Below are 57,671 nucleotides of genomic sequence, written 5' to 3' on the forward strand. Positions count from 1 at the left end.
GCATGGAGGCGGTGACCACCCAGCGCTCGGGTGACGGCGGGGTGGACGTGGAGGCGCTGGACCCGGCTCCGATCCGGGGCGGGCGGATCGTGGTGCAGGTCAAGCGCTACCGCAACACGGTGCCGCCCACCGCGGTACGGGACCTGTACGGCACCGTCCAGGACGCGGGGGCGAACAAGGGGGTGCTGGTCACCACTTCGTCCTTCGGACCCGGGTCGTACACCTTCGCCAACGGCAAGCCGCTGGAGTTGGTTCCCGGCGCCGAGCTCGTCGGGCTGCTGCACCAGTACGGGCTGCGGGGGCGGCTGGGCGACGGCGGCGGCGCGGCCCTCCCGGCGCAGCGGACGCAGGATCCCGCTCCTTCGGCGGATGGCGCCGTCGGCCACAGCGTGCTCGGCATGTCCTGGTCGGGCCGGGTCGCCCTCGATGTGTGCGCCCTCGTCTGCACGGGCAACAGGGTGCTGAGCGAGGACCACTTCGTCTTCTACAACAACCCCCGGACCCCGGACGGTTCGGTGCGGACCCGGGTGCACGCGGCGCCGGACAGGGCGGCGGTCGAGGTCGCTTTCGACGCACTGCCCCGGGAGGCCGACCGGTTGGTCCTCGTGGCCGCTGTCGACCCCGAGGTCGATCCGCACGCGGATCTTGCCGAGTTCACGGACGCCAGGATCCGGCTCCTCGACGCGGCGGGTGTGGAGGCGGGGCAGCTGGAGGTCTCGGACGGCAGGGCCGGCGAGACGGCCCTGGTGCTGGGCTCCTTCCGCCGGCGGGCGAGCGGCGACTGGGACTTCGTGATCGGCGGCAAGGGTTACCGGGGCGGGCTGGAGGACCTGTTGCGGGAATTCGGCGTCGAGGTCGCCTGAGCCGGCGCCCCGGCGCCGCTCCGGCCCGCGATGTCTAGGTCGGGATCGGTGATGCCGACGGCGGAACCGGTCCCGGCATCAGGATCGGGATCGGGATCGGCATCAGGATCGACGTCAGGATGGGGATCGATCCCGGCTTCGGTGTCGGCCGGCGGGCGGGCCGCGTACCGCAGCACGCCCCACATGCTCTCCGGGCGGGCCGTGTGCGGGGCCGGTTCGCGGCAGGCGTCCAGTTCGCGGAGCAGCCCCGGCCCGTCGGTGCCGGAGCCGATCAGGACGAGCTGCGTACGGCGGGCTTCGCCCCGCCCCCAGGGCTGCGGGGCGAAGCGCAGGAACCGTCCGACCGCGTGGACCTCGTACCGCTCGTCGTGTCCGGGGACACCGAAGTGGACGAAGCCCTTGATCCGGTAGAGCCCCGCCGGGCGACGGTCGAGGAAATCGATGAAGCGGCGCGGGGAGAGGGCCTGCTCGCAGCTGAATTCGAGGCTCTCGTAGGCGGCGTGGAGGTGGCCCGCGTGGCCCTCATGGCCCCCGTGGCCCCCGTGCCCGGCGTGATCGTTCTCGCCGTCCTGCACGAGCAGGTCCTCGAAGGACAGCTGGCCGCGGGTCTCGGTCCAGGGGCGCCGGTCGAAGAGCAGCTCCGGGTCGATCCGGCCGTGGTCGGCGCCGACCACGGGGGTACCGGGGGCGCACAGGGTGCGCAGGAGTCCCTCGATCCGGGTCCGCTCGGCGTCGTCCACCCGGTCGGTCTTGTTGAGCACGACCAGATCGGCGACGGCGAGGTGGCGGTCGGTCTCGGGGTGCCGGGACCGCGTCGCGTCGAATTCCGCAGCATCCACCACTTCCACCATCCCGCCGTAGCGGATGTCGGGATTCTCGCTGGCCATGAGCATGCGGATCATCTCCTGCGGCTCGGCCAGCCCGCTCGCCTCGATGACGATCACATCGATGCGGTGGGCGGGCGCGGCGAGCTTCTCCAGGTACGCGTCCAGCTCGCTGCCGTCGACGGCGCAGCACAGGCAGCCGCCCCCGAGCGAGACCATCGAGTCGCCGACCTGGCCGGCCACCGACATGGCGTCGATCTCGATCGAGCCGAAGTCGTTGACGACGACTCCGATCCGGGTCCCCGCGCGGTGGGCGAGGAGGTGGTTGAGCACGGTGGTCTTGCCGGATCCGAGGAATCCGGCGAGGACGACGACGGGGATGGGCTGCCTGCTGTTCATCCGGTCGATCGTAGCCAGGCGCGCGGTCAGCCGAGCGGTGGCACCGGCTGCGGCGGGGTCGGGCCGGTGTACCGGGCCGCCGGACGGATGATCTTCGAGTCGGCGGCCTGTTCCAGGATGTTCGCGCTCCAGCCGACCACACGGGCCGCGCAGAAGGTCGGAGTGAACATCTCGCGCGGGAGGCCGCACAGTTCCATGACGACGCCCGCGTAGAACTCCACGTTGGTGTGCAGCTCGCGGCCGGGCTTGAGCTCGGCGAGGATCTCCTCGACCTGGCGTTCGACCTCGACGGCGAGGTCCACGAGGGGGCCGCCGAACCCGCGGGCGATGTCGCGCAGCATGCGTGAGCGGGGGTCCTCGGTGCGGTAGACGGGGTGGCCGAAGCCCATGATCCGGTCGCCCGCCAGGACCCGTTCGCGGATCCAGGGCGCTATGCGCTCCGCCGTGCCGATGGCATCGAGCGTGTCGAGGGCGCGGCTCGGGGCTCCTCCGTGGAGGGGGCCGGAGAGCGCGCCGATGGCACCGGTGAGGCAGGCCGCGATGTCCGCGCCGGTGGAGGCGATCACCCGGGCGGTGAAGGTGGAGGCGTTGAAGCCGTGGTCGATGGTGGAGATCAGGTAGCGCTCGACCGCGCGGACCCGGGCCGGGTCCGGCTCCTGACCGGTCAGCATGTGGAGGTAGTTGGCGGCGTAGGGGAGGTCGTCGCGCGGCTCGACCGGTTCCAGGCCCTGCCCCAGCCGGTGCAGCGCGGTGAGCAGGGTCGGTACGGCGGCGCAGGCGGCCAGGGCGTCGGCGGCCCGGCGGGCGGGGTCGAGGTCGTAGACCGGGCGGAAGCCGGCCGAGGCGCCGAGCAGGGAGAGCGCGGTGCGCAGTCCGGCGAGCGGGCCGGAGATCGCGGTGGCCCGGGCGAGGGCGGGCAGGGCCCCCCGCACCTCGGCGGGCAGCCGGCGCAGCGGGACGGTCTCGGCGGTGAAGGCGGCGCGTTCGGCGGCGTCCGCGGGCAGGGAGCCGCGGAACATCAGGTGCCAGACGTCTTCGAAGGTGCGGTGCGCGGCGAGCTCGACGGCCGAGTACTGGCGGTAGTGGTAGAAGCCCTCACGGCCCCGGACGTCGCCGAGCTCGGTGTCCGTGACGACGACTCCCGCCAGGCCCCGCGGTGCTTCGATCGTGGTGTCGGTGGTGTTCATGCATCGACCATCGATGATTGATGGAATCCTTGTCAATATTGATTGAATCAATATGTATAGGCTGGCGTGCATGGATGAACAGCGACGCCTCACCACCCGGCAGGCCGCGGAACTGCTCGGGGTGAAGCCCGCGACCGTGTACGCCTATGTCAGCCGGGGCCAGCTGACGAGCCGCCGGGACGCGGTCGGGCGCGGCAGCAGTTTCGACGCCCGCGAAGTGGAGGAACTGGCCCGGCGGAGCCGGCGCGAGGCGGCGGCCCCGGCCGGGGAGCTCTCCGTGCGGACGGCGCTCACGCTGATCGAGCAGGACCGGTACTACTACCGGGGCGTGGACGCCGTGGCCCTGGCCTCGCGGTACGCCTACGAGGAGGTCGCGGAGTGGCTCTGGACCGGGACGCTCCCGCGCGGGGTGCGGTTCTCCGCTCCGGCAGAGCCCCTCGCGGCGGCCCGCCGGGCGGTGGCCGCCCTGCCGGACCACAGCGGGCCGGTGGACCGGCTGCGGGTGGCGGTCGCCGCCGCCGCGGTCGCGGACCCGCTGCGGTTCGACCTGTCCGAGGAGGCGGTGCTCGGCTCCGCGCGCTGCCTGGTTCCCACGCTCGTCGGCTCGCTCCCCGTGGTGGGCCGCACCGGGTGGGCCGGTGACGGCAGGACGGCCCGGCAGCTGTGGCCGCGGCTGACAGCCCGGGAGCCCGACCCGGACGCGCTGGCGGTCCTGGACCTGGCGCTGGGCCTGTTGGTCGACCACGATCTGGCCGCCTCCACCCTGGCGGTGCGGGTGGCCGCCTCGGCGCGCGCCCATCCGTACGCGGCGGTGTCCGCCGGGCTCGGCGCGCTCGAAGGGCCGCTGCACGGAGCGGCCGGGCGGCTCGCGCACCGGATGCTGGTGGAGGTGCTGGAGCGGGGCGCGGCCGCGCCGGTGGTCGCGGAGTACCTGCGGGCGGGGCGCCGGGTGCCGGGGCTCGGCCACCGGCTCTACCGGGGCGAGGACCCGCGCGCGCAGGCGCTGTTCGCACGGCTGGAGGGCTGGGAGCCGGCCGGTCCCGCGCTCGCCGCGGCGCGCGGGGTGGCGGCGGTGATGGCACGGCAGGGCGGGCTGCACGCCAATGTGGATCTGGCCCTTGCGGTGCTGACGGTGTCCTGCGGGATGGCGGCGGAGGCCGGGGAGACGGTCTTCGCGGTGGCGCGCACGGCCGGGTGGATGGCGCACGCGCTGGAGGAGTACCAGGAGCGGCCGCTGCGGATGCGCCCGAGCGGTGAGTACCACGGGCCCCGCCCGCCCCAGCCGATGCCGTGACGCAGGCGCGGCGTCCCTCGGCCGCGACGGCGGCCGGGGGCCGGGGGCCGGCGGCCGGGCAGCGGTGTCCCGCGACGGCGGCCGGCGCGCCGGACGGGAGCCCGTGGTGATCGGCAGCCGGGCGCCCGCGGTGGTACCGACGCTCCGGCCGCGGCGTCAGGTCCGCAGCCAGACCGCCGCGTCCTGCGGGAGCAGCCCCGTGTCGTCCGGGGCGGAGCTGCTCAGCAGGAGACTGGTGTGCGCCGGCAGCGGGATGGGCTCCTGGGACAGGTTGACCACGCAGACCAGCCCGTCGGGGCGGGTGAAGGCGAGTACCCCGGGCGGCGCGTGCAGCCATTCCAGCGAGCCGCCGCCGAAGCCGGCCGCCGCCCGCCGCAGCCCCAGGGCCGTGCGGTACAGGCTGAGCATGGAGTCCGGATCGGCCGCCTGGCGGTCCGCGGCGTACGCCGGCCAGTCCTCGGGCTGCGGCAGCCAGGGGTCGTTCCATGGCTCCGCGCTCCACGGCAGGGGCACCCGGCAGCCGTCGCGGCCCGGATCGGTGCCGCCGGACCGGAGGTGCATCGGGTCCTGGATCCGCGTGAGCGGCACGTCGGCTTCGGGCAGGCCCACTTCCTCGCCCTGGTAGATGTAGACGGCGCCGGGCAGGGCCAGCGTCAGCAGGGCGGCGGCCCGCGCACGCCGGATGCCGAGCGCCAGGTCGGTGGGGGTCCCGAAGACCTTGGCGGCGAAGTCGAAGCCGGTTTCGGCGCGCCCGTAGCGCGTGACGGTACGGGTCACGTCGTGGTTGCAGAGCACCCAGGTGGCCGGGGCCCCGGCGGGGGCGTGCTGGGCGAGCGTCTCCTCGATGCAGGTGCGCAGGCGCCCCGCGTCCCACGGGCAGCCCAGGAAGGAGAAGTTGAAGGCGGTGTGCAGCTCGTCGGGGCGCAGGTAGCGGGCGAAGCGTTCGGAGTCGGGCAGCCAGACCTCTCCGACGAAGATCGCGCCGTACTCGTCGGCGATGGTCCGCCACGAGCGGTAGACGTCGTGCAGCTCGTCGCGGTCGATGTAGGGGTGGGCCTCGCCCGGCCGGGGCTCCGGGGAACGGCCGGCCAGGTCGGGCAGGGCCGGGTCCTTCGCGAGCAGGGCGGCGGAGTCGATCCGTACGCCGGACACGCCCCGTTCGAACCAGAAGCGCAGCACCTCCTCGTGCTCGCGGCGGACGGCCGGGTGGTCCCAGTTGAGGTCGGGCTGCTGGGGGGTGAAGAGGTGCAGGTACCACTCCCCGTCCGGTACCTGCGTCCAGGTGGGGGCCCCGTTGAACTGCGAGGGCCAGTCCCCCGGCGGCAGTTCGCCACTTTCGCCGCGGCCCGGCCGGAAGTGGAAGAGTTCGCGCTCGGGGCTGCCGGGGCCGGCGGCGAGCGCGGCCCGGAACCATGCGTGCTGGTCGGAGACGTGGTTCGGCACGATGTCGACCATCGTGCGGATGCCCAGTTCGCGGGCCTCGGCGATGAGCTCCTCGGCTTCGGCGAGGGTGCCGAAGGCGGGGTCGATGGTGCGGTAGTCGGCGACGTCGTAGCCCCCGTCGGCGAGCGGCGAGAGGTACCAGGGGGTGAACCACAGGGCGTCCACGCCCAGTTCGGCGAGGTAGGGCAGGTGGGTGCGGACACCCGCGAGGTCGCCGGTGCCGTCCCCGTCGCCGTCGGCGAAACTGCGTACGTACACCTGGTAGACGGCGGCCGAGCGCCACCAGTCGGCGGCGTTCTCGGGCAGCGGGAAGTCGGCCACGGAGGGGTCCTTTCACTGGGGACGGCCGGGCGCGGCGATGGGGCGGGGGCTCCGGATGGTCAGCCTTTGAGGGAGCCCGCCGTCAGACCGCTCATGATGTTGCGCTGGAAGATCAGGAAGAGGACGAGCGTCGGCGCCGAGGCCATCGCGAGGGCGGCGACGAGGTGGGTCTCGGGGACTCCCGAGGCCAGCGAGTAGATGCCGACGTTGAGGGTCTGGAGCGCAGGGTCGGGCAGGGTGAGCATCGGCCAGAGGAAGTCCTTCCAGACACCGGTGATCGCGAAGATCGACACGACGCCCAGGATCGGCCGTGACATCGGCAGGACGATGGAGCGCAGGGTGCGGAGCGCGCCGGCCCCGTCGATGGCCGAGGCGTCGAGGATCTCCTGCGGGATGGAGTCGAAGAACCGCTTCAGCAGGAAGATGTTGAAGGCATTGGTGACGGACGGCAGCCAGATCACCCAGGGTGTGTCGAGCAGGTTGCGCTCGATGACGGGCATGTCCAGGACGGTGAGGTACTGCGGTACGACGAGGACCGTGGCCGGGATCATCAGGGTCGCCAGCATCATGCCGAGCACGGCCCTGCCGAAGACCGGCCGCAGTCTGGACAGCGAGTAGGCGGCCGCCACGTCCAGGACGAGCTGGAAGGCCAGTGCCCCGAAGGCGTAGTAGAGGGTGTTGAACAGCAGCTTGGCGAGGTCCATGACCTTCCAGGCGGCCGTGTAGTTCTCGGTGTGCAGGGAGTCCGGCACCAGGGTCGGCGGCACCTGCGCGAACTCCTGCGTGCTCTTGAGGCCGCCCGCGGCCATCCAGTAGAGGGGCCCGAGGAAGATGAGGGTGAAGCCGGCCACGGCCAGGGCGAGGACGGTCCAGTAGAGGATCCTGCCGCGGGTCCGGCCGAGCCGGGCCGGGGATATCAGGGTGCGCTCTGCCATCGGAGGGGCTCCTTGTCAGCTCTCGTTGTCGCGGCTGAGGCGGACGTAAAGGGCGGAGAAACCCGCGAGCAGGACGAGCAGGCACAGGCCCAGGGCCGCTGCGCTGCCGTACTGGTTGAAGCTGAAGGCGTACTGGTAGATGAGGACGACGACGGTGGTGGTCGAGCCTTCGGGGCCGGCGCCGCCGGTCAGCAGGAAAGGTTCGACGAACACCTGCATCGTCGCGATGATCTGCATGAGCAGCATGAGCGAGAGGATCAGCCTGGTCTGCGGGATCGTGACGTGCCAGATCTTGCGCAGGAGTCCGGCCCCGTCGAGTTCGGCGGCTTCGTACAGCTCACCGGGGATGCCCTGGAGGGCGGCCAGGTAGATGAGGGTCGCACCGCCCATGTTCATCCAGGTGGAGGCGATGACGACCGAGAGCATCGCGGTGTCGGTGGACTGGAGCCAGTCCTGCGCAGGGAGGTGCAGGAGTTCCAGCGCCCTGTTGAAGAGGCCGTAACCGGGGTCGTAGAAGTACTTGAAGAGCAGGATCGAGGCCACCGGCGGCATCATCACCGGCAGGTAGACGAGCAGGCGCAGGTAGCCCTGGGCGTGGCGGAACTCGTTCAGCACCAGGGCCACCACGAAGGGGACGGCGAAGCCGAGGAGCAGGGCCAGGCCGGTGAAGAGCAGGGTGTTGCGCCATGCCTGCCAGAAGCTCGGGTCCCCGAAGACGTAGGTGAAGTTGTCCCAGCCGACCCAGTGCGCGGTACCGCCCTCGGTCTTCTGGAAGGCCAGCAGGAACTCCCGGACCATCGGGTACCAGGAGAAGAAGGAGAAGCACAGGACGGCGCCGATCAGGAAGCCGTGGGCCGTGAGGTTGCGCCTGAGCGCCCGGCGGAACTGCGCCCGGGCGGGTCGGGGCAGGGGGGGAGCCGACATCGCCGCTCGCTCCTTGGTGGGTCTCGTCATCGGCAGGCACGAACGGCCGGGGCGGGTGGGACCGGGGGGGCAGGCCGGCCGCGGACCCGCCCGGGCTCCCTACTGGTTCCCCAGCACCTGGTTGACGGCCTTCTCGGCGTCACCGAGGAGCTGCGCGGGGTCGGCGTCCTTGTTCGTGAGCACCCCGGACATCACCTTGTCGAGGACCTTGTAGACCTCCTGCGCCTTCACGGGCTCGGGCTTGCCGGGCACCGGGCTGTCCAGAAAGGGCTTGAAGTTGGCGACCGGCATGGTGGCGCTCGCTGCCTTCAGCTCGTCGTCCTCGGCCTTGCTGGCACCGGTGAAGAAGGCGGGTTGCGGGAGGCCGACCGGCAGGCCGTCGGCCTTGCTGCGGTCGTACCGGAACTGGCCCTTGCCGACGGCGAGGGTCTTGAAGTTCAGCCAGGCGATGGCTGCCTTGACCTTGTCGGGCGAGCTGCCCTTCTTGATCATGTAGCCGTTGCCGCCGGCCAGGGTGGCGGCGCCACCGGGGATGGGGCCCATGCCGAAGTTGCCGTACTCGGCGCCGAGCTGCTGGACCATGTACGTGATGTCGTCGGGGGCGGCGAGGAACATGCCGAGCTTGTCCGAGGCCATCTGCTTTTGCAGGTCACCCCACTTGAGCAGCTGGGTCTTGCCCATGCTGTCGTCCTCCCAGCGCATGGCGTGGAGGTTGTCGACGATCCGCCTGCCGGTGGCGTTGTTGAAGGCGGCCCTGCCATCGGCGCCGACGACGTCGCCGCCCATGCCGTACACGGCGGCCGTGTAGTGCCAGCCCCCGGTGTTCTCCACGCTGTATTCGCCGTAGCCGGCGACTCCGTTGCCGAGAGCGGCGATCTTCCTGGCGGCCCCCCGGACCTCTTCCCAGCTGCGCGGCGGAGTGCCGGGGTTCAGGCCCGCCTGCTGGAAGAGCTTGCGGTTGACCAGCAGCCCCATCGTGTAGTTGCTGGTGGGCACGCCGTAGAGCTTGCCGTCCCGCTTCAGGACGTTCAGGACGTTCTTGTCGATGTCGTCGAGCGCGGGCACCGACGTGCTGGTGACGTACGCGGAGATGTCCTGGGCCCCGTCGTTGTCGAGCACCTGCTGCAGATCGGTGAAGTAGGCGTAGAAGACGTCCGGCTGGGACTTGGCCTTGAGCATCGCGGTGAAGCGCGGCGGCTCCAGGCACTGCCCCGGAGTGGAACGGCCGTCGATCGTGACGTTGGCGTAGGTCCTGTTGAACTCCGCCACGTCCTCCTTCCACTCCTTGAGCTCGGCCGCTTTCGCCGCCGGCGGCATGCAGTCGATGGAGAGGGTGACCTTGGTCTTCGGGTCGAGCGGGGTGGTGGCGTCGGTGGAACCGCCGCCGGGCCGGGGCTCGTTGTCTTCGCCGCTGCTGCTCGTGCCGCAGGCCGCGAGGGCGGTCACGGCGAGCGCGGAGACGAGGGCGGCCGCGACGCTGCGTCGGACGTTGGTTCTCATCGGTGGACCCCTTCGAGCATCGAGCAGGAGGCGTGGGGGCGAGCGCGGCACACTCAACCACCACCGACAGATGACCGCAATATCGAGCGCAGATTTCGTAAGAGATTGACAGTTGAGGGTCGTTCGGGGACGCAAAAAGAGCTCCGTGACGTCCCTGGGACGTCACGGAGCCCTGCGCGCGGCACGCGGCGGCGGTACGGGGGCTATCCGCGCGGGGCCTGCGCGGTGGAGCCCCGCACCACCAGCTCCGGCTCGAAGAGCAGCTCCCCCGGCTGGACGGCGGCGCCCTGGATCTGCGCGGTCAGCAGCTCGACGGCGGCGCGGCCCATCGCCTCGATGGGCTGGCGGACGGTGGTCAGCGGGGGCTCGGTGCAGTTCATGAAGGCCGAGTCGTCGTAACCCACCACGGAGACCTCCCGGGGCACGTCCAGTCCTCGGCGGCGGGCCGCCCGGATCGCACCCAGGGCCAGCGGGTCGCTCGCGCAGATGATGCCGGTGACCCCGCGGTCCAGCAGCCGGGAGGTGGCCGCGTGGCCTCCTTCCAGGGAGAACAGCGACCGCTCCACGTGGGCTTCGGGGAGCTCGACGCCGGCCGCGGCAGCCACCGCCTGGGCGGCCACCAGCTTGCGCAGGGAGGGCATGTGGTCGGGCGGGCCCAGCACCAGGCCGATTCGCTCGTGCCCGAGGGAGGTCAGGTGGCGCCAGGCCTGCTCCACGGCGACGGCGTCGTCACAGGCCACGCAGGGGAAGCCGAGGTCCTCGATGGAGGCGTTGACGAGCACGACCGGAACCTTGCGCTCCGACAGCAGCCGGTAGTGCTCGTGCGGAGCGTCGGCCTGCGCGAAGAGGCCGCCGGCGAAGACCACTCCGGAGACCTGCTGCTGCAGGAGCAGGTCCACGTAATCAGCCTCGGAAACCCCGCCCGCGGTCTGGGTGCAGAGCACCGGGGTGAGGCCCTGCTGTGCCAGCGCACCCCCGATGACCTCGGCGAAGGCCGGGAAGATGGGGTTTTGGAGTTCGGGCAGGACCAACCCCACCAGCCGGGCACGCTCGCCGCGCAGCTGGGTTGGACGCTCGTAGCCGAGGACGTCGAGGGCGGTGAGCACCGACTGACGGGTCGCCTCCGAGACGCCCGGCTTGCCGTTGAGCACCCGGCTGACCGTTGCCTCGCTGACTCCCACCTTCTTCGCCACCTGAGCAAGTCGTCGCGTCATGAACGCAAGACTAGCGCAAGAAATGCAAGTTCCTTGCGGTTCGATTACGCCCATTTTGACGCATGCGCGCGCCGCCCGGAAGAGCCCGTCCGCGGCGCCCGCGGGTGTTCTCACTGCACGGGGCCGGTCTCTGGTCTTGTGGTGCGGGCGGCGCGGCCGTAGCGGGCGGCGAGGTCCCCGAATGCGGTGGCCAGTTGAGGTGGGCCGATGACCTCGATATCGGTGTCGAAGCGGCCGATGGCGGCAGCGAGGCCGGTCCATGACCAGGAGCCGAGGATGAGCCGGCAGTGACGGGAGTCGAGTTCCTCAACGATTCCGTCCTGGACGAAGGGCGCGACTTCGGCGGCCGGGAGGCGGAGGATGACTTCGCCTTGGCAGGCCCAGTCGGTGGTGGCGCCGTCGTTGCCGCGGAATCGGCTGGTGATGAAGGTGGAGACGGTGCCGCCGGGGAGGTCACGAGGGGTGAAGCGGGGGCCGGTGGGTGTGCGGAGCCGGATGCGGTCGACGCGGAAGGTACGCCAGTCCTCGCGGTGGAGGTCCCAGGCCACGAGGTACCAGCGATGACGCCAGGTGACCAGGTGGTGGGGTTGTACGCAGCGGACGTCATCGGCCGAGGTGCTTGGACCCGGGGCGTGGTCGAAGCGCAGTTCCTCGCGGCCATGGATGGCGCGGCTCAGGTCCATCAGGACCTGAGCGTCGACCTGGGGGGTGTCGCCGGCCGCCGCGGGCGGTTGGACGGCGGTGATGTGCAACAGGTCGATGCGGTGGCGCAGGCGGGGCGGCATGACCTGGCGGAGGGTGGCAAGCGCGCGGGTGGCGGCTTCGGCGACGGCGGTGCCGGCGGCCGCGGTCTGGAGTGCGACCGCCAGGGCGACGGCCTGGTTGTCGTCGAACAGCATGGGCGGCAGGTGAGTGCCGGCCTCCAGGCGGTAGCCGCCGGCCGGTCCTTTGAGGGTCTTGATCGGGTAGTCGAGTTCGCGCAGGCGGCCGATGTCACGGCGCACCGTGCGCGACGTGATGCCGAGACGCTCGGCGAGATCATCGCCGGACCAGTCACGGGGCGTTTGAAGAAGCGAGAGCAGCGCGAGCAGCCGGGCAGATGTTTTATGCATGGCACCCATGCTCCCTGCAGTACCGGACACAACCTGTCCTCTACCTCTGCCATCGTGGAAACGAGCCGCCAGGGAGACATCGCTCCTGGTCACGGCAGCCGCCGCTGAGCTGGGACGGTCGGCGGCGTGTTCATCACATCGAGCAAGGAGCAGGTCATGTCCGTCACGACCACCACTCACCTGAACTTCCGGGGCACCGCACGTGAGGCGCTGGACTTCTACCAGTCCGTCTTCGGCGGACGTACTGTCGCGGTCACCTACAAGGACGCGGGCGCCGTGCAGGATGAGAGCGAGGCGGACTGGGTGATGTGGGGCGAGGTGGCCGGCGACAACGGCTTCCGCGTCATGGCCTACGACGTGCCCTCGCAGCTGCCCTGGAACCAGGGCGAGAACCCGTTCTTCGTCTCCGTGCGCGGCGACGACGCCGAGGAGATCAGCGCCCTGTGGGGCAGGCTCGCCGAGGGCTCGACCATCGTGCGTCCGCTGGAGCCCGCGCAGTGGGCACCGCTGTACGGCATGCTCACCGACCGCTTCGGCATCACCTGGGTCCTGGACGTCACCGCTCCGTACAACGGCTGAACCCCCCGACCGACTTGACATGCCTGCGCCGTCCGGGCCGCCGCAGCCCCACGGGCGGCCCGGACGGTGCAGGCACCTTCGGATCGGCCAGGCCAGTGGGCGCCGTCTCCAGTGGAGCCTTCCCTACATCCTCGTCCCTCGACTTGAGCTTCTGCGCCAAGCGCGACACGAATTTGCGTCCTTCGGTGCGAGAACTGCACTGGACTGGCCAGTCGGATGGCGGCGAGACCGCCCTGTCACACCGACATTGCCTGCGCGGGCTGGGCACACAGGACGCAAGCGATTTGCGTGCACCATGGAAATTCCGCTTGTACAGGAGTCGGCTTACCGTTGCTTCTCATGCGGTTCCTCCTCATGAGCGCTCGGCGCCTCGGGCTGCCCAGACGGGCCGTCTCACAGATCCTGCTGACCCAGCTGGCCATCGCCGGCGGGGTCGTCCTGCTGGCCACCGGGCTCTTCCTGGCCCCGCTCGGCGCGCAGCTCGACGACCAGGCCATGCGGCGGGCCCTGGCCATCGCCCAGAGCGCCGCCGCCGACCCGTCACTGGCCGCGGACCTCCTGGGCTCCGAGGCATCGGCGGACACCCCCGTCCAGGCCGCCGCCGAGCGGATCCGCCGGGCCACCGGCGCCGAGTACGTGGTCGTCGTCGACCTGGACGGGATCCGGCGCTCCCACCCCAGCCCCGGCCTCATCGGGCGGCACGTGTCCACCGACCCCGCCGACGCCCTGGCCGGCCGCGAGGTCATGGAGATCGACGAGGGCACCCTGGGCCGCTCCGCCCGGGGAAAGGTCCCGCTCGTGGCCGCCGACGGCGAGATCGTCGGCGCCGTCTCGGTCGGCATCGCCTACGACAGCGTCCACGACCGGCTCCTCGGCGCCATCCCGGGACTGCTGGCCTACGCGGGCGGCGCCCTGGCGGCGGGCGCCCTGGCCGCCTACCTGCTGTCCCGCAGGATCCAGCGGCAGACCAGGGACCTGGCCTTCTCCGACATCGCCGGCCTGCTCGCCGAGCGCGAGGCCATGCTGCACTCCATCCGCGAAGGCGTCATCGCCCTCGACCGGGAAGGCCGGGTCCGCCTGGTCAACGACGAGGCCGCCCGCCTGCTCGGCCTCACACCGGACCCGGACGGTTCCTCGGGCCTCCTCGCCGGGCGCCCGCTGGAGGACGTGCTGGGCGCCGGCCGCACCGCCGACGTCCTGTCGGGCCGCGTCACGGGCCGGGACCTGCTCACCGTCCAGGGCCCCCGGGTCCTGGTCGCCAACCGGATGCCCACCGAGGACGGCGGCGCCGTCGCCACCCTGCGCGACCGCACCGAGCTGGAGCACCTGGGACGCGAGCTCGACTCCACCCGGGGCCTGATCGACGCCCTGCGCGCCCAGGACCACGAGCACGCCAACCGCCTCCACACCCTGCTCGGGCTGCTGGAGCTCGGCCTGTACGAAGAGGCGGGGGAGTTCGTGACCGAAGTCGTCGGAGTGCACCGCAGCACCGCCGAGCAGGTCACCGAGAAGGTCCACGACCCGCTCCTGGCGGCCCTCCTCGTCGGCAAGGCCACCGTCGCGGCCGAGCGCGGGGTCCCCCTGCGGCTGGCCAGGACCACCCTCCTGCCCGACCGGGTGGTGGATCCGGGCGGCCTCGTCACGATCCTCGGCAATCTTCTCGACAACGCCCTCGACGCCGCCGCCGGGTCGGCGGCGCCCCTGGTCGAGGTGGAGCTGCGCGCGGAAGGCCGGGCGGCGGTGCTGCGGGTGCGCGACAGCGGTCCCGGCGTACCCGCCGCCCGCCGCGAAGAGATCTTCACGGAGGGCTGGTCGACCAAGCAGCCCAAGGCCCACCGCGAGCGCGGCCTGGGCCTCGCGCTCGTACGCCGCCTCGCGGAGCGGCAGGGCGGCAGCGCGCGGGCCGGCGAGGCCGCGGACGGAGGGGCGGAGTTCTCCGTCGTCCTCCCGGAGGCCCTGCGGTGAACGGGACCCCGGGCGCCCCGCTGGCCGTGCTCGTCGTCGACGACGACCTGCGCGTCGCCCGCATCAACGCGGCGTACGTGGCCAAGGTCCCCGGCTTCCGCGTGGTGGCCGAGGCCCACTCGGCGGCCGAGGCGCTGGATTTCCTCACCGCCCACCCGGTGGACCTGATCCTCCTGGACCACTACCTCCCGGACGAGAACGGCCTCGACCTGGTCCGGCGGCTTCGCCAGCTCGGCCACCACACCGACGTCATCATGGTCACGGCCGCCCGTGACCTCGCGACCGTCCAGGCCGCCATGCGACTGGGCGCCCTCCAGTACCTGGTCAAACCCTTCACCTTCGCGGGCCTGCGCGCGAAACTCCAGGCCTACGGAACGCTGCGCCGCACCCTGGCGACCGGCGGCGAGGCGGAGCAGGCGGAGGTGGACCGCATCTTCGGCGCCCTCGCCGCGGCCGGCTCCCCGAACGAGCTGCCCAAGGGCCACTCCGCCACCACCGCGGAACTCGTCCGCCAGGTGCTGCGATCCGCCGGGGGCCCGCTGTCCACGCAGCAGATCGCGGACCGCGCGGGCATCAGCCGCCAGACCGCCCAGCGCTACCTGAAGCTCCTCGAACGCAGCGGCCGCGTGTCCCTGGCCCTGCGTTACGGCGAGACCGGCCGCCCCGAGCACCGCTACACCTGGCTCCCGTCGGACGGGCCCTGACCGCCGTCAGGACCTGCCCCGGCGGCCGCGATCCCCGGACGACCACGGGGCGACCCGGCTGACCGGCTGACCGGCTGACCGGCACGATCGGGGCCCGCCCGGCCCGGGTCAGACCGCTCCCGCCCCGGTCAGCGAGCGCACCTCGGTCTCCGCGTGCCTGCGCTCGTCCGCCTCCTCGCGGGAGGTCACGGTGCCCAGCCAGCCCGCCAGGAAACCCAGCGGGATCGAGACGATCCCCGGGTTCTGCAGCGGGAAGTACTGGAAGTCCACGCCCGGGAAGAGCGATTCGGGGCTCCCGGAGACCACCGGCGACAGGACGACCAACAACACGGCCGGCACCAGGCCGCCGTAGACGGACCAGACGGCTCCCCGCGTCGTGAAGCCCCGCCAGAAGAGCGAGTACAGCAGCACCGGCAGGTTGGCCGAGGCGGCCACCGCGAAGGCGAGGCCGACGAGGAAGGCGACGTTCAGGTCTTGCGCGAGGAGCCCGAGCGCGATCGCCGCCGCCCCGATGCCGACGGCCGCGGCCCGGGCCACGGCGACCTCGCTGCGCTGGCGCGCGTGCCTGCGCTTGAGCGAGGCGTACAGGTCGTGCGCGACGGACGCCGAGGACGCCAGCGTGATCCCGGCCACGACCGCGAGGATCGTGGCGAAGGCGATGGCGGCCACGAAGGCGAAGAGCACCGCGCCGCCGGTGGAGCCCGCGCCGCCGCCCAGGTACGCCGCGAGCAGGGGAACGGCCGTGTTCCCGGAGGCGTTGGAGGCCCGGACTTCGGCGGGCCCCACCAGCGCCGCCGCGCCGAAGCCGAGCACGATCGTCATCAGGTAGAAGCCGCCGATCAGCGCGATGGCCCACACCACGGACCGCCGGGCGGCCCGCGCAGTGGGCACGGTGTAGAACCGCGACAGGATGTGCGGGAGCCCTGCGGTGCCGAGGACCAGCGCGAGGCCGAGGCTCATGAAGTCGACGCGGGCGGTCCAGTCCCCGCCGTACCGCAGCCCGGGGCTCAGGAAGCGCAGCCCGTGCCCGCTGCGGTCGGCGGCGGTGGTGAGCAGGTGGTCGACGTTCCCGTGGAAGCGCAGCAGGACGAGCACGGTCAGGGTGATCGCGCCGCCCATCAGCAGCACGGCCTTCACGATCTGGATCCAGGTCGTGGCCCGCATCCCGCCGAAGGACACGTAGACCACCATCAGGGCGCCCACGCCGATCACGGTGAGCGTCCGGGCCGCGGCGCCGGAACTGCCGAGCAGCAGGCCCACCAGACTGCCCGCGCCGACCATCTGCGCGACGAGGTACAGCACGGAGACGACCACCGAGGAAGTGCCGGCCGCGATCCGCACGGGCCGCTCGCTCATCCGGGCGGCGACCACGTCGGCCAGGGTGAAGCGCCCGCAGTTGCGGACCAGTTCGGCGATCAGGAACAGCACGACCAGCCAGGCGACGAAGAAGCCCACCGAGTACAGCAGGCCGTCGTAGCCGAAGAGGGCGATCAGCCCGGAGATGCCGAGGAAGGAGGCGGCGGACATGTAGTCGCCGGCGATGGCGAACCCGTTCTCCAGCGGCGAGAAGAGGCGCCCGCCGGCGTAGAACTCCTCGGCCGAACCGTGGCGGTTGCGGCTGACCCAGGTCGTGATGCCCAGGGTGACCGCGACGAAGGCGCTGAAGAGGATCAGCGCGAGGGTCTGGTGCTCGGTGGTCACCGGCCGGCTCCCCTCGCGCGGGTCCGCTCCTGGTCGCGCTCCTGCTCGAAGACGGTCCAGCGCAGGTCGAGCGCGGCACGGTCCCTGCGCAGCCGCGCGTGCCGGGCATAGGCCCAGGTCAGCAGGAAGGTGCTGAGGAACTGCCCGAGGCCCGCCAGCATGGCGACGTTGACCGCGCCCGCCACGGGCCGGGCCATCAGGCCGGGCGCCGTGGTGGCGGCGACCACGTAGGCGACGTACCAGAGGAAGAACCCGGCGGTCGCGGGGACGACGAACCTGCGGTACCGGCTGCGAACCTCCTGGAAGGCGGCGCTGCGCTGCACTTCGAGGTAGATGTCGGACGCGCCGGGTGCGGGGCGCGGCGGGGATGTCTCCTCGGCCCCGCCCTCACCCCAGCCGACCGCCAGTGCGTCGTACCAGGGGTCGTCCAGCCGGATCGTTCCGGCATCACGACCGTCGTGCTTGTCCACCGAACTCTCCTTGTCCGCCGCCGCATTGGCCGCGTGTCTCCCAAGGATGTGTGGAATGGACCCTTTCCGGACTGGTGTACCGGTGCTCTTCACTCCATCAGGTGATGCGGTCAAGAGCATCTGTGTGATGCCCCGTCACGATGCGAGCCCCCGGCCTCCGTTCGCGGCGCGCGCCGGTGTCCGATGACGGCACCGGCCCGCGGCCGCCGGGTTCAGGCGTCGATGCGCGAGCGGTCCAGGGTGGCTGCGGAGCTCGTGATGAACTCCTTGCGCGGAGCCACCTCGTTGCCCATGAGCAGGTCGAAGACCTGCTCGGCCGAGTCCAGGTCGCCGATGTTGATCCTGCGCAGGGTGCGGTGGCGCGGGTCCATCGTCGTCTCCGCCAGCTGGTCCGCGTCCATCTCGCCGAGGCCCTTGTAGCGCTGGATCGAGTCCTTGTAGCGGATGTTCTTGCGCTGGTACTCCAGCAGGGTCTGGCGCAGCTCGTTGTCCGAGTACGTGTAGACGTACTTGTCCTGGCCCTTCTTGGGCTGCACCAGCTCGATCCGGTGCAGCGGGGGCACGGCGGCGAAGACCCGGCCGGCCTCGACCATCGGTCGCATGTAGCGCTGGAAGAGCGTCAGCAGCAGGCAGCGGATGTGCGCGCCGTCCACATCGGCGTCGACGAGCAGGACGATCTTGCCGTAGCGGGCGGCGTCGATGTCGAAGGTCCGGCCCGAGCCGGCTCCTATGACCTGGATGATCGCCCCGCACTCGGTGTTCTTGAGCATGTCCGAGACCGAGGACTTCTGGACGTTGAGGATCTTGCCGCGGATGGGCAGGAGCGCCTGGAACTCGGAATTGCGGGCGAGCTTCGCGGTGCCGAGGGCCGAGTCGCCCTCGACGATGAAGAGCTCGCTGCGCTCCACGTCGTCGCTGCGGCAGTCGGCGAGCTTGGCGGGGAGGGAGGAGGTCTCCAGCGCGGTCTTGCGACGCTGCGCCTCCTTGTGCTGGCGGGCGGCGATCCGGGTGCGGGCGGCGGCGACGATCTTTTCCATCACGGCGCGGGCCTGCTGCTTGTCGTCGCGCTTGGTCGAGGTCAGGAAGGCCTTGAGCTCCTTGGCCACCACGGCGGCGACGATCCGGGTGGCGGCCGAGGTGCCGAGGACCTCCTTGGTCTGGCCCTCGAACTGCGGCTCGGCGAGACGGACGGTGACGACCGCCGTCATGCCCTCCATCGCGTCGTCCTTGACCACGTCGTCCTCGGCGACGCGCAGCAGCTTCGCCGAGCGCAGGACCTCGTTCACGGTCTTGGCGACCGAGCGCTCGAAGCCGGAGACGTGGGTGCCGCCCTTGGGGGTGGCGATGATGTTCACGAAGGACTTGACGTTCGTCTCGTACCCCGTGCCCCAGCGCAGGGCGATGTCGACGCCCAGCTCGCGGGTGACCTCGGTGGGAGTCATGTGGCCGCGGTCGTCGAGGACCGGGACGGTCTCCTTGAAGGTGCCGGTGCCGGTCAGGCGGAGCACGTCGCAGACGGCCTTGTCCTGGGCGAGGTAGTCGCAGAACTCGCTGATGCCCCCGTCGAAGCGGAAGGTCTCCTCGGTCTTGCCGGCCCCCTCCAGGCCTCGCTCGTCACGGACGACCAGGGTCAGTCCGGGCACGAGGAAGGCGGTCTGGCGGGCGCGCTGGTAGAGCGTCTCCAGATTGAGCCGGGCGTCCTTCAGGAAGATCTGGCGGTCGGCCCAGTAGCGGATCCTGGTGCCGGTGCGCCCCTTGGGGATGCGCTTGACCTTGCGCAGGCCGTTGGCCGGGTCGAAGGGGCTGTCGGCTCCCTGCTCGGTGAACATGCCGGGGACGCCGCGGCGGAAGCTGATGCCGTGGGTGGAGCTGCCCCGGTCGACCTCGACGTCCAGCCGGGCGGAGAGGGCGTTGACCACGGAGGCGCCGACGCCGTGCAGGCCGCCGGAGGCCGCGTACGAGCCGCCGCCGAACTTGCCGCCGGCGTGCAGCTTGGTCATGACGACCTCGACGCCGGACAGCCCGGTCTTGGGCTCCACGTCCACGGGGATGCCGCGGCCGTTGTCGCGGACCTCCACGGAGGCGTCCTCGTGGAGGATCACCTCGATGTGGTCGCAGTACCCGCCCAGGGCCTCGTCGACGGAATTGTCGATGATCTCCCACAGGCAGTGCATGAGGCCCCGGCTGTCGGTGGAGCCGATATACATGCCGGGGCGCTTGCGGACGGCCTCCAGCCCTTCGAGGACGAGCAGGTGCCGCGCGGTGTAGTTGGAACCGTCCCGGTCTGCTCCGGACAGCAGCGCGCTGGAAGGCACGGACGTGTCGGCGGTCACGCAGTTCGCTCCTCGCTGAATTTCTTTTCTGGCCCGGTCGGGCGCAGGGATGGCTCGGGTGCCGGTCGAAGGGTACCGAGGCCAGGTAGAGCCGATGCAACGCCACCCTCGGGCGCCCCTCAGCCTAGTCCACACCCGTACGGATGTTCGATCCCCCGTGGGGGTGAAGCAAACATCACGTTCCCTTCCAGGCATGAACCATTTAGGGTTCGGGCACGTCCTCATGAACAACCTGGCGCTCGCGTCAGGGAGGATGGAACTGCAACAACCGAACGACTGACAACGCGAAACCGTAAAGCAACGCAATACGGCTCCTTCGCCGCCAACCGGCAACAGCCGGCCAGCTTCGGAAGGAAGTTTCGAGGAAAAGCCGCGAGCGGGAACGTTTTCGGCCTGGTTGGATGTTGACCCTGGTACGACAGCTCGTCGAGCTAGAGAAGAGGCGACGTGACTACTGTTCTGACACCCGCGACCCCGCTGACGGCCGCTGACCGATGCGACCGTTGCGGCGCCCAGGCATATCTGCGCGTCGTCCTGCTGAGCGGCGGTGAACTGCTCTTCTGCGCCCACCACGGTCGCAAGTTCGAGCCGGAACTCAAGAAGATCGCCGCGGAAATACAGGATGAGACCGAGCGGCTCACGTCCGCTCCGGCCGCCCAGGCCGAACCCGAGGACCGCTGACACAAGGCCTGCACCTCGACATCCGACGAGCCAGGACCGGCCAGGCCGGTCGACGGGCGGCTCCCCTGAGACTCAGGGGTGCCGCCCGTCCTCGTGTCCGCGGCCGCTCGCCGGCCCGCCCGCTCCGGGAAGGAAGGGGCGCGCGAGCGGCCGCCCCCGCGCGCCCCTACGGAGCCCGGCCGGTCAGATGCCCCCGCAGGGACCCGGGGGCCGCCCCGGAGGCCCTGGCGGGGGTCCACGGGGATCCCTGGGCACCGCGTCGCTGCACGGCCTTCTCCGGGCCGGTCACGAAGCCGGCCAGGGGCGCGACCCGCGTGTACACGCCGGGGCTGTCGGCGCGCCCGCAGCCGCGCCCCCACGACACCAGCCCGATGAGCCGTCCCTGCGCGACCAGCGGGCCGCCGCTGTCGCCCTGACAGGCGTCCTTGCCGCCGCGGCCGTCGCCCGCGCACACCATGGAGTCGGCCCGGTACTGACCGTCCGCGTCCCCGGGATAGGCCCGGGCGCACACCTCGTCCGCCAGGACGGTCACGGACGCCGCCCGGAGCGCGTACGCGTAGTCACCGAAGCCGCTGGTGTCGCCCCAGCCGTACACGGCGGCCTCGGTCCCGGCGTCGTAGGCGGGGTGCCCCGCAGCGGCCATCGGGAGCACGTAGTGGGCCGGCACGGGTTCGGCGAGTTCCAGGACGGCCAGGTCCCCGGCATTGGTGCCCGGGTCGTAGGCCGGGTTCACCCGTGCCGCGCGCACCGCGACCTCCCGGCCCCCGGACGCCTGCAGCTCCGTACGCCCGACGATCACCCGGAAGTCGGGGACCGACCCGACCGGGCCGCCCAGCACCTCTCGGCCCAGGCAGTGGGCCGCGGTCACCACCTTGGCGGGCCCCACGATGACGCCCCCGCAGAACTGCCCGCCCCGCGTACCCCCGAACCGGTCACGGCTGGCCAGTGCCACGACCCACGGACTGTCGGTGATCTTCACCGGCTTCCCGCCGATCACCACGCCGTCCGCGGCTGCGTGCGGCACCTGGGCCAGCGGCGCCGCGGCCGCTCCCGCCGCCAGGGTCAGCGCTCCCGCCAGAGCACGGGCAAAGGGACGACGCATGAGGCCTCCTGACTCCGAGTGTGCATGACTCCACCCAGAGTGGGATGCCCGGTGGCGGGGCGCACCCGCGCGACCGCCACCGCCGAAGGCCCCCGCCGCCGGGGCGGCGCGCCGTATGCGGCAGGGCGGGAGCGGATGCGGTCAGTCGAGGTAGTCGCGCAGCACCTGGGAGCGGGACGGGTGGCGCAGCTTCGACATCGTCTTGGACTCGATCTGGCGGATCCGCTCACGCGTGACTCCGTAGACCTTGCCGATCTCGTCCAGGGTCTTGGGCTGCCCGTCCGTGAGGCCGAAACGCATGGAGACCACGCCGGCCTCGCGCTCGCTCAGGGTGTCGAGCACCGAGTGCAGCTGCTCCTGCAGGAGCGTGAAGCTCACGGCGTCGGCAGGGACGACCGCCTCGGAGTCCTCGATGAGGTCGCCGAACTCGCTGTCGCCGTCCTCGCCGAGCGGGGTGTGCAGGGAGATCGGCTCGCGGCCGTACTTCTGGACCTCGATGACCTTCTCGGGGGTCATGTCGAGTTCCTTGGCCAGCTCCTCCGGTGTGGGCTCGCGGCCCAGGTCCTGGAGCATCTGGCGCTGCACGCGGGCGAGCTTGTTGATGACCTCGACCATGTGCACCGGGATGCGGATGGTGCGGGCCTGGTCGGCCATGGCGCGCGTGATCGCCTGGCGGATCCACCACGTCGCGTAGGTGGAGAACTTGTAACCCTTGGTGTAGTCGAACTTCTCGACCGCGCGGATCAGACCCAGGTTGCCCTCCTGGATCAGGTCCAGGAAGAGCATGCCGCGGCCGGTGTAGCGCTTGGCGAGGGAGACCACGAGTCGGAGGTTGGCCTCCAGCAGGTGGTTCTTCGCGCGGCGGCCGTCCTCGGCGATGATCTCCAGCTCGCGCTTGAGCTTCGGCGCCAGCTTGTCGGAGTTCGCCAGCTTGTCCTCGGCGAAGAGACCGGCCTCGATGCGCTTGGCGAGCTCGACCTCCTGCTCGGCGTTGAGGAGGGGGACCTTGCCGATCTGCTTGAGGTAGTCCTTGACGGGGTCGGCCGTGGCACCGGCGACGACCACCTGCTGGGCGGGGGCGTCGTCCTCGTCGTCGGAGATGACGAAACCCTTGTTCTCGCCGCCCTCCTCCTCCTCGTCGCCGTCGGCCTTCGCGGCGTCGGGACCCTCCTCCGGGGTCTCCTCGTCGCCGGTGTCGTCGGCGGCCTTCTTGGAGGCGGTCTTCTTCGCCGCGGTCTTCTTCGCCGCCGTCTTCTTGGCGGGCGCGGCCTTCTTCGCCGCCGCCTTCTTCGCCACGGTCTTCTTGGCCGGGGCCTCGGTTCCGGGCTCTTCCGCGAGGGCGTCCACGGTCTGCGGGTCCGCCGTCTCGGCCTCGGGCGCCGCGGGGGCGGCCGTGTGCGCCGCAGTCGTCCTGGCAGCCGTCTTCCGGGCCACGGGCTCGGTGGCCGTCCGCTTGGCCGGGCTCTTCGCTGCGACGCTCTTGCGGGTGGTGCGCTTGGGCGACTCCGCGGCACTGACCATCAGCGTCACACCCTCTTCCTCGAGGATCTGGTTGAGGCTGCGCAGAACATTCTTCCACTGGGTCGCAGGAATCTGGTCAGCCTCGAAGGCCCGACGCACGTCATCGCCGGCGATCTGCCCCTCGGCCTTGCCTCGCTCGATGAGCGCCATCACAGACTCGGAATCGGCGATCTCCGGCGGGAGCGTACGGGATGTGCTGGCCGACACGAACAACCTCTCGGAACGATGGAAACGGCTTCCGACCCCGGGCCTGGTGGTGCTGGACCGGAGCCGACGACCACCGACTGGGGATGGGCCGGCGGCGCGGGCAGGGGCCGGGGAGTTGCACAGCAACCCCAAGGGCTGCTGTCTTCCCTCCGTCGGCCATCACCTCTTAAGTCATCGCGTGACCTCGCGGAGCGTTACGCCCTATCTTCGTGGCCCGAGTCACACCCCGCATGCAGCAATGCCGGTCATAGGCCCATATGCGCGCTTCGACTGCGGGCGCGGGGGACCTGGGGGCGAGAGACCTGGGAAGCGGGAGGAAGGGGCCCGGGAAACCGGCGGCAAGGGCCGGGGCGGGGCACCGCGCGGCGTGGGCGCCCGGGTACCCCCCGGGCAGGGGGGTGGAAGCACACCGGGGGTCGGAGCGGGAGCGCACCGGGGCCGCACGCCGGTGTCGCCGGACCCGACCGGGCCCGGCGACATGTCATACACCCCCGCGACGCCCCCGCGCGTCCGCTGCTCAGTGCTCGCGCGGGGCGGGGACCACGCGCTCGACCTCCGGATGCACCGTCAGGAGCTGACGCATGGCGTTCTCCGCTCCCGTCGCGTCCCCGGCGGCGAGAGCCTCGACCATCCGCGCGTGGTGGGCGACGGAGGTCTCGCTCGGGCGGTCGCAGGCGGTGACCGGGTGGCCGGAGACCTGGAGCGCGGCGGAGACGATGCTGGAGAGGTGCTCCAGCATGCGGTTGCCGGCGACCTGGATCAGGAGCCCGTGGAACTCGTTGTCGGCGCGGGCGAAGGTGATCACGTCTCCCTGGCCGAGGGCGTGGCCCATGATCTCGACCATGTCGGCGAGGCGCTGCTGGACCTCCGGGCGGCCGTGGCCGGCGGCGAGTCGGGCGGCGAGCGGCTCGATGGTCCAGCGGAGCTCGCCGAGCTCGCGGCGCTGGTCGTCTCGCTGTGGGCCGAAGGCGCGCCACTCGATGATGTCGGGGTCGAGCAGGTTCCAGTCGGCGACCGGGCGGACCCGGGTGCCGACGTTCGGGCGGGCGCTGACGAGGCCCTTGGCCTCCAGGACCCGCAGCGATTCGCGGACGACGGTGCGGGAGACCTCGAAGCGCTGGCCGATCTCCTCGGGGACCAGCGGACGGTCCGCGCCGAGATCGCCGGAGACGATCATCTGGCCGAGCTGCTGGACGAGTTGGCCGTGCAGCCCGCGCCCGCGGCTGCCGGCGGCGCGGCGCCCGACCCGGCTCAACTCGACGTCGGCGCCGTCCCAGTGGGGCGCTGCGACGCGGTCGGACCCGGGGGTCTCCGCGTAGGGGTAGCGGTCGAGATCGCCCGGGCCGGCGAGGCCGGAGTCGGCGTGGCGGGCGGCGGTCATCATGGTGTGCGCAAGGGTACTCACGACTCCTTTGTCGGTCGTGCCTCCATCACCCTTGAGGTCTTTGGTGAAAAGCACACGAAAGGGTGATCGGTGCCACTCACGCAATTGACGACTTATCGTAAATAATCGGGCGTTTAGCGCGGGGTTGCTGTCTGCTTGACGCGACGTGGGCTGCAACGGTCCCGTCCGGCCCGTCTGTGCACTGGAACGGTCACCAACGGACCCTGCCGCGCAGTCCGGTGAACCCATAGGCGCACAACAGGACCATCAGCGACAACACCAGCGCCGTTCCCACAGGTTGGGCCATCACTCGCAGGGTCCCCGTGATCAGACGGTCGGCCTCCGGCGGCCACTGCCCCCAGGTCAGGCCGCGCAGGCGGGTGGCGAGACCGGTCGCCGGGTAGGCCGACGGTCCCTCCAGCACCTTGCGCACCAGGGGAACCACCATCACCGGTACGGCGAGTACGGCGGCCAAACCCGCGGTGGCGGACCGGAAGACCCCGGAGGCCAGGACGCCGGCCCAGGCGCAGCCGACGAGCAGCCCGGCCCAACTGGTGGCGGGGATGAACCATTCCACCGGGGTGCGCAGCGGGCCGGCGTCGAAGACGAGCGCCAGGGCCGCGGCATCGGCCGACACCGCCAGGGCGCCGAGGAGCAGGGCGAGGACGGCGCAGACGCCGAGCTTGGCAGCGAGCAGTCCCATGCGGCGGGGCACGGTACCGCGATCGGCGGCGAGCGCGGGGTAGCGGTACTCCTCGCCGAAGGCCAGGGCGCCGAGGAGTCCCGCACCGAGGGCCGCGGGTGGCAGGGGCAGCAGTCCGGGCCAGGCGGCGAGCAGCCGGTTCTGCGGGGTCTGCCCGATCCGGGCCAGCACCAGGGCGGTCAAGGCGGAGGCCACGACGACCAGCACGGCGGTCAGGAGGGGGGTGGCGGTGCCGAAGACCCGGAGCAGTTCGTAGCGCACCGGGCGCAGCGGTCCGCTGAGGCGCCGCACCGCCGAGTCGGGTCGCCGCACGGCCGCGCGCCGGGGGCTCCCGGCGCAGGCCGGGCTGCGGCCCAGGCCGAGGGAGCCCTCGGGCGGTCCCCCGGGGGCCGCTTCGGAGGACGCATCGAGTGCGCCGCCGGCGTGCGTCGCCACGCCGGATCCCACGCCGCACTCCGTACCGGCTGCCATACCGGCTGCCGTGCCGGGCGCGGACGGGCCCGCGGCGACGGTCCGCGCGCGTGGGACCGGTGGCGCCGGCGTCCCGGTGTCCCCGGTCTCGTCGGCGAGCTGGTGGACCAGCACGCCGTGCCGGAACGCCGCCTCGCCCACCTCCGCGCAGTTGCTGCCGTAGACGGAGAGGCGGCTGCCGCTCTCCGCCACGATTTCGACCGCGCGCCGGGCGGCGCGGGCCTCGCGGCCCAGTACGTCGGCGAGCCGGGCGGCGTGCGGGGTGCGGACGGCGACCCGCGGGCGCAGCCGGGTACGGGCGAAGTCTGCGGCGTCCTGGTCGGCGACGAGCCGGCCGGCCCGGATGCTGACGACCCGGTCCGCGCAGCGTGCGGCTTCCTTGGCGTCGGCGGTGGTGAAGAGCACCGCCCCGCCCAGGGAGGCGTGTCCGCGCAGCAGCCCGTGCAGCCAGGCGCGTTCGCGGGGCGAGAGGCCGGCCGAAGGCTCGTCGAGCAGCAGGGTGCAGGGGTCGGCGAGCAGCGCCGCGGCCAGCGCGACCCGGCGTTCCATGCCCAGCGAGAGCGAGCCGAGCCGCTGGTCCCGCAGGCCCCCGATGCCGGTGACCTCCAGCATGGTGTCGGCCCGGGAGGCCGGCACCCCGGCGGCGGCGCAGAGCATGCGCAGTTGGTTGCGCACGGTCCGCGCCGGGTTGCCGGGAACGTCGCCGAGCAGCACGCCGACCTCACGGCCCGGATACGGGATCCGGTGCAGGGGGCGACCGCGGAAGTAGGTGACGCCGCGGCCCGGTTCCAGTTCGAGCATGAGCCGCAGCGCGGTGGTCTTGCCCGATCCCTGCTCGCCGAGCAGGGCGGTCACGGCTCCTGGGAGGGCCTCGAAGGTGAGGTCGTCCACCAGGGGCGGGGCGTCGGGACGGGGGGTGCTGGTCAGTCCGATGGCCTGGAGCATCGCTTCTCTCGCGGGGGGTGAGACCGCTCGGCGGCAGGGTGAGTACCGCAAGCAAGATAACGCGATATGTCCGATTTACGGCGCAACCGGTCCGACGGGATGCCGATAGTGCCGTTGCGCCGCGCGCAGGTGTCCCGCACTGCTCAGGTGCCGTGCGCCGCCTCCGGGCTCCAGCGGCGGCGCCTCGGAACGATGACGCGACCGGGGCGGGCTCGCTCGCCGCGGGTGGCCCGGCGGACGTCACGACCGGCGTCGCGACGACCGCCGGCGCGGGGGGCCTCACGGCCGGCGGCCCGGCGGTAGTGGCGGCCGGCGGCCCCGCCGGCGGGACAGCCGGTGGTGCGGTCTCAGACCTCGGGACGCAGCATCGGCGGATTGAGCAGGGTGGCTCCGCCCGCGCGGAACAGCTGGGCCGGCCGCCCGCCCTGACGAGTCGTCGTGCCTCCGGCAGGCACCAGGAACCCTGGGGTTCCGGTGACCTTGCGGTGGAAGTTCCGCGGGTCCAGGGCCACACCCCAGACCGCTTCGTAGACCCGGCGCAGCTCACCGACGGTGAACTCGGGCGGGCAGAAGGCGGTGGCCAGGGAGGAGTACTCGATCTTCGAGCGGGCCCGTTCGACGCCGTCGGCGAGGATCCGGGCGTGGTCGAAGGCGAGCCCCGCGGAAGTCTCGTCCTCGGCTGCCAGCAGCTCGTCCACCGGGGCCCAGCGGGCGCTGTTCGCGTCCCCGCCGGCCCTCGGCGCCGGCAGGTCGGGCGCCAGCACCAGGTGCGCCACGCTGACCACACGCATCCGCGGATCGCGCTTCGGATCACCGTAGGTGGCGAGCTGTTCGAGGTGCGCGCCGTTGCCCACGCCCGGAGCGGCCGGGTCGTGTGCGCACAGGCCGGTCTCCTCGGACAGTTCGCGGGCGGCGGCCGCCGCCAGGTCCTCGTCCCCGCGCACGAATCCTCCGGGCAGCGCCCAGCGCCCCTGGTAGGGCTGCTCACCCCGCCGGACGGCCAGCGCGCACAGCGCGTGGCGCCGCACGGTGAGCACGACCAGGTCGACGGTGACGGCGAAGGGCGGAAAGGCCGACGGGTCGTAGGGCGACATGCCGCGATCATAGTCGTCTGCCTGACGATAAACAGCGCTTTGGCGAGCTTGAGGAGGCCCTTCCAGTGGTCGGCCAGGGCGCTGGGCCGTCTCCTTCTGATCCGGTCGGCCGGGCCCGCGTTGTCCGGCGCCGTGCGGCGCGAGACGGAGGGGCCGCCTGTGTACCGGATGCAGTGGGGCGCCGCGGCAACGCGGGGAGGCGCGGCGGCGGACAGTGTGGGCCCGGCACGGTCCGAAAGAGAGGACCTAGCCGCCCAGTTGGAGCGCATCGGCCGCCTCCTCCACCATGCCGAGGCCGAGCCGGCTGATCCGGACGGTGAAGGGTTCACCCGATACCCGCAGGCCGGAGAATCTGAGGGCGCCCAGGGGCGTGCCGGGGAGCGGAGAGAGGGCGACCGTGCCGGCGGGGGCGTCCGGGCGGATCCCGGCCAGGGCGGTCAGGGCCTGGATGCCCGCGGCCGCGGCGACCGCGGCCGGGCGGCAGGCCGCCGGGTGCGGGAGCGGGGCGCTACCGGTGGTGCGCTGCTCGGCCGCGAACATCTCGGGCAGCCGGTACCCGAAGCTCTCGGCCGCATCCAGCAGGCCCCGGAGCAGGCTTGCGGCCTCTTTGCCGAAGCCCGCCTGCGCCAACCCGCTCACTGCCACCGCGCTGTCGTACGCCCGCACCGCCCCCGAGCGGTGACCGAAGGGGTTGTGCCCCGGCTCCCTGGCCGCCATGCTCCGCAGTCCCCATCCGGAGTCCATGGCGGGGGCCCCGAGCAGCCGTGCCAGCTGTTCGGTGCCGGCCCGGTCCAGGAGGCCCGGGGCGAGCCGCCCGCCGCCGAGCAGCCCGGTGTCGAGCAGGTGGGCGGCGGCGCTCGTCAGCCGGGGCAGCGGCCGGCCGTCGGGGTGCAGCGCGGCGGCCGGGCGGCCCCCGTCCGGGCCGTCGATCCAGAACTCCGCCCGGAACCGTTCCCTCAGCGCGGCCGCCCACTGCCGCCATTCGTCGGCTCCGGGCCGCCCGCATCCGTCGAGGAGACCGGCTCCGAGCAGGGCGGCCCGGTGGGCGTGGGCCTGGGTTTCGCACCGCCGCGGCCCCGGATCGGGGTCGGCCAGGAAGCCGTCTTGCCCCAGTGCGCCGCGCAGCCAGTCGAGGCACCCCTCGGCAGCGGGCAGCAGCCGGGCGACCTCCTCCTCGGGCATTCCCCAGAGCCGGGCCTCGGCGAGTACCACCGGGAAGGCCAGGGTGGCCTCCGTGCCCGTGCACCCCGGGGGCAGCTGCGGCCCGGCGCCGCGCAGCGGCCCCGGGATCTTCCCGGCGTCGGGGCCGCGCCCGCCGCTCTGGTGGCGGGCCAGGATCCGCAGGGTGGCGGCGGCCAGCCCGGTCCCGAGCGGCAGCGCCATCCGGGCGGTCCACAGGGATTCTGCCGGAGCCAGCCCCAGTCGCCAGGGCGCCCCTGCCGCCGCGAAGGCGTCACCCGGATGACCGGGATCCCTCAGCAGCAGCGCCCCGAGGTCTTGCACGCTGGTCCGGAACCACGCCTCGGCCCTCGGATCGTCCCCCTCGGCCCGGGCGTCGGCGAGCGGGTTGGCCACGCGGCCGGCGGGTGCCCGGGCGGTGCGGTCGTGCGTGGTGCGCAGCTCGATGGTGCGGGACTCGCCCGGTGCGAGTTCGAGCTGCCAGCGCAGCAGGCCGGCGGAGGCCACCGCGTCGTCGGGCGGGGGCTGTGCGACGGCGACGGCCTGCGCCTCGCCGGTGCTCCAGCGCAGCCCGGCGGCATGCACCGCGGCGGGTACCTCGGGCCCGGCCCGGCCCGCGGCCACGGCGGCGAGCTCGGCCAGATCGGTGCCGAGCAGCATCTCCACCTGGAGGCGTACCGGCCGGGCACTGAAACTGCGCAGGGTGATCCGCTCGGTGCCGTCCGCGTGCCGGAGGCGTTCCACCCCCACGTCCGGGTCGGGACTCGGCTCGGCCCCGGTGCGCACCGTCGCGGTGAAGGCCGCCCGGTCGGCGCCGAGGCTGCGGCCCTGGACGGCCACCGGTTCCCGGCCGGCGACGCGCAGCACGCAGCGGGAGAGCAGTCTGCGTCCGGCGCGGTAGATGCCGTCGATCCCCCGCCCGGTGAGCTGGCCGTGCTCCGGGGAGATGACCAGACAGGGTGCGGCGACGCAGATCAGGGCGCCGTGTACGGGCGGCAGCTCGGTCCGGCGTGCCGGGGGCACGCCGGGTGGTCGGGGAGGTGCGGGGTGAGACATGCATCGCCTTGTCTGCGCTCCGGTGGGTTCGGCTGGGCGGCGGCGCGGCCGGGGCCCCACTACCCCCCAACTGAACGCCCCTACCCCCGCCCAGGTCACGGGCCGCGCGCGGTCGTGGCGGGCCGTCCCGCCCGACGGCCCGCCCGACCAGGCCCCGCACAGCCGCCGGAGGGGTGCGTCGCACCGGGCCCCGCGGCGGCTCACTGCCCGCTCCCCGCGGTGCGACGGGTCCCGCGGCGCGGTGCCGTCCTGACACGCCGGCCGGGAGGGCGCCCGTCGGTCGGCCGGTTGTCCCGCCGGGGCTCGCGGCGCCGCCGCTCCTCGCGCAGGCATTGCCTCAGGCCTTCGGGGTCGATGCCCTCGTTGCAGGCGTGGTGGAGCAGTTGGGCGAAGCGGTAGTCGGCATCCGCCCGCAAGGCCAGCCCGAGCGCGATCCGGGCGGTCGGTTCGTCGCCGGTGGACCAGGAGACCCAGCCGGCAAGGGTGAGCGGAGCCGCCGCGTGCTCGCCGTAGGCCCCGACGCAGCGCCGGGCGAGGGCGCGCCACAGCCGCAGGGCGGGGGCGGCCTCCTCGTCCTCCATCCACTCCGCCGCGATGTCCCGGATCTCCCGGTCCTGAAGGCCGAGGATCAGGGAGGCGGCCTCGTCGTGGCCGAGCAGGGCGTCGTCCCAGTCGTCGGCGTGCGGGCCGCCCTCGACGGGTGGGGCGAGGGTCATCCGCCGCATCAGGGAGCGGGCCAGCGTGAGGGTCTCGGCGCCGACCTCCTCTCGGGTGGCCCCGTCGAGGATCTTCGGTACCAGGGCTGAGGCCGCCCGGTCCAGGGCGGCTTCCATCTCCGCGGCGCCGACCCCCCGCGCGGGCATCAACCTGCCCTCGATCTCGCGGAGGGAGCCGCGGACCTGGAGTCCGGCGAAGGTGGCCGCGGCGGCCATCACCGAGGTGCCGACCGCCGCCAGCGGACTGCCCTCTGCGGGGCAGCAGCGCTCGTCGGGGCAGACGTAGGACCAGAAACGTCCTGCGGAGAGGCAAAGGGCCTCCAGGACGGGCACGTCCAGGGCGCCGCAGGCGAGCCTGATCCGTTGGGCGAGGGGCCGCAGCCGGGTCATCACCCGCCGGCCGCTCTCCTCGCCGCGCGGCTCCTGGCAGAGGAAGACGACGATGCCGTCGGGCTTGCAGCCGCGGCGCTCGCTGCCCCGGATCAGGCACTCCGCGACCTGCCGCGCGGTGTCCTCCCATTCCGCGGTGGCGGCCGGGATGCCGACGCGGAGCCGGCCGCCGAAGCGCCCGCCCTCACCGTGGACGGCGACCATGACGAGGGAGTCGGTGGGGTGGAATCCGAGCATGTAGGGCAGCGCATCGGCCAGCTCGGCCGGGCTGCGCAGGGTGATCCGGGCGTCGGGTGCGGAGCCGGCCGACCTGATCGGCCACCGGTCGGACGGGGTGCGCGATTCGTGGTTGTTCGTCATGTCCCGAAGGTCCCGCGGGCGCCCCCATCCCGAAAGCCCTGTGGATAACCAGTTGCTCCTTCAACTTCCACAGCCTCGGGGGCGGCGTTGGCGCGATGTCGGAGGCATCGGGTTGCATGGGGGCATGAACGCAGACCTGAGGTCCTCGGCCGACTCCGTACTAGCCCGCCTCGTGGGCGACCCCACGGGCACCGCACGGCTGCGCGAGGACCAGTGGCGGGCGATCGAGGCCCTCGTCGCGCACAAGCGGCGGGCGCTGGTGGTGCAGCGCACCGGCTGGGGCAAATCCGCGGTGTACTTCGTCGCCACCTCGCTGCTGCGGGCGAGCGGCGCCGGGCCCACGGTCATCGTCTCGCCGCTCCTCGCCCTGATGCGCAACCAGGTCGAGGCAGCCGCCCGGGCCGGGATCCGCGCCCGGACCATCAACTCCGCCAATCCCGAGGAGTGGGAGGGCATCCAGGCCGAGGTGGCGGCCGGCGAGGTCGACGTCCTGCTGGTGAGTCCGGAGCGTCTCAACAACCCGGACTTCCGCGACCAGGTCCTCCCCAAGCTCTCCGCCGCGACCGGCCTCCTCGTCGTGGACGAGGCCCACTGCATCTCCGACTGGGGGCACGACTTCCGGCCCGACTACCGCCGGCTGCGCACCATGCTCGCCGACCTCCCGCCCGGCGTCCCCGTGCTGGCCACCACCGCCACGGCCAACGCGCGCGTCACCGCCGACGTCGCCGAGCAGCTGGGCACCGGGGCCGGCACGGACGCGCTCGTCCTGCGCGGACCGCTGGACCGCGAGAGCCTGAGCCTCGCCGTGCTGAGCCTGCCCGATGCGGCGCACCGGCTGGCCTGGCTCGCCGACCACCTCGGCGACCTCCCGGGCTCCGGCATCATCTACACCCTGACCGTCGCGGCGGCCGAGGAGGTCACCGCCTACCTGCGCCACCGGGGTCACACGGTGGCCTCCTACACCGGCAAGACGGAGAACGCCGACCGCCAACAGGCCGAGGACGACCTCCAGGCCAACCGGGTCAAGGCTTTGGTGGCGACCTCCGCCCTGGGCATGGGCTTCGACAAACCCGACCTCGGCTTCGTCGTGCACCTGGGCTCCCCCTCCTCCCCCATCGCCTACTACCAGCAGGTCGGCCGCGCCGGCCGAGGCGTGGAACACGCGGAGGTGCTGCTCCTGCCCGGCCGGGAGGACGAGGCGATCTGGCAGTACTTCGCCTCGGTGGCCTTCCCGCCCGAGGAGCAGGTGCGCCGCACCCTTGACGTACTGGCCCAGGCGGGCCGCCCGTTGTCGCTGCCCGCCCTGGAACCGCTGGTCGACCTGCGCCGCACCCGGCTGGAGACGATGCTCAAGGTCCTGGATGTGGATGGCGCCGTGCACCGCGTCAAGGGCGGCTGGACCTCCACGGGCGAGCCCTGGGCGTACGACTCGGAGCGTTACGCCTGGGTGGCCCGCCAACGGGCGGCGGAGCAGCAGGCCATGCGCGACTACGCGGCGACCACCGCCTGCCGGATGGAGTTCCTGCGCCGCCAGCTCGACGACGAGGAGGCGGCGCCCTGCGGCCGCTGCGACAACTGCGCGGGCGCCCGCTTCACCGCGGACGTCTCCAGCGCCGCCCTGGACACCGCACGCGGCGAACTCGGCCGCCCGGGCGTGGAACTGGAGCCGCGCAAGATGTGGCCGACCGGGCTCGCGGCCGTCGGCGTCGACCTCAAGGGCCGTATCCCGGCCGGTGAGCAAGCCTCCACCGGCCGGGCGCTGGGCCGGCTGTCGGACATCGGCTGGGGCAACCGGCTGCGCCCCATGATGGCGGCGCAGACTGCGGACCAACCGGTTCCGGACGATGTCACCCAGGCCGTGGTGGCGGTGCTGGCCGACTGGGCCCGCGGCCCGGGCGGCTGGGCCTCCGGGGCGCCGGACGCCCCCGCCCGGCCCGTCGGGGTGGTCGCGCTGCCGTCGCGCGGCCGCCCCGAGTTGGTCGCCACCCTGGCCGCACGCATCGCCGAGGTCGGGCGGATGCCGTTGCTCGGCACCCTCGCGTACACCGGCCAGGTCCCGGAGTACGGTCTGCCCTCCTCGAACAGCGCCCAGCGGGTCCGGGCACTCCACCAGGCTCTGGCCGTGCCCCCCGAACTGGCGGACGCCCTCGCCGGTGCGGCGGGCCCGGTGCTCCTCGTGGACGACCGCGCGGAGAGCGGCTGGACCCTCGCGGTGGCCGCCCGGCTGCTCCGACGGGCCGGTGCGAAGGAGGTGTTCCCCCTGGTGCTGGCGCTCCAGCCATAACGGAATGCGTCATCTTCAGCGTGGCGGGGCAAGGATATGAACGGCATACCGGCGAATTCCGGTCGGCGGCGCCAATTGCTCGTTGCCGCATGCTCCGGGGCCACGCGAGAATTGGAGTGCTCCCGCTCGGCTCCGCGGCACCCTCCTGGGCCGCGCTGCGGCGCGCCCGACTCCAGCCGTGCCCGTCCGCGGGCGTGTACCCGAAGGGAGGACCGTGACCTTCGGATTCGCCCCGCCCTCGACCACGTCCCTGACCACGGCCACGGGTGGCGCCAGCCGCCACGGCCGCCTGCTGGAACCCGCCGCGTGGACGGCGGCGGGCATACCCCTCCTCCGCAACCCGCGCGAAGTCGTCAGCGGGCTGCACTCCCGGCACAGCCCGGTGCCCTCGACCGCGGTCATCGCCGTCCTCGGCCCGGAGGAGCAGCTCGTGGCGAGCGCCTCCTTCGTGCAACGGTCCGTCTCCGCCGACGGCTGGGAGTACCGCAACGCCCTGCTGTCCCGGCTGCGCCGGGTTCTGCCGCACGATCTGCGCCGAAGGACCCCGGTGCGGACGGCGGTACTGCTCTACTGCCGTGAAGGCGACGACCGGTGGACCGAGGAGGACGGCGCCTGGATGTGGGGGCTGCGGGACGCCTGCACCCTCCACGGGCTGCGGTGCGGCGCGTACATCACGCTGACCCGTCACGGCTGGCAGGTACTGGGCGAAGGGCGGGGCGGCCGAAGGCCGAACTCGCAGTCGCGGCCCCAGCGACTGGGCGACACCGTGGCGGAGTTCGCCCCGCTGGCCCTGCACGGCGGCAGCGGCGCGGCCCAGGCGCTGCGCCGGACCGCGGCGCGCTGACCCCCGTACCGGCCGCCCTCCCGCACGGCCACACCGGCAGCCACACCGATAGCCACACCGACGGGCGCGACGACGGACCAACATCCGGACAGGCGCCCGGAAGCGGCCGGCAGGAACCGGCCGACGGGACCAGGCCGACGAACGGACCGGACGGCCGGGGGGCGGGCCGGTGGGCCTCACGCCTGTACACCCATGAGGGGCGTACGGCGGATCGGCCCCCGGCCTTCAGCGGGGCCGGCCCGCGGCCCGCCCCGCCCCTCGACCCGTGCCGGAATGCGGGACGCCGGTACGGGACGTCAGACGCCCGCGCCCAGCACGGAGTTGGCCTGCTGCGGGTCACCGCACACGATCAGCAGCGCACCGGCGCGCGCGAGCGCCGCCGGCAGGGTGCCGGCCACGGCGGCGACCGGTCCGCCATTGACGGCGAGGACCACGACGGGACGGCCCGCCGCCCGCTGCGCCTGCGCGGCGTCCGCATAGAAGACGTCGTCCCCGGCGTCGTGCTGGGCCCAGTACGCGGCCTCGCCGAAGGACAGTTCGTGAGCGGCCCACGGGTGCGGGTCGCCGGTGGTGAGCACCAGGATGTCGCCGGGCGCGCGCCCGGTGTCGAGCAGCAGGTCCACGGCCTCTTCGGCCGCGTCCAGCGCACCCTCGGCGGAGGCCGGGATCAGCTGGACCTGCGGTACCGCCGCCGATACGGACGGCGCGGCGGGGGCCGGAGCAAAGGCGGCAGGAGCCGCGGGGGCTGCGGGAACAGGTCCGGGGGCGGCCTGCGGCGCACGCTGTGCGGGCGGTGCGGGCAAGGGGCCACCGCCCGCGCGGCTTGCCGCTGCGGGGGAGGGACCGGGGCGTCCGGGCCGGGGCACGGCTACGGGACGCGGACCAGGTACGGGGCGGGGGGTCTGCGCGGTGCGGCTCGCGGCCGGCGTGACGCGGGGACCCTGGGCACTCTCGTGAATCTGAGGCTCCTCGATGGCGGGGGTGAGAGGCGTGTCGTGACGGGTATCAAAACACCGGTACGAAACGTACCGGTCGGTGGCACATGGGTGCGATCAGAAATCGAAGCCGAGTTGGCCTCCGTTTTCCAGCTCCATCGACTCCTCGCTGCGGCGCGCCTTCTTCAGGTGGCGCCACCGGGGCAGGCCGTCGAGGTATGACCAGGAAAGCCGGTGGTACGGGGTGGGTCCCCGCTCCTCCAGGGCCGCCCGGTGCACGGGGGAGGGGTATCCGGCGTTGGCGGCGAAGGCGAAGTCCTGGATCCCGTCGACGTGTTGGCCGATCTCGGCCATCATCCGGTCACGGCGGACCTTGGCGATGACCGAGGCCGCCGCGACGGCCACGCAGGACTGGTCTCCCTTGATCACCGTACGGACCCGCCAGGGATCGCCGAGGTAGTCGTGCTTCCCGTCGAGGATCACTGCGTCGGGCCGCACCGGCAGGGCTCCCAGGGCGCGCTGGGCCGCGAGCCTCAGGGCGGCGGTCATCCCCAGCTCGTCTATCTCCTCCGGGGAGGCGTGCCCGAGACCGTAGGCGGTGACCCAGGTCTCCAGGACGTCGACGAGAACGTCGCGCCGCTTGGGGGTGAGAAGTTTGGAGTCGGTGAGCCCCGCGGGCGGCCGGCGCAGACCGGTGATGGCCGCGCACACGGTGACGGGACCGGCCCAGGCCCCTCGTCCGACTTCGTCGACCCCGGCGATGACCTTGGCGCCGGTGGTTGCACGGAGGGAGCGTTCGACGGTGTGGGTGGGTGCTTCGTACGGCATGGCGCGGCCAAGGTTACGCCGCCCCGCGCCGCCTGCACACCCCGGCCCGGTCACGGCTCGTCCCGCACCCCGCCGCGAGCCCCCCCATAGCGCCCCCGACGGCGGCTCGCACCCGGGGCGGCAGGGCCATGACCCGGTCGATCGGCTCGGCGATCTCCGCGGCTCACCATTCGCTTACGCACACCTTCGCGCGGTACATCAGCGCGGCCGGAACGCCCTCCACGACGAACGCTCCGTGGCATCCGACCGCACGTCACTCCGCCGGGTTCCGGACGGCACCAACCCCCTGATCGGAAACCGCCCGGCTCGTACGGTCCGGATCCGGCCCCGCCGGGAAACCGCCCCCGCGTGCACATGATCGCACTCGTGAAGGGCAGGGTGCCGCGCGCCCACCCCGCCCTCGACCGCTGCACGGCCCGCATCCGCGCATCCGGCGAGCGCGCCCCGCGACCATCGGTTTTCAGCCTGGGGGTCGCTACCGCGCCGTTTCCGGAAGCCACCCCGGCAGGGTCTCGGTGCGCGCCAGCCAGGCGGCCGGGAGCACCGCGTCGCCGCGCGCGCCCAGCACGCCGCCGACGATCGCGCAGGTCGTGTCGACGTCCCCGCCCACCTGGGCGGTGGTCCAGAAGGCCCGCTCGTAGTCGTCCAGCGACCGCGCTGCCGACCACAGGGCGAAGGGCACCGTGTCGTGGGCGCTCGTGCGGCGCCCGCAGCCCAGGACCGCCGCGACCGTGGTCGCATCGCCGTAGTCCAGCATGTCCCGCGCCCGGCGCACCCCGGCGCCCACCGCGCTGCGCGGCACCAGGGCGATCACCCCGTCCAGCAGGTCGGCGGCCTTGGGCGGGCCGGCCGGGCCGGCCGCGAGGGCGGCCGCCGCGGCGACGGCCATGGCCCCGCAGACGGCCTCGCGGTGCTGGTGGGTGGTGTAGGCGGAGATCTCCGCCTGGTGCGTGGCCTGCTCGGGATCGTCGGCGTACCAGGCGCCCAGCGGGGCGATCCGCATGGCGGCGCCGTTGCCCCACGAGCCCTGCCCGTTGAACAGTTCGGCGGCCAGCGTGCGCCAGTCCTGGCCCTCCCGGACCAGCCGCAGCATCCGGTTCACGGCGGGCCCGTAGCCTCGGTCGAAGTCGTGGTGGTGGGCGAAGGAGCTCGCCAGCGCGTCCTGGTCGATGCGGCCGTGCTCGGCGAGCACGGCCACCACGGAACAGGCCATCTCGGTGTCGTCGGTCCACTGCCACGTCTGCGTACCGGAGGGCAGTTCGCGGCGCTTGAGGCGCGGGTAGTTCACGGGGACGAAGTACTGGGAGCCCAGGGCGTCCCCCAGCGCCAGCCCGCGGAGGCTGGCCAGGGCGCGTGCGTAGCGCCGTTCGGGAGTGGAATCAGGGGTCATCGCGGGCCACTCTAGCCGTCCAGGTCGTAGGGCTCGGGTGTGGTCCACCGCTCAAACGGGCGGTCGAGCCGGTACCGGCCGTCCGGGCCCAGCACCAGCGCCCGGAATTCACCGTTCCCCGGGTTGGACAGGGCCTCGAACTCGGCCACCGACCAGTGGAACCACCGCATGCAGAACAGCCGCATGGTCAGTCCGTGCGTCACCAGCAGCACGTTCTGCGGGTGGTCCTCGGCCTCGAAGCTGCGGTAGAGGCTCTCCAGGAAGGAGCCGACCCGGTCGTACACGTCGGCTCCCGACTCGCCCTGTGCGAACCGGTAGAAGAAGTGCCCGTACGCGTCGCGGTAGGCCTTCTGGAGCCGTACGGCGTCCCGTTCCTGCCAGTTGCCCCAGTCCTGCTCGCGCAGTCGCGGCTCCTCGCGCATCCGCACCCGCGTGGGGTCCAGCCGCAGCTCGCGGAAGGTCTGCAGGGTCCGGCGGTACGGGGAGACGTACGCACTGATCGTCTCCTCGCCGAACAACTCGCGCAGCCGTACACCGGCCGCGGCAGCCTGCTCGCGCCCGGTGCGGGTCAGCCGCAGGGCGTGGTCGGGCTCCCGTTCGTACACCGAGTCGTCGGCGTTCCCTTCGGATTCCCCGTGCCGGACTAGGACGATGCGCCGTGGTCGAACCATCCCACGACCCTATTCGGCCACCGGCGGCCCCGCGGACCGGGCACGCCGGTGGAGCTGTCCATTCGTCGTACGGTCATACCGTCCAGGACGGTTCGAGGTCGACGACGTCACCGGTGAGCGCCTCGACATCGGCCTGGATCTGGGCGCGCAGGGAGAGCCGTTCCACCCGCTCCTGGCGGTACTTCCCGTGCTCGGCGGCCGCCTGCCACATCGACAGCACCAGGAACTCCCGGCCCGGCGCCTCGCCGAAGAGGCCGCGGACCATGCCGGGGGAGCCCGCCATGGCCGGGTTCCAGACCTTCTCCTGCATGAGGGCGAAGTGGTCGACCCGGCCCTCCCGGACCCGGGTGTGCGCGACCCGGACCACATCGGCGTCGGTGAAGCGCGGCTCGAAACCGGTCTTCACGTCGAAGCGGTGGTCGAAGAGGGTGGCGCGCAGGTCGGTGTAGGTGCCGTTCTGGGCGGCGGCCAGCCTGTCGTGCGCGCGGGCCATGAAGGAGTCGTAGAAGGAGCGGCTCTCCCAGAAGGTGAAGACATGCGCGACCCCCTGCCGGCCCCGGCTCCAGCCGCCGCCCTGTCCCCGGAATCCCGGTTCTCCCGGCAGCCCCGCCCATTTTCGCTGCCCGCGCTCGAACCCGCGTCGGTCCGTCACCGTGCAGCGAATCCACTTGACCAGCACGGCGCCATCGTACGGTCCCGGCGGGGCGCGGGTCAGTCCCCGGCGCGGTGGATCCGTACCAGTTCCGCCGCATCCCGATCGGGCAGCCGAAGCCCGAACTCCCCGTCGAGCACCTCCAACAGCTCACGGGGCCCGACGAGCTGCCGATCGACCCGCCCGTCCGGGTGGAGCCGGCTGAGCTCGCGCCCGACCAGCGTCCGGCGGACGTCCTCGCCCGGGTGCTGGACGATGACGCGCCCGATGAAGGCCGAGCGGGGGTGCGTGGAGCTGTAGTGGTTGAGCAGGACGTAGTCGACCGGGTGGTAGCGCTGCGGGGAGAACGCGTACAGGTCCCGCCAGGTTCCCCCGCGGAGCAGGCACAGGACGAGGACGCCGTCCTCCTCCTCACGGACGCGGTATGTCCACTCCCCCTGCCGCACCTCCGGGCCGGGCCGGGCCAGCGGGACCGGTTCGCGAGTTCCCTGGTAGCCGAACCCGGCGTCGCACAGCCACGGTTGTCCCTCCACCGTGACGACCAGGACGGCATGGGTGACCGGTGTCAGGACGTCCCCCCGGGTGCGGTTGCGGGCGCCGCGCCCCGAGACCTCGAAACCGAGCCGTTCCAGGGCGGCGGCCAGCAGCGAGTTCTGCTCGTAGCAGTAGCCGCCGCGGCCGGCGTGCACGAGCTTGTCCTCGAGCGCGTGGACGTCCAGCGCGACGGGGCGGCCGAACAGGACGTCCAGGCTCTCGAAGGTGATCGCACCGGTGTGGGCCCGGTGTACCGCGAACAACGTCTTCAGATCCGGCCGGAGTTCCCGGCCGCGCGCACCGCCCCTGCCGCTTGCGCCGGGAGCACCCGGACCGCTTGCGCCGGGACCGTCTGGCCGCTCCATCGCGTCCGGCCCGCCCGGTCCGGACTCGCCCGGTCCAGGCCCGCCCAGTCCGATCCGCTCCAGGTACGCACCGAGATCCAGCTCGTCACCGCTCCACATGGCTCCCCCGTCTCCCACCACGACAGGCCGGCGCGCCACCCGCTCCGGCCCCCACCATGATCGGCCCGGCCGTCCTGTGCTCCAACCGGCTTTCCGCCGTCTCCCCGTCCGGGCGCCGCGTCCTTGGATCACCGCATGCCCCTGCACGACGACGAAGCGGGGACCGGCATGACGCCGGTCCCCGCTCCCTCGGCTACTCAGCCGCCGTGCTCAGCCGTCAGCTGCAGCCGCTGGTGGAGCCGCAGCCCTCGCAGATGTAGCAGGAGCCGGCGCGCTGCATCTTCGTACCGCAGGAGAAGCAGAGCGGGGCGTCGGCGGAGACGCCGAGCTGCATCTCGACCAGTTCGGCGCTGCTGTGCGCCGTCTTCGGAGCCGGAATCGGAGCGGCGACCGGCTTGGGGGCCGACGGCACCGCGGCCAGCGGGGCCGACTGGGCCAGGGACTCGGTGTCCAGCTCCTCCTCGAGGGGCTCGTAGGAGCCGGTCTCCAGGTGGCGCTGGCGCTCGTCGGCGGTGTGGATGCCGAGGGCCGAGCGGGTCTCGAAGGGCAGGAAGTCGAGCGCCAGGCGACGGAAGATGTAGTCGACGATCGACTGCGCCATCCGCACGTCCGGGTCGTCCGTCATTCCGGCCGGCTCGAAGCGCATGTTCGTGAACTTCGAGACGTAGGTCTCCAGCGGAACGCCGTACTGCAGACCCACCGAGACGGCGATCGAGAAGGCGTCCATCATGCCCGCGAGGGTCGAGCCCTGCTTGGACATCTTCAGGAAGACCTCGCCCAGACCGTCGTCCGGGTAGGAGTTCGCCGTCATGTAGCCCTCGGCTCCACCGACCGTGAAGGAGGTGGTGATCCCCGGGCGGCCCTTGGGGAGGCGCTTGCGGACCGGGCGGTACTCGATGACCTTCTCGACGGCGGCGCGGATGGTCTCCTCCGTCTTGGCGGTGACCTCGGCCTTCTCCTCCTCCTTCTTCTTGGCGGAGAGGGGCTGGCCGACCTTGCAGTTGTCGCGGTAGATCGCGAGCGCCTTGACGCCCATCTTCCACGCCTCGAAGTAGATCTCCTCGATCTCCTCGACGGTCGCCGTCTCCGGCATGTTGACCGTCTTCGAGATCGCGCCGGAGATCCAGGGCTGGATCGCGGCCATCATGCGGACGTGGCCCATCGCGGAGATGGAGCGCTCGCCCATGGCGCAGTCGAACACCGAATAGTGCTCGGTCTTCAGGCCCGGGGCGTCGACCACGACGCCGTGCTCGGCGATGTGGGAGACGATCGCCTCGATCTGCTCCTCCAGGTAGCCCAGGCGGCGCAGGGCCTGCGGGACGGTGCCGTTGACGATCTGCATCGAGCCGCCGCCGACGAGCTTCTTGAACTTGACCAGGGCCAGGTCCGGCTCGACACCGGTGGTGTCGCAGGACATCGCGAGACCGATGGTGCCGGTCGGCGCCAGGACGGAGGCCTGGGAGTTGCGGAAGCCGTTCTTCTCGCCGAGGCGCAGGACGTCCTGCCAGGCCTCGGTGGCCGCGGCCCAGATCGTGCTGTCCAGGTCCTCGGTGCGCGGCGCGACGGCGTTGGCGTCGGCGTGCTGCTTCATGACGCGCTTGTGCGACTCGGCGTTGCGGGCGTAGCCGTCGTAGGGGCCGACGATGGCGGCCAGCTCGGCGGAGCGCTTGTAGGCCGTACCGGTCATCAGCGAGGTGATCGAGGCGGCGAGGGTGCGGCCGCCGTCCGAGTCGTACGCGTGGCCGGTGGCCATCAGCAGGGCGCCGAGGTTGGCGTAGCCGATGCCCAGCTGGCGGAAGGCGCGGGTGTTGTCGCCGATCTTCTGCGTCGGGAAGTCCGCGAAGCAGATGGAGATGTCCATCGCGGTGATGACGAGCTCGACGACCTTGGAGAAGCGCTCGGCGTCGAAGGACTGGTTGCCCTTGCCGTCGTCGTCGAGGAACTTCATCAGGTTCAGCGAGGCGAGGTTGCAGGACGTGTTGTCCAGGTGCATGTACTCGCTGCACGGGTTCGACGCGGTGATCCGGCCGGACTCGGGGCAGGTGTGCCAGTTGTTGATCACACCGTCGTACTGGATGCCCGGGTCGGCGCAGGCCCACGCGGCCTCGGCGAGCTTGCGGAAGAGCGCCTTGGCGTCGATCTTCTCGATGACCTCGCCGGTCATGCGGGCACGCAGGCCGAACTCGGCGCCGTTCTCGACGGCCGTCATGAACTCGTCGTTCACACGGACGGAGTTGTTGGCGTTCTGGTACTGGACGGACGTGATGTCGTCGCCGCCCAGGTCCATGTCGAAGCCCGCGTCGCGCAGGGCGCGGATCTTCTCCTCTTCCTTCACCTTGGTCTCGATGAAGGCCTCGACGTCCGGGTGGTCCACGTCCAGGACGACCATCTTGGCCGCGCGGCGGGTGGCGCCGCCCGACTTGATCGTTCCAGCGGACGCGTCGGCGCCGCGCATGAAGGAGACGGGGCCGGAGGCGTTGCCGCCGGAGGAGAGGAGCTCCTTGGAGGAGCGGATGCGGGAGAGGTTCAGGCCGGCGCCGGAGCCGCCCTTGAAGATCATGCCCTCTTCCTTGTACCAGTCGAGGATCGACTCCATGGAGTCGTCGACGGCCAGGATGAAGCAGGCGGAGACCTGCTGCGGCTGGGGGGTGCCGACGTTGAACCACACCGGGGAGTTGAAGCTGAAGATCTGGTGCAGGAGGGCGTAGGTCAGCTCGTGCTCGAAGATCTCCGCGTCGGCGGGCGACGCGAAGTAGTCGTAGTCCTCTCCGGCCTTCGTGTAGGTCTTCACGATCCGGTCGATGAGCTGCTTGAGGCCGGTCTCGCGCTGCACGGTGCCCACCGCGCCGCGGAAGTACTTGCTGGTGACGATGTTGACCGCGTTCACCGACCAGAAGTCGGGGAACTCGACGCCACGCTGCTCGAAGTTGACCGAGCCGTCGCGCCAGTTGGTCATGACGACGTCACGGCGCTCCCAGCTCACCTCGTCGTAGGGGTGCACGCCGGGGGTGGTGTGGATGCGCTCGATCCGCAGGCCGCCCTTGGCGGCCTTGGTCCCCTTGGCGCGGGAACCACGTGCCGAGCTGCTCGCCGTCTCTGTCATGCCGCCTCCCATATGCGGGCAAAAACGCCCTAAAGTGCCATCGCTATTCCGCGGCACGGTGCTGTGTGTCTGTTTCTACGTCTCGTCGCCCCCGACTGCCGCCGGGAGGCGCCCCCGGTCCGACCGGCCGCGTCGCGGTGCGTGAGCACCGCGCCACGGGCCGTCCGGTCAGCCGGCGGCGGAGGCGGGCACGGGGACCGGACCGGTTCCCCGGGGCTCGCACTCATGAGGCCGCTGCTCGCGCAGTTCCGCGATGGCGGCCTCGAAGTCTTCAAGGGTGTCGAACGCTTTGTACACGGACGCGAAGCGCAGGTACGCGACCAGGTCGAGCTCCTGCAAGGGGCCGAGTATGGCCAGTCCCACGTCATGGGTGGTCAGCTCGGCGCTCCCGGTGGCGCGCACCGCCTCTTCGACCCGCTGGCCGAGCTTGGCGAGGGCGTCCTCGGTGACCGGCCGTCCCTGGCACGCCTTGCGCACGCCGGAGATGACCTTGGTGCGACTGAAGGGTTCGGTCACCCCGCTGCGCTTGACCACCATCAGCGAGGCCGTCTCCACCGTCGTGAAGCGACGGGAGCAGTCGGGGCACTGACGGCGCCGGCGGATCGACGTGCCGTCGTCCGTGGTGCGGCTGTCGACGACCCGGCTGTCGGGGTGCCTGCAGAAGGGGCAGTGCATGGTTCCCTCACCCTCCTTCTCGGCACGACTGAATCACCTCACAGGGCTCCTCAAGGACAGAAACAGGCTCTGTCCGGGACCTCGTGAAGCAGCCACCAGCATATGCGATGCCGGGGACCTCGGCGGACCGGGGACCACAACTTCTGGGTGGCAGCGCTCATCCAACCACTAGATCTTGGGTTGCGGTGGATTCACCGAGCTCCGCGTGTCGCAGCGTCCGACAGCCGGATACGGGGGTCTGCGGTGCCACACTGGGGCCGGACCCGGAAGGTGGCGACCCGACCGGGAAGGGTACCGTAAGCACCGCGCGCCGAGCCGAACCCGCGTTCGGTCGGCCGATCGTCTATACACCGCACGCTGAGCCCGGACGGGGCGATCTGCGATTTTTCACTCGAACGTGTGTTTGGCGCAACCTTTCGAAAGCTACTACCGTTGTCCAGCTAGGGAGAACATTTCGAGAGGGGCCGACGTGACCACCACCGCAGACAGTGCCACCATCACTGCCCAGAACCGCTCCCAGAGCCGACTTGAGCCGGTGCATGCCATGAACGACGCACACGTGAACCCGGAGGCGGAGCCCGTACGCCCCGCCCGCTCGCTGCCGGGTCGACCTCCAGGCATCCGCGCCGACAGCTCCGGGCTCACGGACCGGCAGCGGAGGGTCATCGAGGTGATTCGCGATTCGGTCCAGCGGCGCGGCTACCCGCCGTCGATGCGCGAGATCGGTCAGGCGGTCGGCCTGTCCAGCACCTCGTCGGTCGCGCACCAGCTGATGGCCCTGGAGCGGAAGGGCTTCCTGCGCCGCGACCCGCACCGCCCCCGCGCCTATGAGGTGCGCGGCTCCGACCAGCCCAGCTCGCAGCCCACGGACACCACCGGCAAGCCCGCCGCGTCCTACGTCCCCCTCGTCGGCCGGATCGCGGCCGGCGGCCCGATCCTCGCCGAGGAGTCGGTGGAGGACGTGTTCCCCCTCCCCCGCCAGCTCGTCGGCGACGGCGAGCTGTTCGTCCTCAAGGTCGTCGGCGACTCGATGATCGAAGCCGCCATCTGCGACGGCGACTGGGTCACCGTCCGTCGCCAGCCCGTCGCGGAGAACGGCGACATCGTCGCAGCGATGCTCGACGGCGAGGCCACCGTGAAGCGGTTCAAGCGGGAGGACGGCCACGTCTGGCTGCTCCCGCACAACGCCGCCTACCAGCCGATCCCCGGTGACGAGGCGACCATCCTCGGCAAGGTCGTCGCGGTACTGCGGAGGGTCTGACCCGGCCCCCGCCACCCTGATCCAGCCCCGGGACCCACTGCGCCGGTCCCGGGGCTGTTCTGTGCGCGCGACCTGGTACTTCCCGTCGTGCGCGGCCCGCTACTTGCCGTCGGCCTGGGCGGTCGCGTCGATGGCCGCCAGGGAGCGCCGGGCCTGGTTGCGGTCCGTGGTGTACCAGAAGTCTGGCAGCGTGGCCCGCAGGAAGCTGCCGTACCGCGCCGTGGCCAGCCGGGGGTCCAGGACCGCGACGACGCCCCGGTCACCCGTGGCCCGTACGAGACGGCCCGCGCCCTGGGCCATCAGCAGGGCGGCGTGCGTGGCGGCGACGGCCATGAAGCCGTTTCCGCCGTGCTCCTCCACCGACTTCTGCCGGGCGCTCATCAGCGGGTCGTCGGGGCGCGGGAAGGGGATCCGGTCCATGACCACCAGCTGGCAGCTCGGCCCGGGTACGTCCACGCCCTGCCAGAGCGACAGCGTCCCGAACAGACAGGTCTTCGGGTCGGCCGCGAACGCCTTGATCAATTCTCCGAGCGTCTCCTCGCCCTGGAGCAGGATGGGCGTGTCGAGCCGGCCGCGCAGCTCCTCCGCCGCCGCCTTGGCGCCGCGCATGGAGGAGAACAGCCCGAGGGTGCGGCCGCCGGCCGCCTGGATCAGTTCCGCGAGCTCGTCCATCATGTCGCCGCGGGTGCCCTCCCGGCCGGGCGTGGCCAGGTGCTTGGCGACGTAGAGGATGCCCTGCTTGGGATAGTCGAAGGGCGAACCGACATCCAGGCCCTTCCAGAGCGGTACGTCCTCGCCCTCGACCCCCTCGGGGGACAGCCCCATGGAAGCCGCGACCCCGTTGAAGTCGCCGCCGAGCTTGAGGGTGGCCGAGGTCAGGACCACGGACCGGTCCTCGAAGAGCTTCTCGCGCAGCAGGCCCGACACCGACAGGGGGGCGACGCGCAGGGTGGCGCCGAACCGGTCGTGGCGCTCGTACCAGACGACGTCGTACTCGGAGCCGTTGGTGATCCGCTCCGCGACCCCGTGGACGCCCTCCACCGCGGCCAGGGCCTGCTTGCGGACGGCGTCCTCGTCCTGGACCGACTTGTCGCGGGTCGCGCCGATCGCCGAGATGACGTTGCGCGCCGCGTCCCGCAGGGCCGTCAGCGCGTAGCCGAGGTCTTCCGGGACGACCTCCAGGCGGCCGGGGAGCGCCAGCTCCATGACCCGCTCGAAGGACTCGGAGGCGGTCTGCAGCGCGTCGGCGGTCTTCTCGTCGACGAGCTTGGCGGCGCGCTTCACGGCCCGGTTCACCTGGCCGGGGGTGAGCTCGCCGGTGGCGACCCCGGTCACCCGGGAGACCAGTTCGTGGGCCTCGTCCACGATCAGGACCTCGTGCTGCGGCAGCACCGGGGCGCCTTCGATGGCGTCGATGGCGAGCAGCGCGTGGTTGGTGACGACGACATCCGCGAGCTTGGCGCGCTCCCGGGCTGCCTCGGCGAAGCACTCGGCGCCGTAGGCGCACTTCGTGGCGCCGAGGCACTCGCGGGAGGACACGGAGATCTGCGACCAGGCCTTGTCGGAGACGCCGGGGGTGAGGTCGTCGCGGTCGCCGGTCTCCGTCTCGTCCGCCCAGTCGCGCAGGCGCAGCAGGTCCTGGCCCAGTTTGCTGGTGGGGGCGGCCGCCTCGAACTGGTCGAAAAGTCCCTCCTCCTCGTCCTGCGGCGCACCCTCGTGCAGGCGGTGGAGGCACAGGTAGTTCGACCGGCCTTTGAGCATGGCGAACTGCGGGCGGCGGCGCAGCTGCGGGTGCAGTGCCTCCACCGTCCGGGGAAGGTCGCGCTCCACGAGCTGCCGCTGCAGGGCGAGGGTCGCCGTGGCGACGACGACGCGCTCGCCGTGGGCGAGGGCCGGCACCAGGTAGCCGAGGGACTTGCCGGTGCCGGTGCCGGCCTGGATGAGCCGGTGGGAGTTGTCGTCGATCGCTTCGGCGACGGCTTCGGCCATGGCCACCTGGCCGGGCCGCTCCGTGCCGCCGACGGCGGAGACGGCGGCGTGCAGCAGGTCGGGGAGGGAGGGCTTCGTCATAGCACTGCCAACCCTACGGGGCCCCGCTGACAGTCAGCGCACCGGCGAGCGTTCACGGCCGGTACAAGGGGTTGGGCACGGTGCCGTACCGGACGGCGTGCGGGCGGGTGGGGCGGTCGCGGTATCCGTCCTCGTAGAGCCGGTTCCGGTTCAGGCAGAGCCGCCCGATGCGCTCGCCGAGCAGCTCGAAGAGTTCGTAGCGGTCCTTGAGCTCCGGGAAGCGGGCCTGGTGGCGCAGGATCTCCGCCCGTACGAGCGACCAGAAGTCGTCTTCCGGTACGCCGAGGCGGTCCTCGCACACGGCCGAGAGGTAACGGAAGACGCCGACGAAGAGCCCGGAGTGGATGAACTGGGGCAGGAAGTCGGCGGGCTCGGACAGCAGGACCGCGCGGACCTCGTCGGGCAGTGCGTCCAGCTCGGGCAGCGGTTCGGCGCTGATGTTGACGTCGTCCACGAAGTCCTTGACGGCCAGCCGGACCGGGACGTCGTGCTCGTCGAAGATCACGATGGTGTTCTCGCCGTGCGGGGAGAAGACGGTGCCGTAGCGGTAGAGGAAGCGCAGGAGCGGCGGCAGCAGGGCGGTGAAGAGGCGCTGGAGCCAGACGGTGGGGGCGAGGCCGGAGCGGTCGACGAGCTCGGCGGTGAAGGAGCGGCCGCGCGGGTCGGTGTGGAGGAGGGAGGCGAGTGTGCGGGCGCGCTCGCCGGGTGCCAGGTGGCCGGCGAGGGGTTCGCGCCAGATCGCGCCGAGGAGCTCTTTGTACTGGTAGGGGACTTCGGGGAGCTCGTCGTAGACGGGATGGCGGACGGTGACGGAGGCGACCTCGCCGAGCAGGATGACCCCGCATTCGTCGCGGAGGAAGGGGTCGGCGTCGCGCACCGAATGGATCCAGGCGGTGACGGCGGGCGCGGCGCGGGTGAGGTCGCCGGGCAGGCCGCGCCAGACCATGGTGTTGAACACGCAGAGCGGGAGCTTGACGCTGTGCCGGTCGGGGCGGGTGAGGTTGAGGAAGGTGCGGATCGACTGCTGGGGCAGGCGTACGTCGGGGTCGGCGGGGAGCGGGACGAGGGCGCCGGAGGAGAGGGCGGGGGCGAAGAGGGGAAGGACCACCTCGTCCCACTGCCAGGGATGGACCGGCAGGTAGAGGTAGTGCCGTGGGTCCATGCCGCGGTCGCGCAGGGTCTGGTCGAAGGCGGCGCGGGTGGCGGGGTCGAGCTCGGCGGCGTAGAGGCGTGCGGGGTCCTCGAGGCCGGCGGTCCCGCGGTAGTCCGCGAGGGAGGTGTGGGCGGCGAGCCAGGGCAGCCGCTGGCGGGTGCGGGCCTCGGGGGCCCAGGCGGCGGTGTCGGAGGCGGAGAGACCGATGCGCCCCTTGTTGAGGACGAGCCAGGGGTGGCCGGTCTGGTGGCCTTCGAGGGCGGCGTAGTCGAGGTCGGCGAGGGCGTCGGCGCTCTGGGCGGTGTGGTCGATGCGGACGTCGGCGCAGAGGGTGGCGCTGAGCTCGCGGACCAGGTGGCCGAGGGTGGTGCCGTCGAGGCCGAGGAGGGTGCGGGCGCGGACGAGGAAGGCGTACGGGTCGCCGAAAGGAGCGGGTGGGCGGCTGGAGGGGGGCGGCGGGGTCAGGGTGATGGTGTCGGGGGCGATGTGCCAGCTGCCGTACGAGCGTCGGCGGGCCCGGAAGGCGAGGCTGCTGCCGTCGTCCAGGGCCAGGGTCCAGGCGTCACCGGGGGCGGACCGGGTGGAGAGGGGGGTGGGGGTGTGGGTGGGGATGTCGCTGGCGGGGGCGGGGGCGGGCCTGATGATCTCCTCGTAGGCGAACTCGGCGAGCATCTTGGCCAGCAGGCGGCGGGATGCCGACTCCCAGAGGGCTTGGGTGAGTTCGGGGGGTGTGCGGGGGTGCTGGGGTGACGGCGGCACGGGGGTCTGTGCGGAATCGGGGGCTGCGGGAAAATTCGGCACGGGACTCCTCGGAGATCGGGAACTTTGCTGTGGGCGCGCAGAGTTTTCGAAGGGAGAGGTGCGTAGCGGTCAGGTCGGCCGGGCGCGCGGAGCGGCAGTCAGAGGAGATTGCGCAGCGCCCGCTCCCGGATCATCAGGGCGGCGCGCTTCTCGGGGAGGTCGATTTCCGCCTGACAGCGGAAACCCGAGCTGAGGAAGGCCGATACGGAGGGGGTGTTGCGGATGTCCGGTTCCGCGACGACGCGTGTGCAGCGGGGGCGGTTGTCGAGTACGAGCCCGGCGACGGCGCGCAGCAGTGTGGTGCCCAGGCCCCGGCCTCGGTTCGTGCCGTCTCCGATGAGCAGGTGGATACCCGTGTCGTGGGGGCGCGCCGGGTAGTGGCGGGAGAGCGGGTCGAGATCGGCCCGGTACACCTCCCAGTAGCTCATCGGCGTGCCGTCCAGCAGGCCCAGGCAGGGAATGCTGCGGCCGTCTCCGTCGAGCTGGGCCCGCAGGTGGGCGGCGGTGACGGCGGCGGGACCGGCGAGCTCCCAGAAGGCCGCCACCGCGGGGTCGTTCATCCAGCGGGTGAGGATTTCCAGGTCGCGGTCCGGTCGTACGGGTTCGAGGCGGAAGATCCCGGCGGGGGTGCGGGTACTGCCCCAGGTGGCCGGGGAGTCAAGGAGTTCAGCCTCGGCGAGCAGGGGCAACAGCTGGGCCGGGAGCCGTAGTTCGACCGTGTCGCCCGGGGCGCGGGTGGTGCGGATGGTGCCGGTGGCGTGGGTGGCGGTGCCGGCGGGCGCGTCTGTGGTGGGCATGGGGCTCTTCCCCGCGTCGATGCCGACGCGTCAGTCGTGGAGGGGGTTGGTGAGGGTGACGTAGACGGACTGGGTGTCGACGGGTCCCACGAGTTCGTCGAGGCCTCCGAGGCGGGTGAGCAGGTTCGCCTTGCAGCGCAGGGTCGGCGAGTCGAGCAGCCGGGTGGGCAGCGGGCCGAGGTCCGCGTTCTTGCCGAGGAAACGGCGGAAGGCGGCGAGGAGCACGCGTTCGTCGGCGAGCCGCTGGGAGCCGAAGGCACCGATGAGGCCGAGCACGTTGTTGATGCCGAGGTAGTAGGCGAAGCGTTCGTCGGTGACGGCGTCGGAGACGAAGGTGTCGCTGAGGCTGCCGATGCCGGGGAGCCGGTGCTCCAGTTCCGCGCGGTGTGACTCTCGGAAGTAGTAGCCCTGGTTGTCGCGGTAGCGGCCGCCGACCGGCCAGCCGGCGGGGTCGAGGAGGACCAGGGTGTTCTGCTGGTGCGCTTCGAGGGCGATGCCGGCGAGGGCGTCGAAGGCGAGTACCGGCAGGACGACGTGGTCGAGGTAGCGCAGGAACCACTCGGCGGCGACGGCCGAGGTGGTGTGTCCGGTGGCGGCGGCGAGGCCGGTGACGATCTCGGCGAGCCGGGAGCTCATGGTGGTCCGGCCGGGCCACGGGCGGGGCGCGGTGAGCGCGGCGATGCAGACGGCGTCGTCGCCGGAGCGGAAGGGGTTGTGGCGCAGCAGGACGTCGAGGCCGGGGACGGGGGTGCCGTCCGGGGCATCGACGGCGACCCAGGCGGGGTCGCGGACGATGTCGAAGCCGGGGTGGGCGGCCTGCCACTGCTCGGCGAGGCCGGTGCGCAGCAGCCGGTGCACTTCGACGCCGCGGTGGAGTTCCTTGCGGAGGTTCTCGCGGCGGGAGTTGGTGATGCGCAGGCCGAGGGAGAGCTTGAGCATCGCGGGTGCGTCCGGGCGGTGGACGGTGCGGACGGAGGAGGTGGGGTACCAGGGGGCGCCGTAGGGGCCGAGGTCGTGCAGGAGCCCGGCGTCGCGGAGGACGGCGACGGCGGGACGTTCGAGCAGGTCACGGGCCTGCCAGGGGTGGAGGGGCAGGGGCGTGGTGCCGTCGGGGAGCGGAAGTCCGGGGGCGAGCCGGCCGAGCAGCCGGGCGGCCGGGACGGGGCGGCCGCGCTCGGTCCAGGCGGAGGCGGTGGCGAGGACGGAGGGGGCGATCGCGAACCAGTGCAGGGGGAAGGAGCCGTGGAGTTCGGGTGAGTAGCGGTGGCTCTCGGCTTCGGAGAGTCCTTCGCGGCTCTTGGGGTCCGGCTGGAGGGGGTGGCCGAGGAGGAGGGACTGTTCGGCGGTCAGGAAGCGGTCCGTGCCGATGGGGGCGGGGGCGGTGGGGCGGCTGCGCCGGTCGGCGATGAACTGCGCGGTGCGGCGGACCGAGTCGGCGACCCGTCCGACGAGGCCGGCGTTGCCGGGGCCTTCGACGGGGGCGCCGGGAGCGGTGGGGTGGCTGCCGGCGCCTTCTCGGGCGATCAGGGCGGCGAGGGTGACGGCGTCCACGGCGGGGGCGGTGGTGGGCGCGCCGGCCAGCCGGGCGGGGCCGAAGCGGTGCCAGCCCGTGAGGGACCAGTGCCGTACGGGGACGAGCAGGGCCGCGCCGGATACGGGGAGGGGGATGCGCAGCGGGGTTCCGGCCGGACCGTCGGGCCTGCGGAGCCCGGCTTCGCGCACCCAGCACCGCAGAAGGTTCTCCGCTGCGGCGGCGTCTGCGGCGACGGCCGGATCGGGGTGGTTCAGGAGGTCGGGCTGCGTGGCCCGCTCCGCTCCGGCGGACGCCGTCCAGGCCGGCCGGGGCCTCGGCGTGCCGTCCTTCTGCCGGGGCACGGTGGGGGCTGCCTCGGTACCGGCCGCGGGGGTGTGGTGTTCCGGCTGCGGTTGCTCCGGCGGGGCGGGGCGAGGTTCGGGGCCGGCCCCTAGATTGCCGCCGGCCGCCGGGGTCGGAGCGCCGTATGCCAGCTCCGTCCCCCCGAGGGGTAGGGGCGCCACGGGCTGCTCCGCCGGGGCGAGGCCGAACCGGAATTCGCCGCCGGCCGCCGGGGCGGGTGCGCCGTCAACCTGCCGGGATTCCCCGGAGGACAGGGGCGGCAGGGGGCCTGGCTGCGATTGCCCCGCGGAGGCGGGGCGAGGTTCGGGGCCGGGCCCGGGGCTGCCGCCGGCCGCGGGGTCGGGCACGCTGTCCGGTCGGTTGGCTCCCCTGCGGGGTAGGGGCGGCAAGGGGTTCGGGCCCCGTACCGCCTCCGCGGCGGGCAGCCCGGGAGGCGTCTCACCGACGTGCCGCTCGTCGGCCTCCGACCGTGGCTCTTGTGCATCGCATGCGGTGGCGGTGTCACGCTCACCCAGGCCCTGTTGGGCTCCCACGCCCTGCTCGGCACACCGCGCTCCCGGCCGGACGGCGTCGGGTTCGAGCCGGAACGAGACTTCGGGTAGGCCCGCGCCCGGGCCGGCCGACGAGGACGACCGCTGGGCCGGCCCGGCAGAACCCGGGGTGAGGGGAGCCTGCCACTCCAAGGCACCGGGCGTGCCTGGGCCCGGCCCGCCTGCGGGGGCGTGCCCACGCAACGGCGCCGGACCGGTGGTACCGGTGTCGGGGCGGTGTGCGGGGGCGGGGTCCCCGGCCCCGGGAACGGCCGCGGCCGCACAACGTGGAGCAGCGGAGGTCCCGGGGGCCGGCGTAACCGAACCGGGCGTGACCGAGGCCGGCGCACCTGAACCGGGCCTGCCCGAGGCCGGCGCACCCGAGGTTAGGGCGCCGTAGGCAGGGGCGCCGTGGACCGGGGTCGCGGGGAAAGGGGTGGGGGGTGTGGGGTGGGGATCGGGCATGGGGGGTCCTTGGGGTGCGGTCAGCGGGGGCGTCGGGCTGCGGCCGGGATGGCTTCGGCCAGGCGGTCCAGGACCGCGGCGGCCTGCTCGTCGGTGAGGATCAGCGGGGGGAGCAGGCGGACGACGGCGCTGTGGCGGCCGCCGAGTTCGACGATCAGGCCGCGGTCCAGGCACTCCTGTCGCACGGCCGCGGCCAGGGCGGGCGCGGCGGCGCCGGTGTCGGGGTCGACGAGTTCGACCCCGATCATCAGGCCGCGGCCCCGGACGTCCCCGATGCAGGGCTGGGCGGCGGCCAGGCCGCGCAGGGCCGTCAGCATCCGCTCCCCCAGCGCGGCCGCTCGCTCGGCGAGCCGGTTCTCGCGGACGAAGGCGAGCGTGGCGGTACCGGCGGCCATGGCCAGCTGGTTGCCGCGGAAGGTGCCCGCGTGCGCGCCGGGGCCCCACACGTCCAGGTCGGCGCGGTAGACGACCACCGCGAGCGGCAGGCTGCCTCCGATGGCCTTGGACAGCACCATCACGTCGGGCACCACCCCGGCGTGGTCGACGCCCCAGAACGCGCCGGTCCGGCCCACGCCCGTCTGTACCTCGTCCGCGATCAGCGGGATGCCACGGGTCGCGGTGAGCTCCCGCATCCGGCGCAGCCAGGCGTCCGGGGCGGGGAGGACTCCGCCCTCGCCCTGCACCGGTTCGACGATCATTCCGGCGGGGGCGGACACGCCGCTCTTGGGGTCGTCCAGCAGGTTCTCCGCCCAGCGGGCGCCGAGTTCGGCTCCCTCGGGGCCGCCGACGCCGAAGGGGCAGCGGAGGTCCTGGGGGAAGGGAAGCCGGGTCACCCGTACGTCGGGGGCTCCTCCCGAGGCGTCCAGGGCTCCGGCGGTCATGCCGTGGTAGGCCCCGGTGAAGGCGAGCAGTCCCGAGCGTCCGGTCGCGGTGCGGACCAGTCTGAGGGCGGCCTCGACGGCGTCCGTACCGGCGGGCCCGCAGAACTGGATGCGGGCGTCGGCGGCCAGGGCGGCCGGCAGGCAGGCGAACAGCTCCGTGGTGAAGGCGTCCTTGACCGGGGTGGCGAGGTCCAGCACGTGCAGCGGCGCTCCGGAGTCGAGGACTCCGCGGATGGCGTCCAGCACGACCGGGTGGTTGTGTCCGAGGGCCAGGGTCCCGGCCCCGGAGAGGCAGTCGAGGTAGCGGCGCCCGTCGGCCCCTTCGATGGTGAGCCCGCGGGCCCGCACCGGGACGATGGGCAGCGAGCGTGCGTAGGTCCGGGCGGCGGACTCCCGTTGCGCCTGCCGGCGCAGGATCAGGACGCCGTCCGGGGCTGCGCCAGCGCCCGGCCTCCCGGCCGCCCCGCCGGGCCCGGTATCCCGCGCCGCCGCTCCGGTCCGCTCCGGAGCGCTCCGGCCCGCCGGTCCCGGAGCTGTCATTCCGCCCCGGCCCGCCGCTCCCGGTCCCGTCGGCTCACCCGGCCCCGCCGCCTCGCCCCGGTCCACCACTCCCGACGGATCACCCCGGCCCGCCGCTCCCGCTCCCGGCCCCGGTCCCGCCAGCTCACCCGGCCCCGCCGCCTCGCCCTGGTCGGCCGCTCCCGACGGATCGGCTCGGCCCGCCGATGCCGCCCGATCGCCGTGTTCCGCCGGGCACGCCAGTCCTGGTGCGTCGTCAACTCCGCCGTCCCTGGCGGGGCCTGGTCGGCTCCCCCGGGGTGGCACCAGCGACGCGGTCTCCGCGACGGCAGGGTCGGCGTCAACGGCCGCGGCTGCATCGGCCGCGGCCCCGGCCGGCTTGGTCAGTGCCACGAGTGTCGGTCCTCCCGCACGGATTGCCCTTCCGGATTGCGCCTCGAACATCAACGCTGCTCCCCCGTCCCCCGTACGTACCAACGACGGTGACGGCGACGGATCACGGGCGGGTCCAAGATCCTTGTCCCCGGGGGCGCCGGCACCGGGGGAACGAGGTTCGGGGAACCGCGCCCCCGGCCTGTGCCGTCCCCAACCTCGGCGGCATAGTGGGGTGCTGCACTCCACGCCTCGACACCACCAGGGGGACGAAAGACATGCGACCGAACCGACCGGTCACCGCGGCCCTGTGCGCGGCCGCTCTCGCGCTGAGCGCCGCCGCCTGCGGCCCCGGCGACGCGGAGGCCGGCGGCGACGCCAAGCCGACCGTGTCGGCGAGCCTCCCGGGCACGGACGGGATCAAGATCCCGGACCAGCTCAGGGACAAGCTCAAAGAGCACGGCATAGACGTGGAGAAGTGGAAGGGGGGTGCGTGGAAGAACTGGAAGAAGGAGGACTGGCTCCGCGAGGCGGGCGACTACATCAACCCGGTCATCGAGGGCCTGTGGGACTCCGACCGCATGCGTGACGCGGAGCAGCCGCAGCAGCCGGCCGTCGACCCGGACGCGGGCAAGGACCAGGGCGTCACCGACCCGACCCCGGTGCCCGTGAGCGCGAAGGCGGCGAGCGCGCCCTACCACCAGAGCGTCCCCCAGGCCGGCAAGGTCTTCTTCGACGGGCCCGAGGGCTCGATGGTCTGCTCGGCGACCGTGGTCAAGGACCCGGCGCACCCCGGCAAGTCCAACCTGGTGTGGACGGCGGGCCACTGCGTGCACGCCGGCAAGTCCGGCGGCTGGTACCGCAACATCGCCTTCGTCCCCTCCTACAACAACGCGGCCAAGGCGGCGGCGCAGCTCAAGGGCGCGCCCCGCGAGCAGGTGGCCCCGTACGGCGTCTGGTGGAGCGACTGGGCGCAGACCTCCGACCAGTGGATCGCGACCGGCGGTCCGACCGGTGGCGCGGGCGCCCCGTACGACTTCGCGGTGCTGCACGTGACGCCCGAGAAGGGTGGCGGCAAGTCCCTGGAGGAGACGGTCGGTTCGGCGCTCCCGGTGGACTTCAACGCTCCCGCGGTGGCGAAGGTGTCGGGTCTCACGGCCACCGGCTACCCGGCTGCGGCTCCGTTCGACGGGCAGAAGGCGTACCAGTGCACGGACAAGCCGGGCCGGCTGTCGCTGACGGCGGCAGCGCCGGTGATGTACCGCATCGGCTGCAACATGACCGGCGGCTCCTCCGGCGGCGGCTGGGTCGCGGCGGGCTCGGACGGCAAGCCGGCGCTGGTGTCGAACACCTCGATCGGCCCGGCCAAGGCGGGTTGGCTGGCCGGACCTCGGCTGGGCCCCGAGGCGAAGGGCATCTTCGACGCCGTGAGCGGGAAGTTCAAGTAGATCGTCAAGCAGACCGGGCAGATCGAGTCGTTTGCGTTGTTCTAGCCGTTCGAGCCGTTCAAGCCCGGCGGCGGCGGTGAGAACGGCCGAGGGCCCCCTGCGGTGCAGGGGGCCCTCGGCCGTTCAGACGTTCAGACGTCCAGCCGAAGCGGACGCCGCGGGTGTCCGGCCCGTCAGCGCTTCGCGAGCGCGTACGGTGCCAGGTCCGCCGCCAGCTCCTGGTGGACGCGGGCCTTGAGCAGGGTGCCCTCCGCGGTGTGCTCCTCGGAGATCACCTCGCCCTCGGCGTGCGCCTTGGCGATCAGCGAGCCGAGGGTGTACGGCACCAGGGCCTCCACCTCGACCTCGGGCCGCGGCAGCTCCGAGTCGATGAGCGCGAGGAGTTCCTCGATGCCCATGCCCGTGCGCGCCGAGACGGCGATGGAGTGCCGCTCGATCCGCAGCAGGCGCTGCAGGACGAGCGGGTCCGCGGCATCCGCCTTGTTGATCACGACGATCTCCGGCACGTTCACCGCGCCGACCTCGCGGATCACCTCGCGCACCGCCGCCAGCTGCTCCTCCGGCGCCGGGTGCGAGCCGTCCACGATGTGCAGGATGAGGTCGGAGTCCCCGACTTCCTCCATCGTGGAGCGGAACGCCTCGACGAGGTGGTGGGGCAGGTGCCGGACGAAGCCGACCGTGTCGGCCAGGGTGTAGACCCGGCCGCTGGGCGTCTCGGCCCGGCGCACGGTCGGGTCGAGGGTGGCGAACAGTGCGTTCTCCACCAGCACGCCCGCGCCCGTGAGGCGGTTGAGCAGCGAGGACTTTCCGGCGTTGGTGTAGCCGGCGATGGCCACCGACGGCACCTTGTTGCGGCGCCTTTCCTGGCGCTTGATGTCGCGGCCGGTCTTCATGTCCGCGATCTCCCGGCGCATCTTCGCCATCTTCTCGCGGATCCGGCGCCGGTCCGTCTCGATCTTGGTCTCACCGGGGCCGCGGGTCGCCATGCCGCCACCGCCGCCGCCACCCATCTGGCGGGACAGCGAGGCACCCCAGCCGCGCAGTCGCGGCAGCATGTACTGCATCTGCGCGAGCGCGACCTGCGCCTTGCCCTCTCGGGACTTGGCGTGCTGGGCGAAGATGTCGAGGATGAGGGCGGTCCGGTCGACCACCTTCACCTTGACGACGTCTTCGAGCGCGATGAGCTGGCCGGGGCTGAGCTCGCCGTCACAGACGACGGTGTCCGCGCCGCTCTCCATGACGATGTCGCGCAGCTCGCGGGCCTTGCCCGAGCCGATGAAGGTGGCGGGGTCCGGCTTGTCGCGGCGCTGGATCACGCCGTCGAGCACGAGGGCACCCGCGGTTTCGGCAAGGGCGGCGAGCTCCGCGAGGGAGTTCTCCGCGTCGGTCACCGTTCCGGAGGTCCAGACACCGACGAGGACGACGCGCTCCAGGCGGAGCTGTCGGTACTCGACCTCGGTGACGTCTTCGAGCTCGGTGGAAAGGCCGGCCACACGGCGCAGGGCCGCGCGCTCGGAGCGTTCGAACTGCTCGCCGTCCCG

The 57,671-nt window shown here is 72.6% G+C and carries 42 protein-coding genes (2 of these 42 cut by a window edge); 10 read left to right on the forward strand and 32 right to left on the reverse strand.

Features of this window, described 5'->3' with window-relative positions:
• Positions 1-863, forward strand: the final stretch of a protein-coding gene (locus tag AMK16_RS07030; RefSeq protein ID WP_199885355.1) for a restriction endonuclease. 1,225 nt of this gene lie to the left of the window's left edge; only the last 863 of its 2,088 coding nucleotides appear in the window; the start codon falls outside the window, past its left edge; its stop codon occupies positions 861-863.
• On the opposite strand, the gene AMK16_RS07035 is transcribed toward AMK16_RS07030, so the two are convergent.
• Complete coding sequence (locus AMK16_RS07035) at positions 809-2,086, reverse strand: CobW family GTP-binding protein (RefSeq protein ID WP_079191351.1); 1,278 nt, start codon at positions 2,084-2,086, stop codon at positions 809-811. The two genes, AMK16_RS07030 and AMK16_RS07035, sit on opposite strands and share 55 nt — an antisense overlap.
• 26 nt (positions 2,087-2,112) lie before the next feature.
• The gene (locus AMK16_RS07040) at positions 2,113-3,273 is read right to left on the reverse strand and encodes a citrate synthase/methylcitrate synthase (protein WP_073909825.1); all 1,161 of its coding nucleotides are present in this window, start codon (positions 3,271-3,273) and stop codon (positions 2,113-2,115) included.
• 70 nt (positions 3,274-3,343) lie between these two features.
• Between AMK16_RS07040 and AMK16_RS07045 the strand changes: the two genes are divergently transcribed.
• Positions 3,344-4,567: a citrate synthase gene (locus AMK16_RS07045; protein ID WP_073909828.1), complete on the forward strand. Its 1,224-nt coding sequence runs from the start codon at positions 3,344-3,346 to the stop codon at positions 4,565-4,567.
• 156 nt (positions 4,568-4,723) lie between these two features.
• On the opposite strand, the gene AMK16_RS07050 is transcribed toward AMK16_RS07045, so the two are convergent.
• The 6 genes from AMK16_RS07050 to AMK16_RS07070 form a co-directional block, all read right to left on the reverse strand.
• Positions 4,724-6,331, reverse strand: a complete 1,608-nt coding sequence (locus AMK16_RS07050; RefSeq protein WP_073909831.1) for a glycoside hydrolase family 13 protein — start codon at positions 6,329-6,331, stop codon at positions 4,724-4,726.
• Positions 6,332-6,390: 59 nt separating this feature from the next.
• Positions 6,391-7,266, reverse strand: a complete 876-nt coding sequence (locus AMK16_RS34910; protein WP_107417058.1) for a carbohydrate ABC transporter permease — start codon at positions 7,264-7,266, stop codon at positions 6,391-6,393.
• Positions 7,267-7,281: 15 nt separating this feature from the next.
• A complete protein-coding gene (locus AMK16_RS34915) occupies positions 7,282-8,190 on the reverse strand; it encodes a carbohydrate ABC transporter permease (protein WP_242438621.1) in 909 nt (302 codons plus the stop codon).
• A 99-nt stretch (positions 8,191-8,289) separates the two neighbouring features.
• Complete coding sequence (locus AMK16_RS07060) at positions 8,290-9,690, reverse strand: ABC transporter substrate-binding protein (RefSeq protein WP_073909834.1); 1,401 nt, start codon at positions 9,688-9,690, stop codon at positions 8,290-8,292.
• A 203-nt stretch (positions 9,691-9,893) separates the two neighbouring features.
• Positions 9,894-10,904 (reverse strand): LacI family DNA-binding transcriptional regulator, encoded by a 1,011-nt coding sequence (locus AMK16_RS07065; protein ID WP_073909836.1) that lies wholly within the window; start codon positions 10,902-10,904, stop codon positions 9,894-9,896.
• A gap of 110 nt (positions 10,905-11,014) precedes the next feature.
• Positions 11,015-12,016: a helix-turn-helix transcriptional regulator gene (locus AMK16_RS07070; protein WP_107417060.1), complete on the reverse strand. Its 1,002-nt coding sequence runs from the start codon at positions 12,014-12,016 to the stop codon at positions 11,015-11,017.
• A 156-nt stretch (positions 12,017-12,172) separates the two neighbouring features.
• Between AMK16_RS07070 and AMK16_RS07075 the strand changes: the two genes are divergently transcribed.
• The 3 genes from AMK16_RS07075 to AMK16_RS07085 all read left to right on the forward strand — a co-directional run bounded on the left by AMK16_RS07075 (position 12,173) and on the right by AMK16_RS07085 (position 15,264).
• The gene (locus AMK16_RS07075; RefSeq protein ID WP_073909840.1) at positions 12,173-12,595 is read left to right on the forward strand and encodes a VOC family protein; all 423 of its coding nucleotides are present in this window, start codon (positions 12,173-12,175) and stop codon (positions 12,593-12,595) included.
• A 339-nt stretch (positions 12,596-12,934) separates the two neighbouring features.
• Complete coding sequence (locus AMK16_RS07080; protein ID WP_073909842.1) at positions 12,935-14,560, forward strand: sensor histidine kinase; 1,626 nt, start codon at positions 12,935-12,937, stop codon at positions 14,558-14,560.
• The gene (locus AMK16_RS07085) at positions 14,557-15,264 is read left to right on the forward strand and encodes a DUF7342 family protein (protein WP_073909844.1); all 708 of its coding nucleotides are present in this window, start codon (positions 14,557-14,559) and stop codon (positions 15,262-15,264) included. Before AMK16_RS07080 ends, AMK16_RS07085 begins: the two co-directional genes overlap by 4 nt.
• Before the next feature lie 108 nt (positions 15,265-15,372).
• On the opposite strand, the gene AMK16_RS07090 is transcribed toward AMK16_RS07085, so the two are convergent.
• The 3 genes from AMK16_RS07090 to AMK16_RS07100 form a co-directional block, all read right to left on the reverse strand.
• A complete protein-coding gene (locus tag AMK16_RS07090) occupies positions 15,373-16,965 on the reverse strand; it encodes a solute symporter family protein (RefSeq protein ID WP_073909847.1) in 1,593 nt (530 codons plus the stop codon).
• Positions 16,962-17,435 (reverse strand): DUF485 domain-containing protein, encoded by a 474-nt coding sequence (locus AMK16_RS07095; RefSeq protein WP_073909848.1) that lies wholly within the window; start codon positions 17,433-17,435, stop codon positions 16,962-16,964. The genes AMK16_RS07090 and AMK16_RS07095 overlap by 4 nt, the downstream gene beginning before the upstream one ends.
• A gap of 212 nt (positions 17,436-17,647) precedes the next feature.
• Positions 17,648-19,768: a DNA gyrase/topoisomerase IV subunit B gene (locus tag AMK16_RS07100; protein ID WP_073909851.1), complete on the reverse strand. Its 2,121-nt coding sequence runs from the start codon at positions 19,766-19,768 to the stop codon at positions 17,648-17,650.
• A gap of 447 nt (positions 19,769-20,215) precedes the next feature.
• On the opposite strand from AMK16_RS07100, the gene AMK16_RS07105 reads away from it, so the two are divergent.
• Positions 20,216-20,449: a DUF7455 domain-containing protein gene (locus tag AMK16_RS07105; protein WP_073909852.1), complete on the forward strand. Its 234-nt coding sequence runs from the start codon at positions 20,216-20,218 to the stop codon at positions 20,447-20,449.
• Between the two features lie 166 nt (positions 20,450-20,615).
• On the opposite strand, the gene AMK16_RS07110 is transcribed toward AMK16_RS07105, so the two are convergent.
• The 7 genes from AMK16_RS07110 to AMK16_RS07140 form a co-directional block, all read right to left on the reverse strand.
• The gene (locus tag AMK16_RS07110) at positions 20,616-21,551 is read right to left on the reverse strand and encodes a serine protease (protein ID WP_073909855.1); all 936 of its coding nucleotides are present in this window, start codon (positions 21,549-21,551) and stop codon (positions 20,616-20,618) included.
• Between the two features lie 141 nt (positions 21,552-21,692).
• Positions 21,693-23,279, reverse strand: coding sequence for an RNA polymerase sigma factor (locus AMK16_RS07115; protein WP_274535338.1), 1,587 nt, complete (start codon positions 23,277-23,279; stop codon positions 21,693-21,695).
• A gap of 517 nt (positions 23,280-23,796) precedes the next feature.
• Complete coding sequence (locus AMK16_RS07120; RefSeq protein ID WP_073909859.1) at positions 23,797-24,738, reverse strand: FadR/GntR family transcriptional regulator; 942 nt, start codon at positions 24,736-24,738, stop codon at positions 23,797-23,799.
• A gap of 136 nt (positions 24,739-24,874) precedes the next feature.
• Positions 24,875-26,782, reverse strand: coding sequence for an ATP-binding cassette domain-containing protein (locus AMK16_RS07125; RefSeq protein WP_073909861.1), 1,908 nt, complete (start codon positions 26,780-26,782; stop codon positions 24,875-24,877).
• Positions 26,783-27,129: 347 nt separating this feature from the next.
• The gene (locus tag AMK16_RS07130) at positions 27,130-27,876 is read right to left on the reverse strand and encodes an NUDIX hydrolase (RefSeq protein ID WP_073909863.1); all 747 of its coding nucleotides are present in this window, start codon (positions 27,874-27,876) and stop codon (positions 27,130-27,132) included.
• A gap of 246 nt (positions 27,877-28,122) precedes the next feature.
• Entirely contained in the window at positions 28,123-30,111 is a 1,989-nt protein-coding gene (locus AMK16_RS07135; protein WP_073909866.1) for an amylo-alpha-1,6-glucosidase, read from the reverse strand.
• Between the two features lie 200 nt (positions 30,112-30,311).
• Positions 30,312-31,577, reverse strand: a complete 1,266-nt coding sequence (locus AMK16_RS07140; RefSeq protein ID WP_079191353.1) for a DUF4192 domain-containing protein — start codon at positions 31,575-31,577, stop codon at positions 30,312-30,314.
• A gap of 124 nt (positions 31,578-31,701) precedes the next feature.
• Between AMK16_RS07140 and AMK16_RS07145 the strand changes: the two genes are divergently transcribed.
• Both AMK16_RS07145 and AMK16_RS07150 read left to right on the forward strand, forming a co-directional pair.
• Positions 31,702-33,861, forward strand: coding sequence for a RecQ family ATP-dependent DNA helicase (locus AMK16_RS07145; RefSeq protein ID WP_073909868.1), 2,160 nt, complete (start codon positions 31,702-31,704; stop codon positions 33,859-33,861).
• Positions 33,862-34,075: 214 nt separating this feature from the next.
• Complete coding sequence (locus AMK16_RS07150; RefSeq protein ID WP_073909870.1) at positions 34,076-34,705, forward strand: hypothetical protein; 630 nt, start codon at positions 34,076-34,078, stop codon at positions 34,703-34,705.
• A 296-nt stretch (positions 34,706-35,001) separates the two neighbouring features.
• Here AMK16_RS07150 and AMK16_RS07155 read toward each other — a convergent pair whose 3' ends face one another.
• The 8 genes from AMK16_RS07155 to nrdR all read right to left on the reverse strand — a co-directional run bounded on the left by AMK16_RS07155 (position 35,002) and on the right by nrdR (position 43,957).
• Positions 35,002-35,679, reverse strand: a complete 678-nt coding sequence (locus tag AMK16_RS07155) for a hypothetical protein (protein WP_073909873.1) — start codon at positions 35,677-35,679, stop codon at positions 35,002-35,004.
• A gap of 78 nt (positions 35,680-35,757) precedes the next feature.
• Positions 35,758-36,468 (reverse strand): ribonuclease HII, encoded by a 711-nt coding sequence (locus tag AMK16_RS07160; RefSeq protein ID WP_073909875.1) that lies wholly within the window; start codon positions 36,466-36,468, stop codon positions 35,758-35,760.
• A 475-nt stretch (positions 36,469-36,943) separates the two neighbouring features.
• Positions 36,944-37,858 (reverse strand): ADP-ribosylglycohydrolase family protein, encoded by a 915-nt coding sequence (locus AMK16_RS07165; protein WP_073909877.1) that lies wholly within the window; start codon positions 37,856-37,858, stop codon positions 36,944-36,946.
• Between the two features lie 11 nt (positions 37,859-37,869).
• Complete coding sequence (locus tag AMK16_RS07170; protein WP_073909879.1) at positions 37,870-38,529, reverse strand: histidine phosphatase family protein; 660 nt, start codon at positions 38,527-38,529, stop codon at positions 37,870-37,872.
• A gap of 73 nt (positions 38,530-38,602) precedes the next feature.
• The gene (locus tag AMK16_RS07175) at positions 38,603-39,208 is read right to left on the reverse strand and encodes a YdbC family protein (RefSeq protein WP_073909881.1); all 606 of its coding nucleotides are present in this window, start codon (positions 39,206-39,208) and stop codon (positions 38,603-38,605) included.
• A 32-nt stretch (positions 39,209-39,240) separates the two neighbouring features.
• Positions 39,241-39,978, reverse strand: coding sequence for an arylamine N-acetyltransferase family protein (locus AMK16_RS07180; protein ID WP_242438623.1), 738 nt, complete (start codon positions 39,976-39,978; stop codon positions 39,241-39,243).
• A 418-nt stretch (positions 39,979-40,396) separates the two neighbouring features.
• The gene (locus AMK16_RS07185) at positions 40,397-43,282 is read right to left on the reverse strand and encodes a vitamin B12-dependent ribonucleotide reductase (RefSeq protein WP_073910715.1); all 2,886 of its coding nucleotides are present in this window, start codon (positions 43,280-43,282) and stop codon (positions 40,397-40,399) included.
• Positions 43,283-43,450: 168 nt separating this feature from the next.
• Positions 43,451-43,957 (reverse strand): transcriptional regulator NrdR, encoded by a 507-nt coding sequence (gene nrdR / locus AMK16_RS07190; protein WP_073909884.1) that lies wholly within the window; start codon positions 43,955-43,957, stop codon positions 43,451-43,453.
• A gap of 469 nt (positions 43,958-44,426) precedes the next feature.
• Between nrdR and lexA the strand changes: the two genes are divergently transcribed.
• The gene (gene lexA / locus AMK16_RS07195) at positions 44,427-45,218 is read left to right on the forward strand and encodes a transcriptional repressor LexA (protein WP_073909886.1); all 792 of its coding nucleotides are present in this window, start codon (positions 44,427-44,429) and stop codon (positions 45,216-45,218) included.
• Positions 45,219-45,317: 99 nt separating this feature from the next.
• Here lexA and AMK16_RS07200 read toward each other — a convergent pair whose 3' ends face one another.
• The 5 genes from AMK16_RS07200 to AMK16_RS07220 all read right to left on the reverse strand — a co-directional run bounded on the left by AMK16_RS07200 (position 45,318) and on the right by AMK16_RS07220 (position 54,331).
• The gene (locus AMK16_RS07200) at positions 45,318-47,288 is read right to left on the reverse strand and encodes an ATP-dependent DNA helicase (protein WP_073909888.1); all 1,971 of its coding nucleotides are present in this window, start codon (positions 47,286-47,288) and stop codon (positions 45,318-45,320) included.
• A gap of 52 nt (positions 47,289-47,340) precedes the next feature.
• Entirely contained in the window at positions 47,341-49,242 is a 1,902-nt protein-coding gene (locus AMK16_RS07205) for an IucA/IucC family protein (protein WP_073909890.1), read from the reverse strand.
• Positions 49,243-49,340: 98 nt separating this feature from the next.
• The gene (locus tag AMK16_RS07210; RefSeq protein ID WP_079191355.1) at positions 49,341-50,039 is read right to left on the reverse strand and encodes a GNAT family N-acetyltransferase; all 699 of its coding nucleotides are present in this window, start codon (positions 50,037-50,039) and stop codon (positions 49,341-49,343) included.
• Between the two features lie 30 nt (positions 50,040-50,069).
• A complete protein-coding gene (locus AMK16_RS07215) occupies positions 50,070-52,046 on the reverse strand; it encodes an IucA/IucC family protein (protein ID WP_242438657.1) in 1,977 nt (658 codons plus the stop codon).
• Positions 52,047-52,930: 884 nt separating this feature from the next.
• Positions 52,931-54,331 carry a diaminobutyrate--2-oxoglutarate transaminase family protein gene (locus tag AMK16_RS07220; RefSeq protein WP_079191357.1) on the reverse strand — a complete coding sequence of 467 codons (1,401 nt, stop codon included), beginning with the start codon at positions 54,329-54,331 and terminating at the stop codon, positions 52,931-52,933.
• A 629-nt stretch (positions 54,332-54,960) separates the two neighbouring features.
• Between AMK16_RS07220 and AMK16_RS07225 the strand changes: the two genes are divergently transcribed.
• Positions 54,961-56,130 (forward strand): trypsin-like serine peptidase, encoded by a 1,170-nt coding sequence (locus AMK16_RS07225; protein WP_073909893.1) that lies wholly within the window; start codon positions 54,961-54,963, stop codon positions 56,128-56,130.
• A 173-nt stretch (positions 56,131-56,303) separates the two neighbouring features.
• Here the strand turns inward: AMK16_RS07225 and hflX are convergent, their stop codons facing one another.
• A protein-coding gene (hflX, locus tag AMK16_RS07230; RefSeq protein ID WP_073909896.1) for a GTPase HflX crosses the window boundary here: on the reverse strand, positions 56,304-57,671 show its 3' portion. The gene runs 138 nt beyond the window's last position; only the last 1,368 of its 1,506 coding nucleotides appear in the window; its start codon lies beyond the right edge, outside the window — the gene reads right to left on this strand; its stop codon occupies positions 56,304-56,306.

This window comes from Streptomyces sp. CB00455, assembly GCF_001905445.1.
Classification (GTDB): domain Bacteria; phylum Actinomycetota; class Actinomycetes; order Streptomycetales; family Streptomycetaceae; genus Streptomyces.

What these genes read in the sequence shown, in the direction of transcription:
- AMK16_RS07035 (WP_079191351.1), bottom strand. Translation starts at nt 2,086, where the DNA reads ATGAACAGCAGGCAGCCCATCCCCGTCGTCGTCCTCGCCGGATTCCTC.
- AMK16_RS07040 (WP_073909825.1), bottom strand. Translation starts at nt 3,273, where the DNA reads ATGAACACCACCGACACCACGATCGAAGCACCGCGGGGCCTGGCGGGA.
- AMK16_RS07045 (WP_073909828.1), top strand. Translation starts at nt 3,344, where the DNA reads ATGGATGAACAGCGACGCCTCACCACCCGGCAGGCCGCGGAACTGCTC.
- AMK16_RS34910 (WP_107417058.1), bottom strand. Translation starts at nt 7,266, where the DNA reads ATGGCAGAGCGCACCCTGATATCCCCGGCCCGGCTCGGCCGGACCCGC.
- AMK16_RS34915 (WP_242438621.1), bottom strand. Translation starts at nt 8,190, where the DNA reads ATGTCGGCTCCCCCCCTGCCCCGACCCGCCCGGGCGCAGTTCCGCCGG.
- AMK16_RS07060 (WP_073909834.1), bottom strand. Translation starts at nt 9,690, where the DNA reads ATGAGAACCAACGTCCGACGCAGCGTCGCGGCCGCCCTCGTCTCCGCG.
- AMK16_RS07065 (WP_073909836.1), bottom strand. Translation starts at nt 10,904, where the DNA reads ATGACGCGACGACTTGCTCAGGTGGCGAAGAAGGTGGGAGTCAGCGAG.
- AMK16_RS07070 (WP_107417060.1), bottom strand. Translation starts at nt 12,016, where the DNA reads ATGCATAAAACATCTGCCCGGCTGCTCGCGCTGCTCTCGCTTCTTCAA.
- AMK16_RS07075 (WP_073909840.1), top strand. Translation starts at nt 12,173, where the DNA reads ATGTCCGTCACGACCACCACTCACCTGAACTTCCGGGGCACCGCACGT.
- AMK16_RS07080 (WP_073909842.1), top strand. Translation starts at nt 12,935, where the DNA reads ATGCGGTTCCTCCTCATGAGCGCTCGGCGCCTCGGGCTGCCCAGACGG.
- AMK16_RS07110 (WP_073909855.1), bottom strand. Translation starts at nt 21,551, where the DNA reads ATGCGTCGTCCCTTTGCCCGTGCTCTGGCGGGAGCGCTGACCCTGGCG.
- AMK16_RS07125 (WP_073909861.1), bottom strand. Translation starts at nt 26,782, where the DNA reads ATGCTCCAGGCCATCGGACTGACCAGCACCCCCCGTCCCGACGCCCCG.
- AMK16_RS07130 (WP_073909863.1), bottom strand. Translation starts at nt 27,876, where the DNA reads ATGTCGCCCTACGACCCGTCGGCCTTTCCGCCCTTCGCCGTCACCGTC.
- AMK16_RS07135 (WP_073909866.1), bottom strand. Translation starts at nt 30,111, where the DNA reads ATGTCTCACCCCGCACCTCCCCGACCACCCGGCGTGCCCCCGGCACGC.
- AMK16_RS07140 (WP_079191353.1), bottom strand. Translation starts at nt 31,577, where the DNA reads ATGACGAACAACCACGAATCGCGCACCCCGTCCGACCGGTGGCCGATC.
- AMK16_RS07145 (WP_073909868.1), top strand. Translation starts at nt 31,702, where the DNA reads ATGAACGCAGACCTGAGGTCCTCGGCCGACTCCGTACTAGCCCGCCTC.
- AMK16_RS07160 (WP_073909875.1), bottom strand. Translation starts at nt 36,468, where the DNA reads ATGCCGTACGAAGCACCCACCCACACCGTCGAACGCTCCCTCCGTGCA.
- AMK16_RS07165 (WP_073909877.1), bottom strand. Translation starts at nt 37,858, where the DNA reads ATGACCCCTGATTCCACTCCCGAACGGCGCTACGCACGCGCCCTGGCC.
- AMK16_RS07170 (WP_073909879.1), bottom strand. Translation starts at nt 38,529, where the DNA reads ATGGTTCGACCACGGCGCATCGTCCTAGTCCGGCACGGGGAATCCGAA.
- AMK16_RS07185 (WP_073910715.1), bottom strand. Translation starts at nt 43,282, where the DNA reads ATGACAGAGACGGCGAGCAGCTCGGCACGTGGTTCCCGCGCCAAGGGG.
- nrdR (WP_073909884.1), bottom strand. Translation starts at nt 43,957, where the DNA reads ATGCACTGCCCCTTCTGCAGGCACCCCGACAGCCGGGTCGTCGACAGC.
- AMK16_RS07200 (WP_073909888.1), bottom strand. Translation starts at nt 47,288, where the DNA reads ATGACGAAGCCCTCCCTCCCCGACCTGCTGCACGCCGCCGTCTCCGCC.
- AMK16_RS07210 (WP_079191355.1), bottom strand. Translation starts at nt 50,039, where the DNA reads ATGCCCACCACAGACGCGCCCGCCGGCACCGCCACCCACGCCACCGGC.
- AMK16_RS07220 (WP_079191357.1), bottom strand. Translation starts at nt 54,331, where the DNA reads ATGACAGCTCCGGGACCGGCGGGCCGGAGCGCTCCGGAGCGGACCGGA.
- AMK16_RS07225 (WP_073909893.1), top strand. Translation starts at nt 54,961, where the DNA reads ATGCGACCGAACCGACCGGTCACCGCGGCCCTGTGCGCGGCCGCTCTC.